General features: G+C 40.6%; 52 protein-coding genes, 4 tRNA genes, 1 other RNA gene and 2 pseudogenes (1 of these 59 running past the window's edge). 26 read left to right on the forward strand and 33 right to left on the reverse strand.

Annotation, left to right across the window (positions count from 1 at the left end; genetic code table 11):
- Positions 1 to 477 (reverse strand): M28 family peptidase (locus tag HLH18_RS00005; RefSeq protein WP_171545354.1); only part of this gene is annotated, 477 nt, incomplete at its 3' end.
- A 154-nt stretch (positions 478 to 631) separates the two neighbouring features.
- Here HLH18_RS00005 and rlmH point away from each other — a divergent pair.
- From rlmH to HLH18_RS00020, 3 genes are all read left to right on the forward strand, one after another.
- A complete protein-coding gene (gene rlmH, locus HLH18_RS00010) occupies positions 632 to 1,114 on the forward strand; it encodes a 23S rRNA (pseudouridine(1915)-N(3))-methyltransferase RlmH (RefSeq protein WP_067724067.1) in 483 nt (160 codons plus the stop codon).
- A gap of 215 nt (positions 1,115 to 1,329) precedes the next feature.
- Positions 1,330 to 2,106 carry a DODA-type extradiol aromatic ring-opening family dioxygenase gene (locus tag HLH18_RS00015; RefSeq protein WP_171528586.1) on the forward strand — a complete coding sequence of 259 codons (777 nt, stop codon included), beginning with the start codon at positions 1,330 to 1,332 and terminating at the stop codon, positions 2,104 to 2,106.
- A gap of 139 nt (positions 2,107 to 2,245) precedes the next feature.
- Positions 2,246 to 3,013 (forward strand): DUF4377 domain-containing protein, encoded by a 768-nt coding sequence (locus HLH18_RS00020; protein WP_171545355.1) that lies wholly within the window; start codon positions 2,246 to 2,248, stop codon positions 3,011 to 3,013.
- Positions 3,014 to 3,084: 71 nt separating this feature from the next.
- Here HLH18_RS00020 and gdhA read toward each other — a convergent pair whose 3' ends face one another.
- Complete coding sequence (gene gdhA, locus HLH18_RS00025; RefSeq protein WP_252151755.1) at positions 3,085 to 4,431, reverse strand: NADP-specific glutamate dehydrogenase; 1,347 nt, start codon at positions 4,429 to 4,431, stop codon at positions 3,085 to 3,087.
- A gap of 345 nt (positions 4,432 to 4,776) precedes the next feature.
- Here gdhA and HLH18_RS00030 point away from each other — a divergent pair, with 345 nt between their 5' ends.
- Positions 4,777 to 5,571: an RnfABCDGE type electron transport complex subunit B gene (locus HLH18_RS00030; protein ID WP_171545356.1), complete on the forward strand. Its 795-nt coding sequence runs from the start codon at positions 4,777 to 4,779 to the stop codon at positions 5,569 to 5,571.
- Between the two features lie 3 nt (positions 5,572 to 5,574).
- A complete protein-coding gene (nth, locus tag HLH18_RS00035; RefSeq protein WP_214647216.1) occupies positions 5,575 to 6,270 on the forward strand; it encodes an endonuclease III in 696 nt (231 codons plus the stop codon).
- Positions 6,271 to 6,272: 2 nt separating this feature from the next.
- Here the strand turns inward: nth and HLH18_RS00040 are convergent, their stop codons facing one another.
- The 4 genes from HLH18_RS00040 to HLH18_RS00055 form a co-directional block, all read right to left on the reverse strand.
- Positions 6,273 to 6,455 carry a hypothetical protein gene (locus tag HLH18_RS00040; RefSeq protein ID WP_171545357.1) on the reverse strand — a complete coding sequence of 61 codons (183 nt, stop codon included), beginning with the start codon at positions 6,453 to 6,455 and terminating at the stop codon, positions 6,273 to 6,275.
- 96 nt (positions 6,456 to 6,551) lie between these two features.
- On the reverse strand, positions 6,552 to 7,211 hold the full coding sequence (gene adk / locus HLH18_RS00045) for an adenylate kinase (RefSeq protein ID WP_171528582.1): 660 nt from the start codon (positions 7,209 to 7,211) through the stop codon (positions 6,552 to 6,554).
- An 82-nt stretch (positions 7,212 to 7,293) separates the two neighbouring features.
- Positions 7,294 to 8,610 carry a DUF445 domain-containing protein gene (locus HLH18_RS00050; protein WP_171545358.1) on the reverse strand — a complete coding sequence of 439 codons (1,317 nt, stop codon included), beginning with the start codon at positions 8,608 to 8,610 and terminating at the stop codon, positions 7,294 to 7,296.
- A 63-nt stretch (positions 8,611 to 8,673) separates the two neighbouring features.
- Positions 8,674 to 9,192, reverse strand: coding sequence for a hypothetical protein (locus HLH18_RS00055; RefSeq protein WP_171545595.1), 519 nt, complete (start codon positions 9,190 to 9,192; stop codon positions 8,674 to 8,676).
- 234 nt (positions 9,193 to 9,426) lie between these two features.
- Between HLH18_RS00055 and mrdA the strand changes: the two genes are divergently transcribed.
- Positions 9,427 to 11,457 carry a penicillin-binding protein 2 gene (mrdA, locus tag HLH18_RS00060; RefSeq protein ID WP_171545359.1) on the forward strand — a complete coding sequence of 677 codons (2,031 nt, stop codon included), beginning with the start codon at positions 9,427 to 9,429 and terminating at the stop codon, positions 11,455 to 11,457.
- A 3-nt stretch (positions 11,458 to 11,460) separates the two neighbouring features.
- Positions 11,461 to 12,018 carry a 16S rRNA (guanine(966)-N(2))-methyltransferase RsmD gene (gene rsmD / locus HLH18_RS00065; protein ID WP_171545360.1) on the forward strand — a complete coding sequence of 186 codons (558 nt, stop codon included), beginning with the start codon at positions 11,461 to 11,463 and terminating at the stop codon, positions 12,016 to 12,018.
- Positions 12,019 to 12,103: 85 nt separating this feature from the next.
- Here rsmD and HLH18_RS00070 read toward each other — a convergent pair whose 3' ends face one another.
- A complete protein-coding gene (locus tag HLH18_RS00070; RefSeq protein ID WP_171545361.1) occupies positions 12,104 to 12,298 on the reverse strand; it encodes a hypothetical protein in 195 nt (64 codons plus the stop codon).
- A 244-nt stretch (positions 12,299 to 12,542) separates the two neighbouring features.
- Between HLH18_RS00070 and HLH18_RS00075 the strand changes: the two genes are divergently transcribed.
- Both HLH18_RS00075 and HLH18_RS00080 read left to right on the forward strand, forming a co-directional pair.
- On the forward strand, positions 12,543 to 13,277 hold the full coding sequence (locus HLH18_RS00075; RefSeq protein WP_171545362.1) for a sulfite exporter TauE/SafE family protein: 735 nt from the start codon (positions 12,543 to 12,545) through the stop codon (positions 13,275 to 13,277).
- Between the two features lie 199 nt (positions 13,278 to 13,476).
- Positions 13,477 to 13,806, forward strand: coding sequence for a hypothetical protein (locus tag HLH18_RS00080; RefSeq protein WP_131286666.1), 330 nt, complete (start codon positions 13,477 to 13,479; stop codon positions 13,804 to 13,806).
- Positions 13,807 to 13,974: 168 nt separating this feature from the next.
- Here the strand turns inward: HLH18_RS00080 and HLH18_RS00085 are convergent, their stop codons facing one another.
- Positions 13,975 to 14,562 (reverse strand): 1-acyl-sn-glycerol-3-phosphate acyltransferase, encoded by a 588-nt coding sequence (locus HLH18_RS00085; RefSeq protein ID WP_131286668.1) that lies wholly within the window; start codon positions 14,560 to 14,562, stop codon positions 13,975 to 13,977.
- Between the two features lie 336 nt (positions 14,563 to 14,898).
- Here HLH18_RS00085 and HLH18_RS00090 point away from each other — a divergent pair, with 336 nt between their 5' ends.
- Together HLH18_RS00090 and HLH18_RS00095 are read left to right on the forward strand one after the other, a co-directional pair.
- Positions 14,899 to 15,387: a copper resistance protein NlpE gene (locus HLH18_RS00090; protein ID WP_171545363.1), complete on the forward strand. Its 489-nt coding sequence runs from the start codon at positions 14,899 to 14,901 to the stop codon at positions 15,385 to 15,387.
- Positions 15,388 to 15,564: 177 nt separating this feature from the next.
- Positions 15,565 to 16,320 carry a copper resistance protein NlpE N-terminal domain-containing protein gene (locus tag HLH18_RS00095; RefSeq protein WP_171545364.1) on the forward strand — a complete coding sequence of 252 codons (756 nt, stop codon included), beginning with the start codon at positions 15,565 to 15,567 and terminating at the stop codon, positions 16,318 to 16,320.
- 66 nt (positions 16,321 to 16,386) lie between these two features.
- Here HLH18_RS00095 and groL read toward each other — a convergent pair whose 3' ends face one another.
- From groL to HLH18_RS00115, 4 genes are all read right to left on the reverse strand, one after another.
- A complete protein-coding gene (groL, locus tag HLH18_RS00100) occupies positions 16,387 to 18,021 on the reverse strand; it encodes a chaperonin GroEL (protein WP_131288740.1) in 1,635 nt (544 codons plus the stop codon).
- A gap of 56 nt (positions 18,022 to 18,077) precedes the next feature.
- Positions 18,078 to 18,368: a co-chaperone GroES gene (locus HLH18_RS00105; protein WP_016167026.1), complete on the reverse strand. Its 291-nt coding sequence runs from the start codon at positions 18,366 to 18,368 to the stop codon at positions 18,078 to 18,080.
- A gap of 183 nt (positions 18,369 to 18,551) precedes the next feature.
- A complete protein-coding gene (locus HLH18_RS00110; RefSeq protein ID WP_171545365.1) occupies positions 18,552 to 19,325 on the reverse strand; it encodes a metallophosphoesterase family protein in 774 nt (257 codons plus the stop codon).
- Entirely contained in the window at positions 19,306 to 20,244 is a 939-nt protein-coding gene (locus HLH18_RS00115) for a diacylglycerol/lipid kinase family protein (protein WP_171545366.1), read from the reverse strand. The genes HLH18_RS00110 and HLH18_RS00115 overlap by 20 nt, the downstream gene beginning before the upstream one ends.
- Before the next feature lie 416 nt (positions 20,245 to 20,660).
- On the opposite strand from HLH18_RS00115, the gene HLH18_RS00120 reads away from it, so the two are divergent.
- On the forward strand, positions 20,661 to 22,493 hold the full coding sequence (locus HLH18_RS00120; RefSeq protein ID WP_171545367.1) for a phosphoenolpyruvate carboxykinase (GTP): 1,833 nt from the start codon (positions 20,661 to 20,663) through the stop codon (positions 22,491 to 22,493).
- A gap of 111 nt (positions 22,494 to 22,604) precedes the next feature.
- Positions 22,605 to 22,748, forward strand: a pseudogene (locus HLH18_RS15895) (hypothetical protein); the annotation flags it as partial.
- 120 nt (positions 22,749 to 22,868) lie between these two features.
- Here HLH18_RS15895 and glpD read toward each other — a convergent pair.
- Complete coding sequence (gene glpD / locus HLH18_RS00125) at positions 22,869 to 24,389, reverse strand: glycerol-3-phosphate dehydrogenase (RefSeq protein ID WP_171545368.1); 1,521 nt, start codon at positions 24,387 to 24,389, stop codon at positions 22,869 to 22,871.
- Positions 24,390 to 24,702: 313 nt separating this feature from the next.
- Between glpD and HLH18_RS00130 the strand changes: the two genes are divergently transcribed.
- The 3 genes and pseudogenes from HLH18_RS00130 (at position 24,703) to HLH18_RS00140 (ending at position 27,071) form a co-directional block, all read left to right on the forward strand.
- Entirely contained in the window at positions 24,703 to 26,010 is a 1,308-nt protein-coding gene (locus tag HLH18_RS00130; protein ID WP_171545369.1) for an MFS transporter, read from the forward strand.
- Positions 26,011 to 26,108: 98 nt separating this feature from the next.
- Positions 26,109 to 26,487, forward strand: a pseudogene (locus HLH18_RS00135) (alpha-ketoglutarate permease); the annotation flags it as partial.
- A gap of 152 nt (positions 26,488 to 26,639) precedes the next feature.
- The gene (locus HLH18_RS00140; protein WP_171545370.1) at positions 26,640 to 27,071 is read left to right on the forward strand and encodes a hypothetical protein; all 432 of its coding nucleotides are present in this window, start codon (positions 26,640 to 26,642) and stop codon (positions 27,069 to 27,071) included.
- Positions 27,072 to 27,108: 37 nt separating this feature from the next.
- Here HLH18_RS00140 and HLH18_RS00145 read toward each other — a convergent pair whose 3' ends face one another.
- Positions 27,109 to 27,777: a class I SAM-dependent methyltransferase gene (locus HLH18_RS00145; RefSeq protein ID WP_171545371.1), complete on the reverse strand. Its 669-nt coding sequence runs from the start codon at positions 27,775 to 27,777 to the stop codon at positions 27,109 to 27,111.
- A gap of 142 nt (positions 27,778 to 27,919) precedes the next feature.
- Positions 27,920 to 28,768: a bifunctional methylenetetrahydrofolate dehydrogenase/methenyltetrahydrofolate cyclohydrolase FolD gene (gene folD, locus HLH18_RS00150; RefSeq protein ID WP_171545372.1), complete on the reverse strand. Its 849-nt coding sequence runs from the start codon at positions 28,766 to 28,768 to the stop codon at positions 27,920 to 27,922.
- A 153-nt stretch (positions 28,769 to 28,921) separates the two neighbouring features.
- Here folD and HLH18_RS00155 point away from each other — a divergent pair.
- Positions 28,922 to 28,995 (forward strand) — tRNA-Cys (locus HLH18_RS00155).
- 14 nt (positions 28,996 to 29,009) lie between these two features.
- Positions 29,010 to 29,095 (forward strand) — tRNA-Leu (locus HLH18_RS00160).
- A 108-nt stretch (positions 29,096 to 29,203) separates the two neighbouring features.
- Here HLH18_RS00160 and HLH18_RS00165 read toward each other — a convergent pair.
- From HLH18_RS00165 to HLH18_RS00175, 3 genes are all read right to left on the reverse strand, one after another.
- Positions 29,204 to 30,109: a helix-turn-helix transcriptional regulator gene (locus HLH18_RS00165; RefSeq protein ID WP_171545373.1), complete on the reverse strand. Its 906-nt coding sequence runs from the start codon at positions 30,107 to 30,109 to the stop codon at positions 29,204 to 29,206.
- Between the two features lie 137 nt (positions 30,110 to 30,246).
- On the reverse strand, positions 30,247 to 30,447 hold the full coding sequence (locus HLH18_RS00170; RefSeq protein ID WP_171545374.1) for a hypothetical protein: 201 nt from the start codon (positions 30,445 to 30,447) through the stop codon (positions 30,247 to 30,249).
- A 235-nt stretch (positions 30,448 to 30,682) separates the two neighbouring features.
- The gene (locus tag HLH18_RS00175) at positions 30,683 to 31,675 is read right to left on the reverse strand and encodes an NAD(P)H-quinone oxidoreductase (protein WP_171545375.1); all 993 of its coding nucleotides are present in this window, start codon (positions 31,673 to 31,675) and stop codon (positions 30,683 to 30,685) included.
- 128 nt (positions 31,676 to 31,803) lie between these two features.
- Here HLH18_RS00175 and HLH18_RS00180 point away from each other — a divergent pair, with 128 nt between their 5' ends.
- A complete protein-coding gene (locus HLH18_RS00180) occupies positions 31,804 to 32,133 on the forward strand; it encodes a thioredoxin family protein (protein ID WP_171545596.1) in 330 nt (109 codons plus the stop codon).
- Positions 32,134 to 32,435: 302 nt separating this feature from the next.
- Here the strand turns inward: HLH18_RS00180 and cysN are convergent, their stop codons facing one another.
- Together cysN and cysD are read right to left on the reverse strand one after the other, a co-directional pair.
- On the reverse strand, positions 32,436 to 34,052 hold the full coding sequence (gene cysN, locus HLH18_RS00185; protein WP_171545376.1) for a sulfate adenylyltransferase subunit CysN: 1,617 nt from the start codon (positions 34,050 to 34,052) through the stop codon (positions 32,436 to 32,438).
- A gap of 45 nt (positions 34,053 to 34,097) precedes the next feature.
- Positions 34,098 to 35,006 (reverse strand): sulfate adenylyltransferase subunit CysD, encoded by a 909-nt coding sequence (gene cysD / locus HLH18_RS00190; protein ID WP_171458788.1) that lies wholly within the window; start codon positions 35,004 to 35,006, stop codon positions 34,098 to 34,100.
- A 343-nt stretch (positions 35,007 to 35,349) separates the two neighbouring features.
- Here cysD and HLH18_RS00195 point away from each other — a divergent pair, with 343 nt between their 5' ends.
- The 3 genes from HLH18_RS00195 (at position 35,350) to HLH18_RS00205 (ending at position 38,621) form a co-directional block, all read left to right on the forward strand.
- Entirely contained in the window at positions 35,350 to 35,886 is a 537-nt protein-coding gene (locus HLH18_RS00195) for a hypothetical protein (protein ID WP_171545377.1), read from the forward strand.
- A 338-nt stretch (positions 35,887 to 36,224) separates the two neighbouring features.
- Positions 36,225 to 36,869, forward strand: coding sequence for a YqiJ family protein (locus HLH18_RS00200; RefSeq protein WP_171545378.1), 645 nt, complete (start codon positions 36,225 to 36,227; stop codon positions 36,867 to 36,869).
- A gap of 33 nt (positions 36,870 to 36,902) precedes the next feature.
- Positions 36,903 to 38,621: a flotillin family protein gene (locus tag HLH18_RS00205; RefSeq protein WP_171545379.1), complete on the forward strand. Its 1,719-nt coding sequence runs from the start codon at positions 36,903 to 36,905 to the stop codon at positions 38,619 to 38,621.
- A gap of 155 nt (positions 38,622 to 38,776) precedes the next feature.
- Here the strand turns inward: HLH18_RS00205 and sucD are convergent, their stop codons facing one another.
- The 9 genes from sucD to sdhC form a co-directional block, all read right to left on the reverse strand.
- A complete protein-coding gene (gene sucD, locus HLH18_RS00210; RefSeq protein ID WP_171545380.1) occupies positions 38,777 to 39,667 on the reverse strand; it encodes a succinate--CoA ligase subunit alpha in 891 nt (296 codons plus the stop codon).
- A gap of 11 nt (positions 39,668 to 39,678) precedes the next feature.
- Entirely contained in the window at positions 39,679 to 40,845 is a 1,167-nt protein-coding gene (gene sucC, locus HLH18_RS00215) for an ADP-forming succinate--CoA ligase subunit beta (protein ID WP_171545381.1), read from the reverse strand.
- Positions 40,846 to 41,016: 171 nt separating this feature from the next.
- Positions 41,017 to 42,450: a dihydrolipoyl dehydrogenase gene (gene lpdA / locus HLH18_RS00220; protein ID WP_086176251.1), complete on the reverse strand. Its 1,434-nt coding sequence runs from the start codon at positions 42,448 to 42,450 to the stop codon at positions 41,017 to 41,019.
- Between the two features lie 60 nt (positions 42,451 to 42,510).
- Positions 42,511 to 43,728 (reverse strand): 2-oxoglutarate dehydrogenase complex dihydrolipoyllysine-residue succinyltransferase, encoded by a 1,218-nt coding sequence (gene odhB / locus HLH18_RS00225; protein ID WP_171545382.1) that lies wholly within the window; start codon positions 43,726 to 43,728, stop codon positions 42,511 to 42,513.
- The gene (locus HLH18_RS00230; protein WP_214647218.1) at positions 43,728 to 46,568 is read right to left on the reverse strand and encodes a 2-oxoglutarate dehydrogenase E1 component; all 2,841 of its coding nucleotides are present in this window, start codon (positions 46,566 to 46,568) and stop codon (positions 43,728 to 43,730) included. Before HLH18_RS00230 ends, odhB begins: the two co-directional genes overlap by 1 nt.
- Before the next feature lie 831 nt (positions 46,569 to 47,399).
- The gene (locus HLH18_RS00235; RefSeq protein ID WP_131288792.1) at positions 47,400 to 48,110 is read right to left on the reverse strand and encodes a succinate dehydrogenase iron-sulfur subunit; all 711 of its coding nucleotides are present in this window, start codon (positions 48,108 to 48,110) and stop codon (positions 47,400 to 47,402) included.
- A 14-nt stretch (positions 48,111 to 48,124) separates the two neighbouring features.
- Entirely contained in the window at positions 48,125 to 50,023 is a 1,899-nt protein-coding gene (locus HLH18_RS00240; RefSeq protein WP_131288794.1) for an FAD-binding protein, read from the reverse strand.
- A 12-nt stretch (positions 50,024 to 50,035) separates the two neighbouring features.
- Positions 50,036 to 50,401, reverse strand: coding sequence for a succinate dehydrogenase, hydrophobic membrane anchor protein (sdhD, locus tag HLH18_RS00245; protein WP_131288887.1), 366 nt, complete (start codon positions 50,399 to 50,401; stop codon positions 50,036 to 50,038).
- The gene (gene sdhC / locus HLH18_RS00250; RefSeq protein ID WP_165492581.1) at positions 50,401 to 50,799 is read right to left on the reverse strand and encodes a succinate dehydrogenase, cytochrome b556 subunit; all 399 of its coding nucleotides are present in this window, start codon (positions 50,797 to 50,799) and stop codon (positions 50,401 to 50,403) included. Before sdhC ends, sdhD begins: the two co-directional genes overlap by 1 nt.
- 1,019 nt (positions 50,800 to 51,818) lie before the next feature.
- On the opposite strand from sdhC, the gene gltA reads away from it, so the two are divergent.
- Positions 51,819 to 53,096: a citrate synthase gene (gltA, locus tag HLH18_RS00255; RefSeq protein WP_171529456.1), complete on the forward strand. Its 1,278-nt coding sequence runs from the start codon at positions 51,819 to 51,821 to the stop codon at positions 53,094 to 53,096.
- A 122-nt stretch (positions 53,097 to 53,218) separates the two neighbouring features.
- On the opposite strand, the gene HLH18_RS00260 is transcribed toward gltA, so the two are convergent.
- Entirely contained in the window at positions 53,219 to 53,704 is a 486-nt protein-coding gene (locus HLH18_RS00260) for a type IV secretion protein Rhs (RefSeq protein ID WP_171545384.1), read from the reverse strand.
- A gap of 247 nt (positions 53,705 to 53,951) precedes the next feature.
- Here HLH18_RS00260 and HLH18_RS00265 point away from each other — a divergent pair, with 247 nt between their 5' ends.
- Both HLH18_RS00265 and HLH18_RS00270 read left to right on the forward strand, forming a co-directional pair.
- Complete coding sequence (locus HLH18_RS00265) at positions 53,952 to 55,577, forward strand: NAD+ synthase (protein ID WP_131288802.1); 1,626 nt, start codon at positions 53,952 to 53,954, stop codon at positions 55,575 to 55,577.
- Complete coding sequence (locus HLH18_RS00270) at positions 55,570 to 56,595, forward strand: hypothetical protein (RefSeq protein WP_252151775.1); 1,026 nt, start codon at positions 55,570 to 55,572, stop codon at positions 56,593 to 56,595. The genes HLH18_RS00265 and HLH18_RS00270 overlap by 8 nt, the downstream gene beginning before the upstream one ends.
- Positions 56,596 to 56,685: 90 nt before the next feature.
- Here HLH18_RS00270 and HLH18_RS00275 read toward each other — a convergent pair.
- Positions 56,686 to 56,762 (reverse strand) — tRNA-Met (locus tag HLH18_RS00275).
- 178 nt (positions 56,763 to 56,940) lie between these two features.
- Here HLH18_RS00275 and HLH18_RS00280 point away from each other — a divergent pair.
- Complete coding sequence (locus HLH18_RS00280) at positions 56,941 to 57,348, forward strand: hypothetical protein (RefSeq protein WP_171458787.1); 408 nt, start codon at positions 56,941 to 56,943, stop codon at positions 57,346 to 57,348.
- 66 nt (positions 57,349 to 57,414) lie between these two features.
- Here HLH18_RS00280 and HLH18_RS00285 read toward each other — a convergent pair.
- Positions 57,415 to 57,491, reverse strand: a tRNA-Met gene (locus HLH18_RS00285).
- Between the two features lie 72 nt (positions 57,492 to 57,563).
- Positions 57,564 to 57,671: RNase P RNA component class A (rnpB, locus tag HLH18_RS00290), an RNA gene on the reverse strand (it continues 275 nt past the right edge of the window).

The raw sequence follows: 57,671 nt of genomic DNA on the forward strand, positions 1-57,671 counted from the left end.
TTCTTGCAAGGTATAAAATACAAATTCCACATTATTTACGAGCTGCGATTTTTGCTGCGCTAAAATGCGTGCCGTTTCAATTACTCCCGCCACACCCGAAGCATTGTCATCTGCGCCCTGAGTTTCACCAAACACATCATAATGCGCGCCGACAATCACTTTATCAGCATGACCGGCCGTTAAGGTGCACACGACATTTCGATAACCCAAACCATTCACCGAATAATTTTGATACTGGCATGGAACACCAAACAAACGCATTTGCTCTTTAATCCATGCAGAAACGCGTTGTAATTCTGCTGTATTTTTATAATGACGATGTCCCTGCTCGCCTATTATTTGCTCCAGATAGACCTTTAAATTATCGGTACTGGCGGGTGTGATGCTCGGTAATGCCCATGTCGAAGTCGTTAAAAAAAGAGTGCCAAGAAAAGTGCTCAACCATAAGCCTAAATTTCGATTATTTTTGAATCGCATTTATTATCATTCCTCTCTTATTATTCATCTTTAATCCATTGCTGAAGATTAAAGCAGCATCTCGCTCGACTTTTCAATTGCAATTTGTTGCTCAAAATAAGTAAAACCAGTTTTAGTGTTTATAATAAAGATGACTTTCAAATCATCGAATCTTATGAAAATCCGTATTATTACCATCGGTCAAAAAATGCCAGCCTGGGTACTCACTGGTTTTGAAGATTACTTCAAACGTATTCAGCCTTTTGTGCAGACTCAGATTATTGAATTACCCATGGCAAAACGCGGGAAAAATGATTCGGAAGCGGATATTTTAAAATATCGCCAGATTGAAGGTGACAGTATTCTGAATGCACTGAAGCACAATGAAACCCTGATTGCACTTGAAGTGGGTGGCAAAGAGTTCAGTACCGAAAAGCTGGCTGAAACCATGAAAGGATGGATGCTGGAAGGCAACGATGTGGTTTTAGCGATTGGTGGTCCAGATGGTCACTCTGAAGCGGTGCGTAAAGCCGCTGCATGGCACTGGTCGCTGTCCAAGCTGACCTTGCCCCACCCGATGGTCCGAGTGATGCTGATTGAGCAGCTATACCGCGCAATGAGTATCAACAATAATCATCCTTACCATCGGGCAGGTTAAATCAGCAGATTGAATGATTCATGTTAGTTTTTTAGAAAGCTGAAATAGCGTCATTGTTAACTTTTTGTCTTGATGTGAAAATTATATAGTTCATTTTTACATCGTTTCATTTATGCAACAACATGTTGAAATGAACTCTATTTATTCCATATCTTCTTTTTGGCATCATAACCATTACAACCCCAATCGATATTATTTGAATTAGGCGCATCGTCATGAATTTACAAACTTTACCCGGTTTATTTATTTCACATGGATCACCCATGCTTGCGCTTAATCCAGAGCAAGTGGGTCCAGCGCTACAGCGTTTAAGTTTAAATTTGCCTAAACCTGAAGCCATTATTGTGATGTCGGCACACTGGGAAAGTAATGCCCTAGAAGTCAGTAGCAGTGTCCGTCCTGAAACCTGGCATGACTTTCGTGGCTTTCCCGCTGAACTCTATGAAATGCGCTACCCTGCGCCCGGACAGCCCGAACTGGCTGAAGAAATCCTGCATCTTTTAGCCAATGCAGGCTTGGCTGCGCATGCCAATAGCACCCGCCCACGTGATCATGGGGTATGGATGCCGTTGCTGCATATGTATCCTGAGGCAGACATTCCTGTGGTTGAGATCTCATTGCCAATGAACATGTCTGCTGAAGATATTTATAAAATTGGTCAAACACTAGCTCCACTGCGTGAAAAACAGGTATTGATGATTGGTTCGGGTAGCATTACCCACAACTTGGCTGAGCTTGCTTGGCGGGGTGAACCTGCTGATGTACCCGAATGGGCCTCTACTTTCCGTAATTATGTGGTCAACAAACTGAACCATGACGATTATGAGGCAGTACTGGATTGGCAGAAAATTCCCTATGTGCAACGTAATCATCCGACCTTAGAACACTTTGCACCGCTCTTCTTTGCAATGGGAACAGGTCATCGATTTAGTATCGTGCATAGTAGTTTCAGTATGGGTTCGCTCGGTATGGATATCTACCGTTTTGATTGATTCATAACTTTTTATCAAAAAACAATAAAATTTTAGTTATGGATACATTTTGATACTTAATTCATCAGAATGTATCCATATTTTTTGAATAACAATACGATATCCTCATAAAAATTCTTCAAAACCAAGTACTTTTTAAATGAAACTTAAATTTTTAGCGATTGCCCTTTTCCCACTCACGCTTGCAGCTTGTCAATCTGGTGAGATTCAAAAAGTTGGAGATATTGCCGTGTCAGTACTGCAACAACAAAATGCAGATAAAACCCTTGCTTCGTATCAATGGAGCACCACCACAGGGAGTGCACCTAAGCCTCTCGTACTAAATTTTGATGATAAAGGTCGTCTTGGTATTGCAACCAGCTGTAATGGCATGGGAAGCAACTGGAAAATAGAAAATAATCAGATTGTGACTGATCATTTAATGGCAACTCAAATGGCCTGTGAACCAAAAGCCATGCAACAAGAAAGTGTCGTTAAAGATTTATTTGACAATCGTAAAGCCCCTTTCGTTTTGGATTTAAAAGATCCGCAAAATCCAACTTTAACGGTCATTTCTGCAAGCGGTCAAAAATATGTTTTCATGGGGAAAATGACACCTGAAACAAAATATAATGCTCAAGCTGAAATCATTTTCCTGGAAATTTCACCGGAAACTAAACCCTGTACGAGTGTCGGCCCGCAAACCTGTTTACAAGTCCGTGAACTCAAATATAACGACAATGGGGTAAAAACCCAAGTCGATAAAGACTGGACTTTATTCTACGATCAAATTGAAGGTTTTGAGCATAATCCTGCTGAACGCCAAGTGATTCGGGTGAAGCGTTATGAAATTAAACATCCGGCAGCCGATCAGTCTAAATATGCATATGTATATGACATGACTGTAGAACGGGCCACTGTAAAATAATTTTGTTTATTTCAGCTATAAAAAAACCGAGGCAAATGCCTCGGTTTTTTAAAGCTTAAACCAAGTCAGACTTAGAATACGCCTTGAGCCAACATCGCATCGGCAACTTTTACGAAGCCAGCAATGTTTGCACCATCAACATAGTTTACAGAACCATCTTCTTTAGTACCGTATTTAACGCAGTTGCGGTGAATTTCTTTCATGATGGCATGTAGACGTTCGTCAACTTCTTCAAAAGTCCAGCCTAAACGAATTGCGTTTTGAGACATTTCAAGACCAGAAGTTGCAACACCACCGGCATTCGATGCTTTACCTGGCGCATAAAGAATTTTCGCTTCAACAAATTTCTCTACAGCCGCCAAAGTAGAAGGCATGTTTGCACCTTCAGCAACACAGATTACACCGTTTGCAAGAAGAGCAGCAGCATCGTCAGCATCCAACTCATTTTGAGTTGCACATGGAAGCGCGATATCACATTTGATACCCCATGGACGTTGACCTTCTAAGTATTCAAAGCCATGTTTAGACGCGAATTCTGAAATACGACCACGTTTAACGTTTTTAAGTTCCATTACTTCAGCAAGAAGTGCATCAGTGAAACCATCTTTAACGTGAACTGTACCCGCGGAGTCAGAAAGTGAAACTACTTTCGCACCCAAGTACATTGCTTTTTCAGCAGCATATTGTGCAACGTTACCAGAACCTGAAATCGTTACCACTTTATCTTTGAAGCAGTCGCCACGAGTTTTCAGCATTTCCTCAGCAAAATAAACTGTACCGAAGCCGGTTGCTTCTGGACGAGCCAATGAACCACCGAAAGTCAGACCTTTACCTGTGAATACACATGCAGTGTCATTGCTCAATTTCTTCATCATGCCGGCCATGTAGCCAACTTCACGGCCGCCCACACCAATATCACCCGCTGGGATATCTGTGTTTGAACCTAAGTGACGATAAAGCTCGATCATCAATGCTTGGCAGAAACGCATGATTTCGCCTTCAGACTTACCTTTAGGGTCAAAGTCTGAACCACCTTTACCACCACCCATAGGGAGTGTAGTTAAGGCATTTTTAAACGTCTGTTCAAAACCTAAGAATTTAAGAATTGAAAGGTTCACAGATGGATGGAAACGCATTCCACCTTTGAATGGACCGATTGCTGAATTGTACTGTACACGGAATGCACGGTTGACATGTGTTTGACCTTTGTCATCAACCCAAGAAACACGGAATTGAATTGCACGTTCTGGCTCAACTAAGCGTTCAAGTAGACCATGATCAGCATACTCTGGGTTCTTTTCAATGAACGGCCAAAGGCTAGTCATTACTTCTTCTACAGCTTGTAGAAATTCAGGTTGATGTGCATCACGTGATTTAACGTAATCTAGGAAGTCGTTAAGGCTGTTATATTTCAACACTTAATCCTCAGCAGAAAGATGGATCAAAATTGGTCAAATTTTCAAAAAATGATAATTTTTGGCGCAAAATATTAAATAGCTTTTGTAACCATAGTACAATACTTTTTTTAAAAAAAACGTAAATAATATTTAATAACATATATTTATTTTAATTATAACTATTTTTTATCTTGTCGCCAAAGCGACGCTGTCTTACTGTTTTTGTTATCTTTTCGCCCAATAATAATGCACCTATAGCGCCATTTTCGAGCATAAGATTAAAGGCTTAAATCATGCTAAAATCATCCACTTCGTTTTAATCTTCTTTCGGTATGCTGCTATTTCTTCAGCAGTCGTGGTTTATACATGAATTCGCAAATTGTTCTCATCCAAAATATTGATGCTCTCCTCCCTCAAACCCAATGTGGCTTATGTGGTCATCGGGATGGATGTTTACCGTATGCAAAAGCCATAAGCGAGGGTGAAGAAGCCAATAAATGTGTGCCAGGGGGTCAACCTGTTGCCGATGCCCTAGCCCATTTACTCGGTCGTGCACAATTGAAAGCAGAAGAAAGTGTTTGGCCGATTCAAAGTGATGGTCGTCCACAACGCATGAAAGCCATAATTCGCGAAGATGAATGTATTGGTTGTACCAAATGTATCAGTGCCTGCCCAGTGGATGCCATTATCGGCTCGGGTAAACTCATGCACAGCATTTTGACTGACCTGTGTACCGGCTGCGAACTGTGTATTCCCCCTTGCCCGGTCGACTGTATTGATTTGATTGCAGATCATCATGCAGTGCCCGATGAAAGCATGCGGATTGCGGAACAAAATGATTTGCGCAACCGCTATTACTCACATATTCAACGTGAGGAAAAACGACGCGTAAACCGTAAAGGTCCTGTGGTGCGTGCCCATATTGATACTGCCTTATTTGCTCAGTTTTCAGCACAAAATGACAATGTTCCAGACATTGTTATTCCCCAAAACAAAGCCAAACCAACAGTCCATTTAGATGCCAAATCAACCATCGAACTTGCAAAAATTCGCACACAAATCAAAAAATTAGAAAAACAACTCAGTGTGCGTGAGGATGCAAAAAAACGTCTGCAATTAGATGAACTCAACCAACAGCTTAATGCTTTGCAAGGAGCGTAAAGAATGCCTGTAAAGAATATGACTAAAAAACAAATTCAGGTATTTTTTGAGCGATTACGTGAGCAAAGACCCCAGCCAAAAACCGAACTGAATTACTCCAGTCCTTTTGAGCTTTTAGTTGCTGTGACGCTTTCTGCACAAGCCACCGATGTCAGCGTGAATAAAGCCACGGACAAACTGTTTCCTGTTGCCAATACACCTGAAGCCATTTATGCACTCGGTGTTGATGGCTTGAAGGAATATATTAAAACCATTGGCCTATATAACGCCAAAGCCGAAAATGTTATCAAGGCCTGTAAAATACTGATAGACAAGCATAACAGCATCGTACCGAATAACCGTGCAGATCTGGAAGCATTGCCCGGTGTGGGACGTAAAACCGCGAATGTGGTGCTGAATACCGCCTTTGGTCATCACACCATGGCCGTAGATACCCATATTTTTCGCGTAGGTAATCGTACCGGTCTAGCAATTGGAAAAAATGTGCTAGAAGTTGAACATCGACTGGTTAAAGTCATTCCCAAAGAATTTATGCTCGATGCCCACCATTGGCTGATTTTACATGGTCGTTATTGTTGTATTGCCCGTAAGCCGAAATGTCATGAATGTGTGGTGTCTGATGTCTGCCAGTGGCCAGATCGTTTTGAATTTGGCGCGGCGAAAAGTATTCCAGTGAAAATGATTGAAGATAAAAACTAAATTCAGTCTTTATCTTTATTTTTCTGTTGCAATTTAGGATGTAGCTGACGTTCGGGTTGGCTATTTTTCTTTTCTTCAGCTTCTTGCTTTTGTACGCGACGCAAGAATTTGAAACTTTGAACCATTAAAGCCAACACCCCAATACCCAAAAAAATCATCAATACAATTAAGCCAATTTTTAGCAAGGGTTCATCCTCAAAATAGCGTACAAATTAAAAGAGCCCTAATATGACTTAGGACTCTTTTAATGTCAAAACATTCACCGCACTAAGGCAGGTCAATTATTTTGATTGATCTAAAATCGCGAACAAATCGGCTTGAACTTCTTCAATCGGACGAAGACCATTCAATTTGTCATAAGTCGGTGCATTTTCGCCAGAAGCAGCACGACCTTGATAGAAACCAACCAATTGCTCAGTTTCAGTGTGGTATGAACCCAAACGTTTACGAATCGTTTCTTCCTGGTCATCTGGACGCTGAACTAAATCTTCGCCAGTTTCATCATCTTTACCTTCCACTTTAGGTGGATTGTAAACAACATGATAAACACGACCAGAAGCCGCGTGCTGACGACGGCCTGAAAGGCGTTGTACGATTTCTTCATCAGGAACATCAATTTCGATTACGTGATCGATATTAATGCCTTCATTTTCCAAAGCTTCTGCTTGAGGAATCGTGCGCGGGAAACCATCAAAAATGCAACCGTTTACACAATCAGGTTGAGCAATACGTTCTTTCACAAGACCAATGATGAGCTCGTCTGATACCAGACCACCGCTTTCCATCACGCTTTTAGCTTTAAGACCTAATTCAGTTCCTTCACGAATTGCAGCACGGAGCATATCACCGGTTGAAATTTGTGGGACATTGTAGCGCTTACAGATCAACTGAGCCTGTGTACCTTTACCTGCCCCAGGTGGTCCGAGTAATATAATGCGCATAAAAAAACATCCTCATTTAACAATGTATATGACGCCTTGCTCATGCCGAATTTGTTGATTCGTCATGTATTCCAGCATCTAATTATAAGAAAGCCACAAACAAATGTATTGTACCCGCTATAAATCCAGTTACGCCACCTAGAACAATCAAAATCCATTCATCTTCCTGAAAAGCAGGACGTAACAAATTTTGAAACTCTCTCGGGGTCAACTCTAGAATACGGTCTCTAAACATCTGATAGATTTTCTGTGCACGGCTTGCATTGAACGCAGGGTCGCATACAGGCACCATCGTAATTTCAATCGAGCGATCGATCAAGTCCGTCTTGAGTTTTGCGTACTCTTTTGGCCCTAATGAGATCTGTAATGAGGTTCTCACCAGAGGTGTTTCCATAATTTCATTAATATGACGTTTAACGATACGGCGAGTTTTGTTTTTCTTCCCACCATACATCATCTCCGTCATGATCGATTTTAAGGTAATCAGGTCTTCTGTGACTACTCGGGCAAAAACGTCCGACACTTCTTCCTGGCGTTTCATAAATGCCCCTTGAATATTATAGGTACCCATACGTGGAATCACCGGCTTTACCCAAGGGAATTTACGATTTTTAGTTAATTCAAAGAACTGCGGATAACTTACATAGTGGGGTTCCAGAGGATTAAACACCATCCAGATCGCAATCCAGTTGGTCAGAAAACCCCAAACCGCTGCCCAGAAAGGAACCGTCCAATGCCAGGGTACAACGAACCAAACAATCATCTGGAAGATACCAAAGAACATCCCGATTAACGCGCTAATATGCCAAATAAAGTTGATTTCTTTTTGACCCACTTTAAGAAACATATTGACCATTAAACGGCGATCACCTTCCATTTGGCGAACCACCATTTCACGCATATCCACAAGTGACTCGACGTTCATAGTCAGTTCGGTCACAAGTTCTCTTAAGATACCTGGCAGCTGTTTATGTGCTTGAGCATAAATACGGCGCTTAATCGAATAAGGTAAATTTTCCCACAGCACTGCATTCCGTTCCATCATCATCTCATCGATCAGATGTTCCAGTTCAAAACCGACCTGCTCACCAATGATCCGGGCCATATCTTCCGGATCCATCGCATCCAGGAATTCACGCAATGAACCCAGTTTTGACAGGGTATTATCGGTAATAATTCCTGAAATACGGCCGGCTTTACGTGGCACAATGCCCTGCCAGCCAACCGGTAATGGACCTAAATGGAATCCCCAGAAAGTAATCGGATAAAAGACCATTTTAAGCGCCATCCACACATGCGCCCAAGTGACAAAAGCAGTAACAGGAATAATGCTAAGTACTGCCCAGAAATCTGGGCGTTTCAAGAAGGTTTGCCACAATTCGTTGACGTACTCAAGCATGCATAATATCCATTTTAATTTTTAATCACCAAATACTAAATCGTATAAAACTAAATATTTTCACTATAAACCGATACTTAGAGTATAGGAAAATTGTATTCTCGGCTCTGTTTCAGCGACCACATTGCCATTTCTATCTTCTAACTTTTCACCCGCACCAATCCCGATACTAAAACTACTAATCCGTTCCTTGCTTAACAAGACATAGGCTAAATCTACGCCAGCACCAAGCTGTGCTTTGAGTTCATTGTCTACACTTTTACTATCAATATGTCCGGCATAAACCCCGACATAATAACCATTTTTATCTTTACCGGTCAGATGATAAGGATAGCGAAATCCGACCTGACCGCCAGCTGTATAATCATCATCTATGAATACCCCTGCTTTTGCATAGGCGATGCCATACGGATTAACCCATTCGGCATTCATATGAATCAGTTCTTGGGTAAATCCAGCCCCAACATTCCATGCTTTTGCACTTTCGGGTGTTAATTTCGCTTCTGGTAAATACGGATTGTCTTGTGCCTGAGCCACATTTGCTAGCGCAAAAAATGCCAACAAAGAATACACCTTTGTGATTATTTTCATGGTTGTCCTTAATTTTATTTTTAATACAGTCCTTTTTTTCAATTTTGACTTTAGCAGAATTATCAGAACTCTTATATACTGCACTCTACAATTTTAATGTCTGTAAAGTCAAAGTTTAAGCTAAACAAGTCCATCTGTTCACCTGAACAAATATCAAAAAATGATGACATGCGTTAGAATAGCCCACCGGTTTTTCCCACTCTCCTGTATGTAAGTCGATCGCGTATGAAGCAGCACTTTCCTTTAAAAAATGTCCAACAAGAAAAGCGCATTTATCGCAATCGGGTGTTTATCGCGGTCGGGATTGTTGTATTCTTTCTTTTATTACTCGTTTCCCGTTATGCGTATTTGCAAATTGCACATTACGACGAGTTTTCAACCGCCTCAGATCAGAACCGAATTCGACTGCAACCCTTAGCGCCTGCACGTGGTTATATCTATGACCGTAATGGCGTTTTACTTGCAGACAATTATCCGGTGTTTTCAGCGACAATTTCACGTGCTGATGTTAAAGATATTGATGATACGGTTAAACGTTTAATCCCTATTTTAGCGTTGACTCAAGAAGATATAGAGCGTTTTAGTAGCCGAATTAAAACCTCAAAAAAAACCGAGCGTGTGGCACTCAAATTAAATTTAACTGAAACCGATATCGCCAAATTTAGTGAAGTGAAGTTTCAATTCCCCGGGGTCAATATAGAAACCCAAATGACTCGCTATTACCCGCATGGTGAATTATTTGCGCATGTGATTGGTTATGTGGGTCGGATTAATGACAAAGAATTAAAATCGATTGATAAAGATTTATATGCAGGAACCAACCTGATTGGGAAAATTGGGGTCGAAAAATCCTATGAAGACCTTTTGCACGGTGTGCCGGGTAATGAATCTGTTGAAGCCGATGCACATGGTAATGTGCTGCGTAATTTAGGTCGTAAAGATCCCGTTCGAGGCAATGACCTATACCTGTCGATTGATTATGGCTTACAGGTTGTTGCGACAGAACAGCTCGCTGGTCGTCGGGGTGCAATTGTGGCACTAAATCCCAAAACAGGTGAAATTTTAGCGCTGGTTTCAAGTCCAAGTTTCAACCCGAATCTATTTGTGACCGGGATTAGTAACACTGACTATAGTGCACTCAGGGACAATCTTGACCAACCGCTTTACAACCGTGCTGTGCAAGGGGCTTATCCTCCGGGTTCAACCATTAAACCAATGTTTGGTTTAGGAGGCATTCATTATGGTTATGTCGACTGGGCGACGGCCATCTCTGACCCTGGCTATTTCACCTTGCCAGGTGACAGTCACCGTTTCCGTGACCATAAAAAAAGTGGTCACGGTGCTGTAAATATGCATAAAGCCCAAGTGGTGTCTTGTGATACTTACTTTTATGTCCTGTCTTACCGTATGGGCATTGAGAAAATGAATGCCTGGATGCGCCAATTTGGTTTTAGTGAAAAAACTGGCGTGGATTTACCGAGTGAAAGTACCGGTTTATATCCAAATCCGGACTGGAAAATGCGCACCCGTAAAAGTAAATGGATGAAAGGTGAAACCATTTCGGTGAGTATTGGCCAAGGTGCATTTACTGCTACCCCATTACAACTGGCGATGGCCACCGCGATTACGGCAAATCAAGGCTCGCATATTACTCCCCACGTATTGCGTGAAAGTCACGGTGCCAAACCTTATAAAGTGCATAATGCACCCGATGGAAAAATTCAGTTTAACGGTCAGCCTGAAGACTGGATCAAAATGCGCGATGCCATGGTGGATGTGATCGAAAGTGGTACTGGTCGCGGTATTCGCACCCCAATGTATCAAATTGCAGGAAAAACCGGGACAGCACAGGTTAAAAGTATTGCCCAAGGTAAAAAGTATAACGAAGCATTATTAACCGAGCGTCAACTTGACCATGGTCTATTTGTCGGTTTTGCACCTGCTGAAAATCCGGATATTGCCATTGCCGTAGTATGGGAAAATGGTAAACACGGTGGTTCAGCAGCACAATTGGCTCGCCCTATGTTTGATTATTGGTTATTGACACGTAAAAAGAATCCAATCCGCCCAGCTACTCATCAAATCAGTGGCGGCTTAATGACTGCAGGCATTAAACCGGGTGAATTGCCAAGTGATATTAATCCAGTGACAGCTGATGCTAACGCGACCCATCAACCTCAATCAGCACAGCCTGCAACTCAAACTGTGCCAAGTACCGCACCATCAACAAGTTCACAACCCGTAGAGAGTGAATGATCTATGAAAAATCAACTCCGCATTATTGGTGGTGAATGGAAACGCCGCCAACTTGCTTTTGCCAGTATTGATGGTTTACGTCCTACACCGGATCGTGTGCGTGAAACCTTGTTCAACTGGTTGATGTGGGACATTCAAAATTCGAATGTTCTAGATTTGTGTGCGGGTTCAGGTGCCTTAAGTTTTGAGGCTTTGTCACGTGGCGCGTCACAAGTGGTGATGATTGAACCAAATCGAACCCAAGCTGCATTTTTAACCGATAATTTGCAATTGCTTAAAGTGACCAGTCAACATGCAAAATTAAAAGTTGCCACAGCTCAACAAGTCTTGCCTACGCTTAAAGAACAATTTGATCTGGTGTTTTTAGATCCACCTTATAGTTTGGATTTATGGGAAGAACTGGCGCAACTTGCCGATCCTTTCATTAAGGATAAGGCTTTTATCTATGTTGAAGCTGATCGGGATTTAAACCAGCTCAAACTTCCATCTTCATGGCAACAAATTAAACAGACCAAAGCCGGAACCGTTCGCGCTGGGTTATATCAAAAAAATATGGCTTAATTAGAAGCAATAAAAAAGGATTCCATTCAGGAATCCTTTTTTGTCGAATGTAGTTTGCCAATTTAAGGTCTGTTTTATAGACCTGTTAACGATTGTAGTGTCGATCGTGATCGTTTCTGTCATGATGATGGTCTTTGTTATCCCAATCGCGGTCACCATGTTGTCGATCATATTGTCCGTTGCGATCTCGATGACCACCATAATCGTCATCCCAAGGATCAACAACACAGCCAGTTAATGACACTGCCAATACAGAAAGTAATATCACTTTTTTCATCATATCCATCACCTCCTTACTGTACAGGTTCAGTATCAAATAATTTGATGAAGAATGAAGGAATTCCGTGTTGGATTCTTGTAGTGATTTATTCTTTTATTTATTCATAGTCCAATGATTACCATACACACTAATGTCTTTGTTTATGCAGATTTATACTTAGATTTGCAGAAATACAGCTAAATATAAGCTTGGTTTTTTTCGCTATCTTTTGAATACTACTGACTTTTCATCCGTACTGATTCCTATGATCTGGTTGTTATTTATTGTTGGCGCAATGGTCGCAGGTTTTGTACAAGGGCTTACCGGCTTTGCCTTTGCCCTCATTGCCATGTCTTTCTGGGTGTGGGTATTACCTCCGCAAATTGCTGCGCCTTTGGTCGTATTTGCTTCGGTATGGAGTCACATCATTTCATTATCGAATGAACAAAAGCATCCTCATCTCAATAAATCACTGGTTTTACCCTATTTAATTGCAGGACTTATCGGCGTTCCTTTAGGCACGTATTTACTGCATATTATTCAACCCGATACTTTTAAATTGGTTCTAGGCTTATTTTTAGTGTTGTGGTGCCCTATCATGTTCTTCAATCCACAATTTCCACGACTGCAGCAATCAGGGAAATTTGCAGATGGTCTGGTGGGGTTTATCGGGGGAATACTGGGTGGTTTAGGCGGATTTTGTGGTTCACTGCCTTCGGCATGGGTCATGCTGAAAAACCTATCCAAACAAGAGCAACGCTATATTTTACGGCATTTTAATTTTGCTATTCAGTTATTCACTTTACTGGCCTATTTGCTACAAGGTACACTCGAAATACAACTGCTACCTTATATGGCCCTCTTACTGGTCAGTGTCAGTTTCCCTGCCATTTTAGGGGCAAAATTATTTTATAAAATTTCAGAGCGGCAATTTAAACATACCGTGTTAAGTCTGTTATTTGCATCGGGTGGTTTTTTAATTTTCAGCACGCTGCTCTAAATTTATTGATTATGAAAATATTTAAAAATTATTTAAAAAATCAGATGCCGAGAGTTGGAATAATCTCCCCTAAAAAGATGATCCAAAAAGTAAGATAAATCTCATTTAATCAAAAAACATGCAATTGATATTCTACATTCCATGAATGTTAAAGAAAACTTTATACAATAACTGATCCTCTCCACTAGTTTTTCTAAAAATGAAAACCTTGATTTTGTTAGCAGGGATGATTCTGCTAACAGGCTGTAGCTTAGGCACATCTCGCGATGTCAAACATGCCGAAAAAATGCTTGCGTACTTTCAATGCAATAAAATTGAAAGTGCACAAATGACGCATAGTTCCATTACATCATTTCACGAACAATCACTCGCTTCTAGCCGCCAAAAAGCCGAATCGTATGTGCAAAGCTATAAAGAGGGTGAAGAATTATTTGATGTTCCATTAAGCGATGTGATTAAGGAACAATATGCCATTTATCAGGAGGCTTGCCAGCATTTAGGTGGCATTAGTCCAACACCAAATAAATAAACTTATTTTATCTTGTTAAGTTAATGTCTTACGGATTTGATCTTCACTAAAAAGTGCTTAATCACATGCTGACTGGCGAATACTGAAACGTCTAGGCATGGTTTTATCATTGGTAAATCTGACTGATATTTTAAAAGGACAAGGATACGTTCCCTGTCCTTTTAAAAACTATGCTTCAGTGTAATAACGCTTATCAACGCTAAAGTTTTCTGGAAATTTCGCATTAATTTGTGAATAGAAATCCATGATTTCGGCCATATCCTTTTCATAATCCCCTGTAGGATATACAATTTTCCCTACACCGGTTTTTTTCTTGGCATAATCCATATAGGCCAAAGCAATAGGAACACCTGCACCCGTTGCCACATGATAAAATCCGGTTTTCCATTGTTCTTGCTTTGCACGTGTTGCTTCAGGTGTCACCAGCATCACTAACTTTGGATGGTCTTTGAATAAATCGGTCATCACCTGAACCATACTTGGGCGCGGCTCCCCTTCTGCTTTTGGTGTACGGTCAATGCCGATGCCACCCAAAGCACGTACAAATGGCCCAAATGGAAGCTTCATATAACTGTCTTTAATGGTTAAACGGACATTCACCCCTAAAGCTTTTAGGGCTAAACGGGCATATAAAGCATCCCAATTACTGGTGTGTGGTGCAGCAATCATCACGCACTGATCCAGATCAAGTGGCCAATGATTATCAATTTCCCAGCCCATCATTTTTAAACTTTGTTCAGCTAACTTTTCGAACACAAAAACACCGCAACCTAATAAATTGCGCAGATTTTAACAAGGTCACTGAAATAAGATAGCTCAATATGAACAATTAATATCCAATTAATATATAAATGTATAACTTAGAATTTAAATGAAATATACATTTATTTTTACCTTTATATACCGCAAAAAAAATTTATTACTTTCTTAGGCAGGAATTGAATTTACACAGTAAAAGTTAAATAAAAACAGCAATATCTATCCTCAAAACCAATGCAAGCAATAACAAAGCACAAACAATATCGCTCTTTAATTAACCTCCTTTTCTACGTAATTTTAAAAGTTGCATTGCCCTATAAAAGGAACTAAATCGTGCAAAAAACAATATTAATCCTCTCCCTGAGCACCATCGCTTTAGCTGCATGTAGCAAGCCGAATACCGATACGCATGAAACTAATCAAGCACCTAAAAATACTGCCACTCAAACTATGCAGCCCATCAATACTCAACCTGCAACCCCAATGGGTGATACTGCAGAAACTTCACTGGATTGGGCAGGTAAATATAAAGGTGTTTTTCCCTGTGCCGATTGTGAAGGCATTGAAACAGAACTTGAGTTAAAAGCAGATAAAACTTATGAATTAACACAAGAATATTTGGGTAAAGGAAAAGGCAATGAATTTAAGGTGAAAGGCATTTTTAGCTTCGATCCGGATAATCCATCGGTTATTCGCTTAGATAAAGCCGGTGAAAATCGTAATTTTTTTATCGGTGAAAATTTTGTAGAAGCGCGCGATATGAATACAGGAAAACCCATGGATTCAAAACTTAATTATAAATTACAAAAAGATCTTAATTAATTGAGCTCCTCTACTCCCCTGCATAAAAAGCCTGAAATATGGATTTTTTAACCCCTCCATTTTGCATAGTCGTCACGATTTGCTACAAATAAATGATTTATTTGGCGACTTCATACTAGCGAGATCATCCGGTTATGCTTATGGTTAGAAAAATATCTTTCTCATTAAAAGATCATTATGAAACAAACGATGATTACACTTAGTTTTTTTGCCCTGTTACTTTCAAGTGGCTGCGATAATACAAGTACATCATCCTTGAATGAAAAAGTTAATCCACCTGAGCAGCCTTCAAAACCGATACAGGTTCAAACTCTCGCTTGGGTTGGTCATTACAAAGCATTTATTCCCTGTGATGCTTGTGAAAAGAAACTTGTTTCTCTCCAACTTCATCAAAACAAGACTTATACCCTAAAGGAAATGAATTTCTTTAAGCAAAAGATTAAACAAAAAGAGTCTTCGGGCATATTCACTTTCGATGAGCAAAATTCAAATTTATTGCAATTCATTGACGATAAAACCAAACAAAATCGTTATTTTTCTTTGCATGATCATTCAATAGAACCCCTGGATCAAAATAAAACCCAATTCAAAGATTTTGAAAAATATCAAATTCCACAAGTGCAAAATATTGAAGTGAATAATGCACTCAAATATGTAGATATTCAGGCTGATTTATTTAAATCAGAAAAAATAGAATCTAATGGCATTGAAAGTACAAAATTGACCTATTTTTTTGAAATTAATAACCATTCAGATCGACCGCTTAAATTACGCGACAGCGATATTGTTTTAGTGGATGCTAAGAATAATGAACATATTTCTATCATTGAAAATGATCCACTCTCTCCTGTTAAACCCAATAAAACCCAACATGAACTGGTCTCATTTATTTATCCTGAAACCTATCAGGCTGCTTATATTAAAATTAAATAATTTGAATATTGATAAAAAAATCCCCGCAAATGCGGGGATTTTTTCAGATCGGATGATCAGTATGAATTACATCATACCGCCCATACCACCCATGCCGCCCATATCAGGCATTGCAGGTTTGTCTTCTGGAATATCAGTGATCATGCATTCAGTTGTAAGCATCAATGCAGCAACAGAAGCAGCGTGCTCAAGTGCAGAACGCGTTACTTTTGCTGGGTCAAGGATACCCATTTCAAGCATGTCGCCATATTCGCCAGTCGCAGCGTTATAACCGAAGTTACCTTCGCCATTTTTAACAGCGTTGATCACGACAGATGGTTCATCACCTGCGTTTGCAACGATTTGACGAAGCGGCGCTTCGATTGCACGACGTAAAATGTTAATACCTACATTTTGATCATCGTTTGTACCAACCACACCATCAAGTGCTTTAGCTGCACGTACTAGCGCAACACCACCACCTGCAACAACACCTTCTTCAACTGCAGCGCGAGTCGCATGAAGCGCATCGTCAACACGGTCTTTTTTCTCTTTCATTTCAATTTCAGTTGCAGCACCGATTTTAATCACTGCAACACCGCCTGCTAATTTAGCAACACGTTCTTGAAGTTTTTCTTTGTCGTATTCAGACGTAGATTCTTCAATTTGAGCACGAATTTGTTGAACGCGATCTGCGATTTGAGCCGCATCACCTGCACCATCAACAAGAACAGTATTTTCTTTAGAAACAGTTACTTTATGCGCTGTACCTAAATGTTCCAAAGTTGTTTGCTCAAGTGACATGCCAATTTCTTCAGAAATTACAGTACCGCCAGTCAAGATTGCGATGTCTTGTAGCATTGCTTTACGACGGTCACCAAAACCAGGGGCTTTAACAGCACACACTTTGATAATACCGCGCATGTTGTTTACTACAAGAGTTGCCAACGCTTCGCCTTCAACATCTTCAGCGATGATAAGCAGTGGCTTACCTGTTTTAGCAACCGCTTCTAATACACTGATCAATTCACGGATGTTGCCAATTTTCTTGTCAACGAGAAGAATGAACGGATTTTCAAGTTCAGCAGTTAAAGTATCTTGTTTGTTTGCAAAGTACGGGCTGATATAACCGCGATCAAATTGCATACCTTCAACAACGTCAAGCGAATCTTCAAAGCCTGAACCTTCTTCAACAGTGATTACGCCTTCTTTACCCACGCGTTCCATTGCTTGTGCAATAAGTTTACCGACAGTGGTGTCAGAGTTCGCAGAGATCGAACCGACTTGTTCAATCGCTTTAGTATCAGAAGCAGGTTTAGCAGTGGCTTTAATATTTTCAACTACAGCGCGAACTGCAAGGTCGATACCACGTTTCAAATCCATTGGGTTCATACCCGCAGTGACTGATTTGATCCCTTCGTTCAAAATTGCTTGAGCAAGTACAGTTGCAGTTGTTGTACCGTCACCTGCGATGTCATTGGTTTTTGAAGATACTTCGCGAACCAGTTGCGCACCCATGTTTTCGAATTTATCTTTTAGATAAATTTCTTTGGCAACCGTTACACCATCTTTAGTGATGTGTGGTGAACCGAAAGAACGGTCGATAACCACGTTACGACCTTTAGGACCTAAAGTTACTTTTACCGCATCTGCAAGTACGTTTACGCCTGCAATCATTTTGCTGCGCGCTGAATCACCAAATTTTACTTCTTTAGCTGACATGCTTTACTCCAAATATTTTAATTTTCAAAAATTTGATTGAATGGAACAGGTCTGAATTAGCCTTCTAAGACGGCTAAAATGTCAGACTCTTTCATAATAAGAAGTTCTTCGCCTTGTACTTTTACAGTTGTACCTGCGTAAGTACCGAACAATACTTTGTCGCCGACTTTAACGTCTAAAGCACGTACGCCATTGTCAGTAATCTGACCATTACCTACTGCAATGATTTCACCTTGAGCCGGTTTTTCAGCAGCAGAACCTGGAAGTAAAATACCACCAGCAGTTTTAGTTTCTTCTTCAACACGACGAATAACTACGCGATCATGTAATGGACGAATGTTGCTCATTGGAAACTCCATCAGACTAAGTCTTTTATAGTGAAGTAATGATGACTTTGTTATTCCATCGGTCATCATCAAAATAATTTCGATGTCACTTTTGTGGGGATGGAAAAAAACGCTTCAAGGGGGCAAATAAAAAAAAATGCTGTTTTTTGTATTTTTTTTATTCAACTCTCAATATTTCTTCATTTATTCAGCATTTTGTTCATCTAATACAAATTCTTTTTGTTGCTCATCAAAATAATAATGCTGCACATCTGCATTTGCCTGAATGACATTGAAACTATTTGGCAAGCCACGATGTAACCGGTAAGAAGTCGCTGTACCGGCATGTATATCCAGTACAGGATGTACTGCACCTAAACGATAAATCTGGTTTAAGTCATACACCGCCGATTGATGCAGATGTCCATGTAATAAACCATTTAAACCGCTTTGGCTCCAAGACTCTAAAGCCATACGTCCCAACATTGGACAGTCTTTTACCCCATGCGGATCATTCGGTGGAGTATAAAAAGGCTGATGCGCAACAATCAGTTTTATTTTATGTGCTGGAGCGATCATTAACGACTGGTCAATTTGCTGGATTTGTTCCAAAGAGATATGTCCGCGGGTGTGATAACGTCTTCGAATACTGTTCACTCCAATAATATAAAAATGTGCAGTTTCTAAGATATTTTCCATGTGGCCAAAGAACAATTTATAGCGGGTAAATGGACTAAAGATGCGGTTCCACACATGATACAACGGAATATCGTGATTACCTGGTACTACCAGATATGGAAGATTTAGACTTTCCAAAAACTGTTTGCAGTCATAAAACTGCGTATAACGCGCTCGCTGGGTTAAATCGCCACTCACCACCACAGCTTCAAGAGGTTGCGCTTGGCAAAAGAGACGAATTGCCGCCATACAGGCGGTTTTTTCTGTACCAAAATGTAAATCAGACAGGTGCAAAATCATCAGGAACCATTATTTTTAATGCATTTTTACGCACTGAAATTTTAAGCGGCGGCTGCATTTCAACAATTTCACCATCTAAAGCCACAGTTAGTTTTTTTCGTTTTGAATAAATTTTGACTTCATCCGCAGAAAAGCTATACACATCGGGTGCTTGATCCAAGTTCCCTCTCATCAATTGCCATAACATTTTAAACAAGGTACGTTTATCGCTTTTGGCGACCACCACACCCGCCACCTTGCCTTTTGCAGCAGATTCCGCAATACGCAAATTCATCTCTGCCAGTTGCAACTGATTATTACCAAAGAAAATTAAGGGTGTTTTCAGCGGATATTTTCTCCCATCCACCTCCACTTCAAGTTTCAGCTCTTTACGATCGCGAATCAGCACATCCAAACCCGAGGTATAGGCATTGAAAGGAAAACGACCAAAACGCTGGTTGTATAATTCACGTCTTTGAATAAATAAAGGATATAAGCCCAAACTGGCATTATTTAAATAAATATGATCATTGATTTGTGCAACATGCACTTCGCGGATCTTGCCTTTAGCAATGGTTTCAGCAGCTTTTAATAGATCCAGGGGAATATTGAGTAGTCGCGCTACATAATTAAAGGTTCCCAGTGGAAAAATTCCCATGGGGATATCCGTTCCCATGAGTTGTGCCGCAACAGCATTCAAGGTTCCATCACCACCCGCCGCAACGACCACACCCACTTCACTCGCCTGTTGATGACGTGAAATTATTTTCTTCATCAAATGATCAAAATTTGCTTCTGCACCAATTTCAAAAGCTTGAATTTCATAGCCATAAGCCGTTAAACATGCCATAAGTTGTTCATAGACTTCATCTTTATTTGCAGCATGGAATCCTGACTTTTCATTATAAATAAGAGACAATGGCTTTAAGGGTTCTGACATTTTCTATACTTTTTTGAAGTAATTGCTCTAATTTTGTCCAATTTATCGGCAATTAAAAGCCTGTTTATGTAAAATTCGAATTACCACCATTTATTTAATCAATAATAACCCTCATGAAAAAAATAATACTAAACTACTGTTTTTAAAAAACATAATTAAAATAAATAATACTCATAACAATTAAAAATATCAAAAACAAGGCAATAAAAAACTCGTAAGCTATTGTTTTAATAAACATTAAATAAGAACAAACATAATCTGCCAACCTATTCCCCATACTTCTTTAGTCTTATTTTTTTGATGATTTTATGCTTTAATACAGCCACTTTTTTTTATACTTAAATTGGAATGTTGTATCCCTTCATTCTGATTATTATTTGTACACATAATTGTACACATTTGAGATAGGCCTCACCATGACCAAAGTGAACGCACCAGAATTCGTTCGTCACCCTAAGCTTATTGCATGGGTTGAAGAGATTGCTAAATTAACCAAACCGGCAAAAATTGAATGGTGTGACGGTAGCGCAGAAGAATATCAACGTCTTGTTGATCTGATGATCGCTAACGGCACTATGCAAGCACTTAACCCAGAAAAACACCCTGGTTCGTACCTTGCGAACTCAGATCCTTCTGACGTTGCTCGTGTTGAAGGTCGCACATTTATCTGTTCAGAAAAACAAGAAGACGCAGGTGCAACAAACAACTGGGAAGCTCCAGCTGAAATGCGCGCTCGCCTAAACGGTTTGTTTGATGGTTGCATGAAAGGACGTACTATGTACGTTGTTCCTTTCTCTATGGGTCCTTTAGGTTCTCATATTGCTCAGATCGGTATTGAGTTAACCGACTCTCCTTACGTGGCTGTAAGCATGGCTAAAATGGCGCGTATGGGTAAAGCTGTTTACGATGTGCTTGGTACTGATGGCGAATTCGTACCATGTGTGCACACTGTAGGCGCTCCGCTTGAAGAAGGTCAAAAAGACGTTGTCTGGCCTTGCAACCCAGAAAAATACATCGTGCATTATCCAGAAACTCGTGAAATCTGGTCATTCGGTTCTGGTTATGGCGGTAACGCATTGCTTGGTAAAAAATGCTTGGCTTTACGTATTGCCTCTTCTATGGGTCGTCAACAAGGCTGGTTAGCTGAACACATGCTAATCCTTGGCGTAACTAACCCTCAAGGCGAAAAACACTACATCGCAGCTGCATTCCCTTCTGCTTGTGGTAAAACCAACTTCGCGATGTTGATTCCTCCAGCGGGTTATGAAGGCTGGAAAATTGAAACTGTAGGTGACGATATTGCCTGGATCAAACCAGGTGAAGACGGTCGCTTATATGCAATCAACCCAGAAGCTGGTTTCTTCGGTGTAGCACCTGGTACCAATACCAAAACTAACCCGAACTGTATGGCGACTTTAAGCCACGACGTGATTTACACCAACGTTGCCGTAACTGACAACGGTGAAGTATGGTGGGAAGGTCTGACTAAAGAAGCGCCTGCTAACCTGACTAACTGGAAAGGTCAGCCACACGTCGCTGGTGAAAAAGCTGCACATCCAAATGCGCGTTTCACAGTTGCTGCGGGTCAATGCCCTTCTATTGATGCTGACTGGGAAAATCCAGCGGGCGTGCCAATCTCTGCGTTCATCTTCGGTGGTCGTCGTGCAGATACAGTGCCTCTAGTTTCTGAAGCATTGAACTGGGTTGATGGTGTTTATAAAGCAGCAACTATGGGTTCTGAAACCACTGCTGCCGCTGTTGGTCAACAAGGCGTGGTTCGTCGCGATCCGTTTGCGATGCTTCCATTCACGGGCTACAACATGGCTGACTACTTCTCTCACTGGTTAGAAATGGGTGAACAAGTAGCGGTTAAAGCTGAAGCTGCTGGCAACAAACTTCCTAAGATCTTTAACGTAAACTGGTTCCGCCGTGATGCTGAAGGCAACTTCGTATGGCCTGGTTTCGGTCAAAACATGCGTGTTCTTGAATGGATGATTGATCGTTGTGAAGGCCGCGCTGAAGCGACTGAAACTCCAATCGGTCTAGTTCCTACTTATGAACAATTGAACTGGAATGGTTCAGACTTCACTAAAGAACAGTTTGACCTTGTAACTTCTCAAGACAAAGATCAATGGATCAAAGAACTTGAAAGCCACTCTGAGTTATTCAACAAACTTGGTGATCGCTTACCAGCAGCACTTAAAGCACGTCAAAACGAACTTTTAGAAGCTGTTAAAAAATCTGCTTAATTTATTGAATTAATTAAAAAAAGGTCACTTCGGTGGCCTTTTTTTATATAATAAAAACAGGAAATTTTATGTTAAAAACATTCACGCTTTGCAGAGCCTGCACATCAAGTCGGTGGCAATGTGGTAATCAATTATAATGCTAGCCAAAGATTCAGTTTCTGGCCTTGGCGCATGGTACGTCCAGTGGTTTCGGGCAGCGCAGTTAAATGGAATAGGCCTGTAGATTGTACAAGGTTGGGCGGCGTTGAAAGTTAAAACAATTCAAAACAGAAAGTTAAACGAAGTCTGAACTAAAAATTTAATTGAAGATCAACACTGCAATTTGACTCAAATAAAAGACCGTTAAGACGGTCTTTTATTTCATGTTTAAAAAATTTAAGCTGCACTATCCTGTGATCTCTTAACAAGTAACTTCGCAAGATATTGGTCTAATAACTGAATTTCATCATCCGCAAATTGATAGCCTAGCTTGGTTCTGCGCCATAAAATATCTTGGCTTGTTCTGGCCCACTCTTGATCTACAAGATAATCGACCTCTTTTGCAAATAAGCCATGTCCAAAGTCTTCGCCAAGTTCATCCATCGCTATAATACCGTTTATAAATTTCCATACCCGTGAACCATAAGCATGCGCCCAGCGCGAAGCCAATTGCAATGACACATCTTGAACAGTTTGCATAATTTCCTGAATTAATCGCTCAATCGAAACCAGGTTTTCTGCGCCAGGTAATAATGCTTTTTCAGTCCAGGGCTTTTTCATTGTCACAAAGAAAGGTTGCAAATGCACCATTGCAGATTCCGCTAACTTTCGATAAGTCGTCAGCTTTCCGCCAAATACCGAAAGCAACGGCGCATCATTTTTCTGCTCATGAGAGATGGCCAAAGTATAGTCGCGTGTAATTGCAGAGGGATTATTTGACTCATCATCACATAAAGACCGGACACCCGAATAGGTATATAAAATATCTTCAGGAGTTAACTGATGCTTAAAATGATCATTATAAACATCCAGCAAATAATCAATTTCAGGCTGGGTAATTTTGACCCGATCTAAATCACCTTGGTATTCATGATCTGTGGTACCAATTAAGCTGTATTGATCCAGATAAGGGATCGCAAAAACAATCCGCTGATCATCATTTTGAAGAATAAAGGCTTTATCGCCTTCATATATTCTGGGCACAATAATATGACTGCCTTGAACGAGTCGAAGCCCATGAGGTGATTTTTGTTTTAAATTCTGTTGAATAAATTGCGCGACCCACGGTCCTGCAGCATTCACCAATGTTTTGGCTTGAACTTGATAAGTACCTTGTGCATTTTCCAGATGAATATTCCACAATCCATTTTCACGGTATGCAGATGTACATCGCGTTTGAGTAACAATATGCGCACCCAGTTCATGTGCTTGCATCGCATTTAAAACCACCAAACGCGCATCATCCACAGCACAGTCTGAATATTCAAAACCCTGCGTTATCTCTTCTTTTAAAGGGCTGGTTGCTGGATCAAAATTAATGTGCTTTGAGCCTGCTAATTTTTCTCGTTTACCCAAATGATCATAAACAAATAAACCGGTCCGAATCAGCCATGCAGGCCGTAAATTCGGCTGATGAGGCATGATAAAACGCAAGGGACGAATAATATGCGGTGCTTTGGCTAATAAAACTTCGCGCTCAACCAGCGCTTCATGAACCAAACGAAACTCTTTATGTTCAAGATAACGCAAACCACCATGTATAAGCTTGCTGCTTGCAGAAGAAGTATGCCTGGCTAAATCATCCTTTTCACATAAAAAGACAGACAACCCTCGCCCTACAGCATCGACCGCAATACCGACACCATTGATGCCTCCACCAACCACCACTACATCATAGACCGGATGACTCACTTGCATGTTCACCTCCTCTAATTTTATTAAAACAGCTGACTTAAATTTCTTATTGTTCTAGGAAACTTAACACCATTTAAAGTGAAATGACACTTGGAAATCATGAGTCAACGGGATGAATATAAAATAATAATGGGGCTATCACAGCAAAAATAAACAACACATATAAATCATCAATCTCACTATGTCTTTCAACTACTTCACTTTCAAACACTTAGAGTTAGAACATTTTTTATACAAAACTAGAAACTGCTACGCTTATACCGTTAAAACAATAGGTTTAACATCTTAAAAACAATACCAAAATGGACTTGGTCAAATGATTGAACAAAACGTTCCTCCAGTAAATCTGGATACCAAAACACGGGTTAAATCCATTCTGGGTGGCTCAGCGGGTAATCTTGTGGAGTGGTATGACTGGTATGTGTATGCCGCATTTACATTATATTTTGCCCATTCATTCTTCCCCAAAGGCAGTCAAACTGCACAATTGCTCCAAGCTGCTGCCATTTTCGCAGTCGGTTTTTTAATGCGTCCGATTGGTGCCTGGATCATGGGTATTTACTCGGACAAAAAAGGACGCAAATCAGGTCTCACTCTTTCTGTGACTTTAATGTGTATTGGTTCTCTGATGATTGCAGTATCCCCAACGCATGACCAAATCGGAATCTTTGCGCCCATTATTTTAGTGGTCGCCCGACTCATTCAGGGCTTAAGTGTCGGTGGAGAATATGGTGCCAGTGCCACCTATTTAAGTGAAATGGCAGAAAAAAACCGACGCGGGTTCTTTTCCAGTTTTCAGTACGTTACTTTAATTGCAGGTCAGCTTACCGCACTCTGCGTCCTACTCATTTTGCAGTTCGTACTGACTGAAGAACAACTGCATGATTGGGGTTGGCGCATTCCATTCTTTATCGGTGCTTGCTTGGCCATAGTCGTGTTCTATATTCGACGTGGTCTGCTCGAAACCCAATCTTTTAAAAATGCACAACAAGATAAAAGCCAGCCTGAATCGAGTATGTTTGCGCTGTTCAAACATTATCCCAAACAGGCATTTACAGTGTTGTTTTTAACCGCTGGGGGCACGGTGGCCTTCTATACCTACACCACTTACCTGCAAAAATATTTAGTTAATACCTCTGGATTTAGCAAACCTGAAGCCACGCAAATTACCACTCTGGCGCTATTTATTTTCATGTGTTTACAGCCATTTGCAGGTGCTTTGTCGGATAAAATCGGACGCAAACCGTTAATGATTTCCTTCGGGGTTTTGGGCGTATTATTTACCTATTTCATGTTTGATAAATTAGGACAAACCCAAGACTACTGGTCCGCATTCTGGATCTGTTTAGCCGGATTGGTGATTGTCACAGGCTATACTTCAATTAATGCTGTGGTTAAAGCCGAGCTTTTCCCTGCACATATCCGTGCACTCGGTGTCGCACTTCCTTATGCACTTGCCAATACGCTATTTGGTGGCACAGCAGAGTTTTTCGCGCTGAGTTTTAAGCAAGCTGGACATGAGTCTTGGTTCTTTATTTACGTCACTATCTTAATTTTTATCTCATTGATTGTTTATATCTTTATGAAAGATACCAAGCACCACTCAGAAATTAAAGAACACTAATCCAAAGTCATTTTTAAAAGCCTTTCTACATCAGAGGCTTTTTTATTTGCCTGTTCTATTGAATAAAAATAATGAGGTAAATGTACTAAACTTTTAAAATCAAAACGATGCCTAAGCTAAAGTCACATGAAGAAGCAAAAAATGGTGGGTCTCAATCAGGTGCACTGGCTTTATTTACTCAATATCCCAAACAAGCCTTTACTGTGATCATGTTGACTGCCGGCGGTACGCTTGCTTTTAGTACATTTACGACCTATTTGCAAAAATATCTGGTCAATACTTCCAGTTTTGAAAAAACCACTGCAACTGCCAATACTTTATTTGGTGGTACAGCAGAACTGGTTGCCCTGAGCTTTAAAAATGCAGGTCATGAAAACTACTGCTTCTATTACATTACTTTCATGACTGGCTTGTCTCTAATTACTTATATTTTTATGAAAGACACCAAAAAAACACAGCATGATTAGCGATGACTGAACCCAGCGTATTTAGTTGATTATTCATCTAAAAAGCTTTTCAAGTTGTCACAATTGGAAAGCTTTTTTATTGGATATACGTCTTGATCACATCGTTAAAAAAGCAGGCTTATGGCATACTCAATAGAATAATAACGCTTGGAACTTTTGAAGATGAACAATACATATAAATTGCTTGGCTTAGGTTTTATGGCGCTTGGACTTGCTGCGTGTCAAAGCACACCACGTCCATATAATGGTAATGTCGGATATCAGATTGAAAGTCAGTCTAATGGCCGTGCAACCCTGGCTTATACTTTGTCAGGTCGCAAAAACCAACAAGTGGATGAGAGAAAATTACAACGTGCTTGTCAAAAAGTATTGGGTTCAAATAAACAATACAAAATAGATATTTTAAGCATTAGTGAAATTGCCAATCCCGCAATACAAACTCCACAATATGGTCGTCAATTGGGTCAAAGTCGCACCAGTGTGAGCTTAAGCAACACCCCTGACCTACACAATAGTGAAGACATGGCAACTCGTAACACTTTAGATGCTACTCATCCAAGCACATTGAGCGTGGTTCGTTACACTTGCTCTTAATCGCTTTAAATGGCTTGTTAAATAAAAAAGACGCTGTTTACAGCGTCTTATAAAAACTGACATTACGAAATTCTTTAGATTCATCCAGATCTGGCCAAGTCGTGGCACTCCATTCATCTAGTTTTTGATATTCAGGATGACTAAAGTTTTTCACCCGACTATCTGCAACCCATACTTCTGGGGCGAATTTTAAAAATTCATCCAGAAAAAAACGGTTGCATTGATCATATAAAACATCCGCTGCTAACAGCACATCGACTTGCTCTGCTTTATACAAATCATCCAGATATTCCAGTTCCACATCATTCAATTCAGCATTGGCACGGCATGAATCCAAACTGATTGGATCTATGTCACAACAAATAACACGTTTAGCCCCTGCCATTTTAGCAGCAATCGCCACTACGCCCGATCCAGCACCAAAGTCGAGCACCACCTTGTCTTTGACGTGATACGGCTCTGCAAGCAACCACTGCGCCATCGCAAGCCCAGATGCCCAACAAAAGATCCAGTACGGTGTATCGTTCCAGATACGACGAATCACTTCATCATCCAAGCGATCGGTAGGAAATACCGGTGGAATCAGCCAAAGTGAAATCGGTGTTTCAGGCAATTGCTGCGCCATCAACTCACAACCGGGGATCACCTTATTCAAGGCTTGGATAAGATGTTCTGGGGCTTTGGGGAATTGGAACGTACAGCTCATTGGAATTCTTTTAATTGGTATTTATATCTTAAAGGAATCTCCCCTAACCCCTCTTTAAAAAAGAGGGGAAACCTACTACTAAACAATAGGATTTTAGATGTAAATTCCCTCCTTTGAAAAAGGAGGGTTAGGGAGGATTAAATTAACCCAAAGCTTTTTCAGCAGCTTCTACCGTTTGACGAATTAACGTGGTAATGGTCATTGGACCTACACCACCCGGAACTGGTGTATACGCAGAAGCAACTTCTTCAATACCTACAAGTTGGATGTCACCTACACCACCGCCATCACGTGGATGGAAGCCAGCATCCACAACCACGGCACCTTGTTTAATCCAGTCTTTTTGGATCAATTCAGCCTTACCTACCGCACCCACGATAATGTCCGCTTGTTTAACAAAGCTCGCCAAATCTTGAGTACGTGAGTGACAGATCGTCACAGTGGCATTCGCTTCAAGCAGCATTGCAGCCATTGGTTTACCCAAAATTGCAGAACGACCAACAACAACTGCGTGTTTGCCTGCAATTTCGATGTTATTTTCTTTCAGAATGGTCATGATACCTGCAGGTGTAGCAGAACCATACGCAACTTCACCCATTGCCATACGACCATAACCAAGGCAAGTTACGCCATCAACATCTTTCGCAAGCGAGATTGCATCAAAACATGCACGCTCATCAATTTGAGCTGGTACTGGGTGTTGCAACAGAATACCGTGCACATCAGGATTTGCGTTTAATTTTTCAATTTCAGCAAGTAATTCTTCAGTTGTAGTTTCCTTTGGAAGCTCAACTTTTAACGAATCCATACCGACACGACGGCAAGCATTGCCTTTCATACGCACGTAAGTTGCAGATGCACCATCATCACCTACCAAAATCGTCGCAAGAATTGGAGTACGACCTGATTTTGCTTTCAGCGCTTCTACGCGAGTAAACAAGTCAGCTTCAATTTGCTTCGCCAATGCACGACCATCTAGAACTAATGCCACGGCACTTCTCCCAAGTGTTGATATGAATCAATTTCGCACATTCTACATGAATATTTTAAATATTTTCCGTTATGTGCTGCTTTTCTGCACATCTGCATAAATCTACTATTGTTTTTTTTTCAGGGCTTGATAATATACGCAGCAACAAGAGATGGCGGGGTGGCAGAGTGGTCATGCAGCGGACTGCAACTCCGTGTACGCCGGTTCGATTCCGACCTCCGCCTCCAATCTTGTTAAAAATGCCCGAGTGGTGAAATCGGTAGACACAGGGGATTTAAAATCCCCCGCCCACAAAGCGTGCCAGTTCGAGTCTGGCCTCGGGCACCATTTTAATACTTCTTAAAATGGTGCAATAAAAAACCCAGCTTAATGCTGGTTTTTTTATGTCTGGAATTTCTTCCAGACTTCTCGCTATTTCATTTTGGCCATTACTTATTACTGAACTTCTTTCAAATAGTCTTGCAAGCTATCATCCAACTCCTGCTGTAAATGTGCCGGCTTGAGAATTTTCAAATAAGGAATCCAGTAACGTACCAATGGATTCAACTGTTTCTGATGCCGAATCTGACATGAAATTACCAATTCTCCTGTTTCCGATTCATTTAAAATTGCTTGTTCGGGGAAAATTCTGCGTTGCTTAAAATAAATTGCGACATCAGGATGTACAGATAAAATCACTTCCTGTTTTTCGTGCTGAAACCAAATACCGTCTTCATCTTTTAATTGCTGCAGAACAGCCTGATCATGTTCAAACTGTAAAAGTCGACGACTGCAGATAATTTTTTCAATACGACCAAGACGATAAACCCGCAACTCCTGCTTGCGTACAGCCGCCAAATACCAGTTGCCCATGTGATGAATCAACCGATAAGGCTTTACAACCCGAATTTGACCTCTGTAAAACAACGCGATTTGCTGTCTTTTTTGAATACTGCCAGTCAGTGTCTTAAAGTGTTCAGCATACTGCGTCGCATCTTCAAAATTGTAGCCTTTGGCAGAAAAGACTAGGCTGGCGCGGTTATCAAATAACTCCCTTAAAAATGAAATATCCAAAGAAGGATACAAATCATTAATTCCCGACAATTGCGCGAAATTTTTAATATCCTGTAATTTGAAACGCCCGAGATAAGAAGATTCCAGATAGAATTTTTTGGTTTTTGCATCCTGTATTAAAGGAAGATAAGAATTTAGTCGATCAAAATCACGTTCAATGGTTCGGGTACTGACCTGAAACTCACGCGCCAGCTCCTGTACACTCAACTGATGCCCTATATTTAGTTTGGTTAAAATACTTGCCAAACGTTCTGCAAGGCGCTCATGCGTTGACGCATTGCCCTTCATAGATACCCTCTTTGCGCTTTTACAGCACAGTGCATAAAATGCTTAAAATTTTTAAATTATGAAAAAAATTATACAGCCAAATAAAAACTAAATTTCAAATATTCACTTCAACTTAAGACTAATAGTCAATGCTCAAATTACGCTTTAATGCGACTTGTAGCACGGTTTTTAGAACGTTTACGATTGAGCCGTTCGACATAACGCTCTAAATGAAGCATGGCTTGATAAAGCTTATGCAGATTGCAAGGTAATACCTGATTACGAATAATTGCTTTATGCAGGCGCTTTAAGGCACGGAAGCTGTGGGCATGAGTATATGGAGCTGACACTATTTTCATAATACATTCCCTCTATTGCATGAATTTTCAATCAAAACCAAACAATTTGGTCAGATTAATCTAAGTGCTAATTTACTCCTTGGTTTTGACAGGTTGTGTCAAATGTTTGACACTTTTTACCATTCTTTAAAATATCATCACTGTTTTTTCAATAAATTAATTTGAATTACTTATCTTCTTTTATGCAAAATAAAAGCCAACATTCGTTGGCTTATCTTATTTAATGGGAGAAAAATTAGATGATTTGCACCACAACTTTACCAATATGCTCGCCTGTATCCATAATGGTGTGTGCTTCCTGAATCTGGTCAAACTTAAATGTCTTATAAATCATCGGCAGGCATTCACCTTTTGCCCATAATGGTGCGACGGTTTCTTGCAAGCCTTGCGCAATCTCCGCTTTTTCCGCCGTGGTACGCGCACGCATGGTTGAACCGGTAATGGTCAAACGCTTCATCATGATTTGACCCAGTTTCACATCTTTAGCTTTAGCTCCACCCAAGAAAGCAATATAGACCAGACGACCATCACGGCGTAACAAATTCAGGTTACGTTCCAAATATGGTGCACCGACCATATCTAAAATCACATCGACACCACCATTGTCGGTTTGTTCATTAATCACTTGCTCAAAGTCTTGAGTCTTATAGTTAATCGCCGTGGTTAAATCTGCAATTGCAGCAACTTTTTCGTCCGAACCCACAGTTGCAAAAGTTTTAATGCCAAGTGATTTGCACAGCATTAAAACAGTCGTACCAATACCACTAGCACCACCATGAACCAATACTGTTTCCCCTACTTTGGCTTTACCCATCTGGAATACATTTGCCCACACGGTAAAGAATGTTTCAGGAATCGCGGCTGCCTGAGTAAAGCTTACGCCTTCAGGAATAGTCAATGTTTGGCTTTCTGGCACCACGCAATATTCTGCATAACCGCCACCATTGGTTAAGCCACACACCTTGTCACCGACTTTAAATTTGGTGACATCGCTACCTACAGATTCAACAATACCTGCAACTTCCAAACCTGGAACTGGTGTTACACCTTTAGGCATTGGGTACAAGCCTTGGCGTTGCAAGATGTCTGGGCGGTTAATACCAAAAGCATGGACTTTAACTAAAACCTCATCTGCTTTTGCTGTTGGTACTGCAACAGTTTCATAGGCAAGTTTTTCAACACCACCCGGTTCTGTGATGATGACTTGCTGCATGTTGGCTTGCGACATGATTTCTTCCTGATCTATTCAATACTTTTCAAGTTTCATGTATTTGAACATAAACCTGCACAGGAATGAATAACAATGAACTTATGTATAATCAAAGTACTATTCAGCAAATTGATATTAGATTTGATATGAGCAAGATTATTGAGTACACAGAAAATAATTACAGTGATTTTGAGTGGTATGAAGGTCTGGCAGTCATTCGTTTTTATGCTAACTGGTGTGCGCCTTGTATACAAAATTTTCCTGTATTTGAAAAACTTGCAGAGCATTTTTCAGAAATTAATCCTGCAATTAAGTTTGGCAAAATTAATGTGGATCAATCTCCGATTCTAACCTTGCGCTATAACGTTTACGGTTTGCCTTCTACATTGATTTTTAGAAATGGAGAAATCATTAAAAGGATTGCGGGTGTGAAAAATTTGAATGAATTAAAAAGCATTGTTGATTTAATTCATTAATACAAAACTTATGATGTTGTGCATTCAATGGTCTTGGTTCTTAAAGGCTATTATTGTTTTTGAAATTGTGATTGCGATTTTAGCTTTTGTGATTGAACTTGATACCAAAAAAAACACCGGGAAATAGCCGCTGGATAATGATTTTTACAGCTGTGTTTCAGTTCTGTTTTTTACTGTTCCTGCTCATTGCGTGCATTGGGATCTGGATGGATGACAAGTCCTAATATCGCTAACCATCTTATGTAAATCTTTGCAATAAGAAACCCGCCATTTAGACGGGTTTCTTTTAAATCAGCTTAGTCTTATAGACGAACCAATTCCACAATTTTCTCAGCCAATTCTTCAACAGACTCTTGCGCGAAACTTACATCTGTCGCTTCTGCAACAGTGGTAATCACCGCAATACCTGTTTCACGAAGTAATGCAACTTGCGCAGCATCAAGATCAGCTTTCGCAATCGCCACGATGCCTTGTTGAAGCAACAGGTTTTCAAGCGCTTGCGCATTTTCCAATGCTTTAGCAGATACTGTAATTGACGCAGGTTTTTGACCTAAACGTGCCGCACGGTCTTCCGCTGTGACAGGGTTGCTATGTGCAGACCATTCAACAGACTCTTCCACCATACCCGCACCAATCGTCACATTATTCAAACGATCAATGAAGATGAATGAACCTGTGTAACGGCTGTCCTGATAACGGTCAAATACCACTGGCGCATCAAACTCAATAGTCACATTGGCAATCGCGTTTAGATCAAGATGATCCACTTGCATTTGCTCAAGTGTGTTCACATTGGTACGAAAGTTAATGCCAGTCACTTTGGCAGGAACCGTTTGTGTACCAATTTTGATGTTATACAACTTGCCAATTAGAAGCGGGTGATCCGCCATCCAGACCACAGTCGCTTTAACCGAACGTGAAATGGCAGGAATACCCTGATCCGCACGGATCAACATATTACCGCGTGATACGTCAATTTCATCGTTGAGCGTTAATGTCACCGCTTGACCTGCAAATGCATGTTCAAGGTTGCCATCATAAGTCACGATTTCTTTAACAGTTGAAGATTTTCCTGATGGTAAAGCAACAATTTTATCGCCCACGTTGATTTCACCCAGTGCAATCGTACCCGCAAAACCACGGAAATCGAGGTTCGGACGGTTCACGTATTGCACAGGGAAACGGAAATCACGTTTCGCGGTATCACGGTTAATCTCGACAGACTCAAGCGTGCCCATCAAGGTTTCGCCCTTGTACCATGGCGTATTTTCAGACTTGTTCACCACGTTATCGCCATTCAATGCAGAAATTGGCGTAAAGATGATGTTGCTTGGCTTACGGTCGCCCAATTGGCTCACGAAGTTGGCATAGTCGGCTTGAATTTCATTGAAGCGCGCTTCAGAGAATTCAACCAAGTCCATTTTGTTGATCGCAACAATAATGTTCTTAATACCGAGCAAACTTGCAATGTAAGTATGACGACGGGTCTGGGTTTGCACACCATAACGTGCATCAATCAAGATGATTGCAAGGTCACAAGTAGACGCACCTGTAGCCATATTACGTGTGTATTGCTCATGCCCCGGAGTGTCGGCAATGATGAACTTACGTTTTTCAGTCGAGAAATAACGATACGCCACATCAATGGTAATACCCTGTTCACGTTCCGCTTGTAAACCATCTACAAGTAACGCCAAGTCAGGTGCATCGCCCGTGGTACCGACTTTTTTAGAATCGCGGGTTACAGCTTGCAATTGATCTTCATAAATCAATTTTGAATCATAAAGCAAACGACCGATTAAAGTCGATTTACCATCATCCACGTTACCGCAGGTCAAAAAACGCAGTAAGTCTTTATTTTCGTGTTGTTTCAAATACGCCAAAATATCTTGGCTAATCAGTTCAGATTGATGAGACATCGCTCAAACTCCACATACTTTAGAAATCGGTTTCAGATCGAAAAATTAGAAGTAACCTTCTTGTTTTTTCTTCTCCATCGAGCCTGCTTCATCATGGTCAATCATACGACCTTGACGTTCTGAGCTGGTCGCCAAGAGCATCTCTTGGATAATTTCCGGCAAGGTATTGGCAGTTGATTCAACCGCACCCGTAAGCGGGTAACAACCTAAAGTACGGAAACGTACCGATTTCATTTGTGGAACTTCGCCCTCTTGTAGAGGCATACGTTCATCATCAATCATAATCAGTGTGCCACTGCGTTCAACCACAGGACGTTCTGCAGCTAAATAAAGCGGTACTAATGGAATGCTTTCCAGATAGATGTATTGCCAGATATCAAGCTCAGTCCAGTTTGATAATGGGAACACACGAATACTTTCGCCTTTGTTCACTTTACCGTTGTAAAGATTCCAAAGTTCAGGACGCTGGTTTTTCGGATCCCAACGGTGTTTGCTGTCACGGAAAGAATATACACGTTCTTTAGCACGTGATTTTTCTTCGTCACGGCGCGCGCCACCAAAAGCGGCATCGAAACCATATTTATCAAGTGCCTGTTTTAAGCCCTGAGTTTTCATGATGTCGGTATATTTGGAACTACCATGATCAAACGGGTTGATCCCAGCTTCAACACCTTCTTTGTTCTGATGCACGATCAAATCGAAACCATGGGTTTTGGCCATGTTGTCGCGGAATGTGATCATATCTTTGAACTTCCAGCCCGTATCGACATGCAGTAGCGGGAATGGGAGTTTTGCAGGATAGAATGCCTTTAGGGCGAGATGCAGCATGACTGCAGAATCTTTACCAATGGAATACAACATCACCGGATTTTCAAATTCGGCAGCCACTTCACGGATAATGTGAATACTCTCAGCTTCAAGCTGTTTAAGATGAGTAAGTCTTTCCTCATTTATGGACATTGACAACACCAGCTCAGATCAACGTGTACTTATTACACTTTTAAAAAAATATATATTCATTATAAAGATTTAGTTATCCCAACTATTGCTTGTTTTATTATATTGATATGCAAAATTGTCATATAAAGCTTATCTAATAATGAGTATAAGTTTTTATTAATGATTCGCTTAAATAATGTTTTGTTATTTTACTTAAGCCTAGTGACGACCACAACCCAGCATTAAAATGTACAAAATCTAAGCTGATCGATATTTTATCTAAAATCTATATTTTATTCGGCCGGTAAATTCCATACAGTATTGAAACTCTCTTCTCTCTCCTATGTTCTTTTGAATTATGCCTACGCGTACTATCGACATCGTTAAATCCAGCCTGGAACAAGCACAACTTGCCGGCTATATCTATCAACACAACACTCATTTACTGGTGCTTCAAGAACCCTTAAATGATGATGGTTCTACCCTGAATAACTTTGTTCAACATGAGCTTACTGCTGACCAAATCGGGCTTCAATTTGGTCTACGACTTTCGGATAATCATTTTGATTTTTTGATTGGAGTGACCCATAGCAATCAGGATCGAAGCTACGAAATTGGTGCGGGAAATTTGAAGGCCGATCAAAAGGCATTCAACTTGCTTTATGCCTTTTATAACTATCCCAAAGCATTCTATTTGGTCAGTCTTCCCCTTGCAGCGAATAGCGCACAACTTGAAGAAGCAATTGAAAATCAATTGTTCAATCAACCCAAATTAGATTTTCTCGACACTGCAATTAAAACCAATCCAATGGGACAACAAGTTAAGTGGATGAAAAGCTTTATTGTGCAACAAGCCTTAGACATGAAAGTCCGGATTCAAACCTGTTTGAATTAAGCACTGCTTAAATTTCAAGACCTGATTGTTTTGAGATACCGTTCATTCAACTAACCTTATATAAATATGGATGATCGGTATTTCTTAGGCTTTGACTTTTTTTACCCTTTTACAGGAGGAGTAATTTAAATCCTCCTCTATAACTTTACCAAGAATGTTCCTTCATAAAATAATAAACCTGCTCAACAACTGACTTCACATTTACCTCAACATGAATTCATTTATTTGTTTTTTTAGACAAATTTATTCTTCAATGCTATCTTTAAATAAGTTTATTTTTAAACAAAAACCAATAACTTGAATAATTTATGCGAACGAATATCTAGAGATAAAAAATAATGTGGGAACTCATTACTCATCCTTCCAACCTCATATTCAGCATTTGTCTTTGCCTGATGTTGCTATTGGGCAGTTTAGAACTGATTTTGCTTTTACTGGGTGGCGGCTCTCAAGGATTCCTGGAGCAATTTTTGCCGGATGATTTAAGCACTGCACAACATGCTGAAATTGGCCTCGATGCCGATCAGAGTATTTTTACCCAAGTTTTAGACTGGTTGTATTTGGGTCGTGTGCCACTTTTTGTCTGGCTGATTATTTTCTTAACCGTTTATGGTTTAAGTGGTTTTATCATCCAAAGTATTTTCCATCATTTTACCGCACACTTTTTTAGCGCCTGGATTATTGCACCTGCCTGCCTGTTCTTAAGCATGCCATTGATACGTTATAGCGCCATGATCATTGCCAGAATTTTACCGCAAGATGAAACCACTGCTATTTATAGTGAAGAATTGATTGGACGCACAGCGGTGATTATTTTAGGGGAAGCCAAAATCAATTCTCCTGCACAGGCCAAAGTTCAAGATCAGTTTGGACAAACCCATTATGTATTAGTTGAACCCGAACAAAATGAAATTTTCACTCAAGGTCAATCCGTGGTGTTGACCCAAAGAACTAAAATTGGCTTTCAAGCCATTACCCTTTAATTTTTTACTTTTAATAAAACAATTGAGATAACAATGCCAATGTCGAATTTATACAATATCTTAATCATCGCGGGTGTGATTTTTGCCGCACTGATCATTATCGGGATCATTATTGCCAGACTGTACAAACGTTCAAGCAAAGAAATTTCTTTTGTACGTACAGGTTTTGGTGGGGAAAAAGTCATTTTAGGTGGCGGTGCCATTGTACTGCCTGTGCTACATGAAACTATCCCGGTCAACATGAACACACTGCGTCTGGAAGTTCGTCGTGCAGATGACCAAGCCCTGATCACCCGTGACCGTATGCGTGTGGACGTGATGGCAGAATTCTACGTTCGGGTTAAACCTACAGCAGAATCAATTGCAACTGCAGCCCAAACTTTGGGTCAAAAAACCATGTCACCGAATGAATTAAAGAATCTGGTCGAAGGTAAATTTGTTGACTCATTACGAGCAGTTGCGGCTGAAATGGCAATGGAAGAACTGCATGAAAAACGTGTCGATTTCGTGCAAAAAGTTCAGCAAGTGGTGTCTGAAGATTTATTTAAAAATGGGTTAGAACTTGAAACAGTATCACTGACTGGTTTGGACCAAACTGGTTTTAAATACTTTAACCCGCAAAATGCATTCGATGCCGAAGGTTTAACCAAACTCACAGAAACCATCGAAGACCGTCGTCGTAAGCGTAACCACATTGAACAAGATACTGACCTTGCCATTAAAACCAAGAACCTGGAAGCTGAACAGGCACGCTTGCAAATTTTGCGTGAAGAAGAATATGCAAAAATGCAGCAAGAACGTGAAATTTCAATTCGTAAAGCAGAACAACAGGCAGAAATTGCAATGCAAGAAGCTGCAAAAAAACGTGAAGCGGAAGAAGCACAAATTGCTGCCGAGCGTGAAGTCGATTTAAAACGGATTACTGCGGCACGTGATGTTGAAAATCAAAACATTCAAAAATCACAAATTATTCAACAAGCCCAAGTGGAACAAAAGAAAACCATTGAACTGGCTGAACAGATTCGTGCCATCGCCATTGCCGAAAAATCTCGCGAAGAATCCGAAGCTAAAGCTTCAGCTGACCGTGCCCGTGCAGAAGCGGTCAAAGCCGAAGAAGAAGTCATTACAGTACGTGAAACGCAACGTGCAGAACGTCAAAAAGCAGTTGAACTGGTTGCAGCAAAACAAGCCGCAGAAAAAGACGCAATTGCCATTACCGTTGCGGCAGAAGCAGGTAAAAAAGCAGCCATTGATGATGCGGAGGCCGTTCGTATTGCTGCTGAAGCCAATGCTGAAAAAGAACGCCTGAAAGCCAAAGGTGAAGCAGATGCTAAAATTCTGTTGGCACAAGCGATGGAGAAACAATACCAAGTCGATGCTGAAGGGACCCGCGCTGTCAATGAAGCCAATAACATCTTGTCTACAGAACAGGTGGAAATGCAGATTCGCTTGGCCTTATTAAAATATTTACCCGAAATTATCCGTGAAAGCGTTAAGCCTATGGAAAATATTGATGATATTAAGATTCTGCAAGTCAATGGCTTAGGTGGCATTGGTGGTAGCAGCGCCCAAGGTGAAGGCTATTCAGATCAAGGGCAAATTGCCTTGTCTGATCAAGTGGTAAACAGTGCCTTACGTTACCGCACGCAAGCCCCGCTCATTGATAGTCTGATGAATGAACTGGGTATTCAAGGTGGTGATATTAATGGTTTAACGCAAAGTTTAAAGCCTCAAGTGACTACACCTAAGTAAGTCTTCAAAATTCAAAAAAATGCAGTCTAAGTAGGCTGCATTTTTTATTTTAAATTGAATAAATTTTATACAATCATCATAAAGTATCAATAAAGCCCAATACCACTGAATAAAAAAAGCCCTCAAATGAGAGCTTTTTTTTCTTTCGCTAAAAATTAAGCTAAGCCTTTATCTTTCAGCACTTGGAGCATAGTGGAACCCAATTCTGCTGGACTACGGGTATATGCCATGCCTGCTTTTTCAAAGGCAGCAAATTTTTCTTCCGCTGTGCCCTTGCCACCTGAAATAATCGCACCTGCGTGTCCCATGCGTTTACCTTTCGGTGCAGTTACACCCGCAATATAACCCAATACAGGTTTGGTCACATGCGACTGAATATATTCAGCTGCCTCTTCTTCAGCCGTTCCACCAATTTCACCAATCATAATAATGGCTTCGGTTTGCGGATCGTCTTGGAACAGTTTTAAGCAGTCAATTTGGTTCATGCCTGGAATTGGATCACCCCCGATTCCGATACAAGTAGACTGACCTAAACCAAGTTTCGTGGTTTGCGCTACAGCTTCATAAGTCAAAGTTCCTGAACGCGAGATGATGCCAATTTTTCCTGGCTGATGAATATGACCTGGCATGATGCCAATCTTACATTCACCCGGTGTAATAATCCCCGGACAGTTTGGACCAATTAAACGTGCGTTATTACCATAAGTTTCAAGATAACGTTTAGCTTTAAGCATATCTAAAGTTGGTACACCCTCTGTGATCACCACAATCAGTTCTAAACCCGCATCAATCGATTCAATAATTGAATCCAGCACAAAAGGTGCAGGTACATAAATCGAGGTCGCAGTTGCCCCAGTTTCACGCACCGCTTCTTTCATGGTATTAAAAACAGGAAGGCCTAAATGTGTTTGACCGCCTTTACCCGGTGTTACCCCACCCACAACTTTGGTGCCATAAGCAATTGATTGTTCTGAATGAAAAGTTCCGTTTTTACCGGTAAAACCTTGTACCAATACGGTTGTATCTTTATTTACTAATACGCTCATGATTGATCTCCTTACGCTTTCACTGCAGCAACAATTTTTTCTGCAGCATCAGCCAAACCATTCGCAGAAATTAATCTCAAACTTGATTCATCGAGTAATTTTGCCCCCAACTCTGAATTGTTCCCTTCTAGACGAACAACCACAGGTACAGTGACATGTACTTCCTGAACCGCTGCAATAATTGCCTCTGCAATCATGTCACAACGCACAATACCACCGAAGATATTGATCAACACACCTTGTACAGAAGAATCGGAAAGGATGATTTTAAATGCTTCAATAACTCGATCTTTAGTTGCACCACCGCCAACATCAAGGAAGTTCGCAGGCTGACCACCATATAATTTGATGATGTCCATGGTTGCCATTGCAAGACCTGCACCATTGACCATACAACCAATATTACCCTCAAGTGCAACATAGTTCAGATCAAATTCAGATGCTTTCAATTCACGCTCATTTTCCTGAGATTTATCACGCATTGCTGTGATTTCAGGTAAGCGATAAAGTGCATTTGAATCGATCCCCACTTTGGCATCAACACACAGAATATCGCCATTTTTTCGAACTGAAAGTGGATTTATTTCAAACAGGGCAAAATCATTTTCAATAAATGCTTGATAAGCAGCTGTCATAATTTTGACAAATTGGTTGATTTGTCCATCTTTTAAATTAAGTGCAAAGGCCACTTCACGCGCTTGAAAAGGCATTAATCCCACCAAAGGATCCACTTCTACCTTAATAATTTTTTCCGGGGTTTCTTCTGCCACTTTTTCAATTTCGACACCACCTTCAGTCGATGCCATAAAAGTTACGCGGCGGCTAGAACGATCAACCACTGCACCTAGGTACAATTCACGTTCAACGGGATAGACATCTTCACACACAAGAACACTATTTACCGGCTGACCAATGGCATCGGTTTGGTAAGTCACAAGGCGTGTACCAATAATGCCATTTATATATTCAGCGGCTTCATCGCTTGATTTTACGACTTTAACCCCACCTGCTTTACCACGTCCCCCAGCATGAACTTGAGCCTTCATTACAGCAAACTTACCGCCGAGTTGCTCAAATGCTGCTACAGCTTCTGCTGCATTGGTTGCCAGTACACCCTCTTGAACAGGCATACCATATTTTTTTAATAACGCTTTTGCTTGATACTCATGTAAATTCATCGAATAACCTTTTATTACTTCTTTGCTTTGTTATGACCCACCAATACCCAGACGTCCGTCAAAGCAGTATTGGCATTTTTTAAAATCGTTATCTTTATTTTTAGATGATTGTTCCAATAAAAACAACCATGAAATGTAAAAAGAGCGACCTAAGTCGCTCTTTTTTTCGAATTACTTACGCTTGCGTTGAATCGCGTGTATTGCGCGTCCATCGACTGCCAGTGCAGCTTCATGTACCACTTCAGAGAAAGTTGGGTGACCGAAAGTCATCAACTGTAGATCCTCAACTGAAGATACAAACTCAAGCGCGATCATACCTTGGTGAACGATATCAGACGCAGCAGGTCCAATCACGTGCATACCGAGTAGACGATCTGTTTTCGCATCAGCAACAAACTTAACGAAACCAGCACCTTCACCCGCAGCTAAAGCACGACCGTTCACAGCAAAACCGAATTGGCCGGTTTTAACTTCGTGACCTTTTTCAGTAGCTTGCTGTTCTGTTAAACCTACCCACGCCGCTTCTGGGTGTGTGTAAATTACAGAAATGATCGTATCATAGTTCACTTGTGCAGCATGACCGTGAATACGTTCAACTGCCATTACGCCTTCTTCCATTGCTTTATGCGCAAGCATTGGACCACGTACCAAGTCACCAATTGCGTATACGCCTTCAACAGAAGTTGCACACCAATCGTTTACTTCAACCAAACCACGTTCAGTCAATTTAATGCCTGAATCATCAGCCAATAAACCTTCAGCATAGGCACGACGACCTACACAAACGATCAATTTATCGAAAGTTTCAGTTTTGTCTTCACCAGCTTGGTTATATTTAACCGTTACTTCACGACCGTTGATTTCAGTACCTGCAACTTTTGCACCGATACGGATATCCATACCTTGCTTAGTCAACAGTTTTTGAAAGTCTTTTGCCAAAGCTTTATCAGCCATTGGCAAGAATGCATCCATTGCTTCAAATACAACAACTTCCGCACCCAGACGACGCCATACTGAACCAAGCTCAAGGCCGATTACACCAGCACCAATCACACCTAAACGCTTAGGTACTTCTGGGAATTCAAGCGCGCCAGTAGAATCAACGATTAAATCTTGATCTACAGGAGCCACTGGAATATTTACAGGAACAGAACCAGTCGCAAGAATCACGTATTTAGGCTCTAAAACTTGAGTTTCACCTTCGTGAGAAACAAATTCTACTTTTTTACCTGCAAGCAGTTTACCCGTACCTTTTAACCACTCGATGCCATTACCTTTAAGTAATTGATCGATACCGCCAGTCAATTGATCTACAACTTTATCTTTACGAGCCAGCATTTTAGAAAGATCAAATTTAACTTCGCCGGTAGTAATACCGTGGTCATCTAAATGCTGAACGGTATCTTCATAACGATGTGAAGAATCAAGTAAAGCTTTAGACGGGATACAACCCACGTTTAAGCAAGTACCACCTAAAGATGGCTTGCCTTTATGAATACGCTTTTCGATACACGCAACTTTGAAACCAAGTTGAGCCGCACGAATCGCCGCTTCATAACCACCTGGTCCACCACCAATTACAACTAAATCAAATTGTTGAGACATTTTTATCTCCAAAAATGGGCTTAGAGGATCGCCCTAAGCCCATGAATTTATTCTTTAAAATTAAAGATCAAGGATAAGACGCGCTGGCTCTTCTAACAATTCTTTAATTGCCACAAGGAAACCTACAGCTTCTTTACCATCGATTAAACGGTGATCATAAGAAAGTGCCAAGTACATCATTGGTAAAATTTCAACTTGACCATTGACTGCCATTGGGCGTTCCTGGATTTTATGCATACCCAAGATTGCAGTTTGTGGCGTGTTCAAGATAGGAGTAGATAACAATGAACCGAAAGTGCCACCATTAGTAATAGTGAATGTACCGCCAGTCATGTCTTCAATACCCAATTTACCGTCACGTGCTTTTGCAGCAAAACCACGAATGCCATTTTCAACTTCAGCATAGTTCATGCGGTCTGTATCACGAAGTACAGGAACCACTAAACCACGCTCAGAAGATACAGCAACACCGATGTCATAGTAACCGTGATACACGATATCGTCGCCATCAATTGAAGCATTTACCGCTGGGTAGCGTTTAAGTGCTTCAGTTGCCGCTTTAACAAAGAATGACATGAAGCCAAGACGTGCACCATGACGTTTCTCGAATGCATCTTTGTATTGAGCACGCATTTCCATGATTGGTTTCATGTTCACTTCGTTAAACGTCGTCAACATTGCAGTACTTTGTGTAGCAGCAAGAAGACGTTCAGCAACACGTTTACGAAGACGTGTCATAGGAACACGTTTTTCGATACGCTCGCCAACAGCAACGCTTAATGGAGCAGCAGCAGGAACTGCTGGTTTAGCCTGATGGCTTGCAACATCTTCTTTCGTGATACGGCCACCGCGACCAGTACCGGTAACATCACCAGCAGCAATACCAGTTTCAGTTAATGCTTTACGTACTGCAGGCGCTTGATCAGCAACAGGTTGAGCACGCTCAACAACAGGTGCAGCACCCGCTTCAGTTTGAGACGCAGCTTGTTCAACTTGTCCTTCAGACTGAACTGCTTGAGTTTGAGCAGCGCCTGAAACCGCACCTTCTTCAAACTGAGCAATCACTTCGCTAGAAAGAACAGTTTCGCCTTCACCTTTAATGATAGTAGCGATTGTACCGTCAGCAGGAGCAACAACTTCTAAAACAACTTTATCAGTTTCAATATCGCAGATCACTTCATCACGTGATACAGCTTGACCTGGTTGTTTATGCCAAGTTGCGATCGTACCGTCTGCAACTGACTCTGGGAATACCGGTGCTTTAATTTCGGTTGCCATTATTTAGAATCTCCTGATTGTTCAGCTACGATCGCCAATGCGTCATTTACTAGCTGAGCTTGTTGTTTTGCATGCAAATAAGGTGAACCACAAGCTGGCGCAGCAGATGCTGGACGGCCTGCGTAACTAATACGAACTTGTTTAGCAGATTTCATCACATCGTCATATAGACGCGGTGCGATGAACAACCAAGCACCTTGGTTTTTCGGCTCTTCTTGAGTCCAAACCACTTCTTTTAGGTTTGGATAAGAAGCGAGTACTTCAGCAATACGTTGTTCTGGGTATGGATACAATTGTTCAATACGAACGATTGCAGTGTTGTTTAGATTTTCTGCACGACGTTTTTCAAGCAAGTCGTAGTAAACCTTACCGCCACAAAGGACTAAACGAGTCACGTCAGCGTGGTTGATTTGATCTACTTCATCAATCACGGTCTGGAATGTACCGGTTGCAAGCTCTTCTAAAGTAGAAGTTGCAAGTTTGTGACGAAGCAATGACTTCGGTGAAGTCACGATCAATGGTTTACGGATTGGACGAACCGCTTGACGACGTAAAGCATGGAAAATCTGTGCAGGTGTAGTCGGTGTAATCACTTGCATGTTGTCTTCAGCACATAACTGCAAGAAACGCTCTAAACGTGCAGATGAATGCTCTGGACCCTGACCTTCATAACCGTGTGGAAGCAACATGGTTAAACCACATACACGTTCCCATTTTGTTTCACCTGAAGCGATAAATTGGTCAATTACAACCTGTGCACAGTTCGCGAAGTCACCAAATTGTGCTTCCCAGATAATTAAACCATGTGGAATTGTGGTTGCATAACCATATTCAAATGCAAGTACGGCCATTTCAGACAAAAGCGAGTCATAAATTGCAGTACGTGGCTGATTCTCTTTGATATGACAAAGAGGGATATAGGTTGAACCGTCCACCTGGTTATGCAGTTTCGCATGACGATGAGAGAAAGTACCACGACCTACGTCTTCACCGGTAATACGAACCATGTAGCTTTCATCAAGCAGGGTTGCATAGGCTAAAGTTTCAGCTGCACCCCAGTTTAATGGCATTTCACCAGTCTGCATTTTTAAACGTTCATCAATCACTTTCGCGACTTGACGTTGCATCACGAAGCCTTCAGGAAGCTCGCGCATTTTAGTGCCAAGTTCTTTTAAGCGTTCGATTGGGAAAGTAGTATCCCAAATATCTGTGTATTCGTGACCTAAATAAGGGGTCCAATCCACAAACATTTTTGTATTTGGTTCTAATACCAGTGCGTTGGCAACGTGCTTGCCTGCTTCAAGATCTGCACGGTAATTTTCAACCATTTGATCAGCAGCTGCACGGTCAAGAACACCTTCTTTAACCAGTTGATCTGCATAAAGTGTACGTGTAGTCACTTTTTTGTTGATCACTTGGTACATCATTGGCTGTGTTGCTGCTGGCTCGTCCGCTTCGTTATGACCACGACGACGGTAGCAGAACATGTCAATTACAACGTCTTTACGGAAAGTATGACGGAAATCATGTGCCAATTGAGTCACGAAAATCACAGCTTCTGGATCATCGCCATTCACATGGAATACAGGTGCCTGAATCATTTTCGCGATATCAGTACAGTATTCTGTAGAACGTGCATCACGTGGATCAGATGTTGTAAAGCCCACTTGGTTATTTACCACGATGTGAACGGTACCACCCACTGTATAACCACGAGTTTGTGACATCTGGAAGGTTTCTTGGTTTACACCTTGACCTGCAAATGCTGCATCACCATGTACGATGATTGGCAATACATCATCACCACCAATGTCTTTACGACGCACTTGACGAGCACGTACAGAACCTTCAACTACAGGTCCAACGATTTCCAAATGTGATGGATTAAACGCCAATGCCAAGTGAACTTCGCCACCCGGAGTCATTACGTTAGATGAGAAACCTTGGTGGTATTTAACGTCACCAGAACCTTTTTTATGAATTGATTTACCTTCAAATTCACCAAAAAGATCTGCCGGGTTTTTACCCATGATGTTAACAAGAAGGTTGAGACGACCACGGTGTGGCATACCAATCACAACTTCTTTACAACCTACCGCACCTGCACGTTGAATAATTTCATTTACCATCGGTATAAATGATTCACCGCCTTCAACACCGAAGCGTTTAGCACCAACGTATTTGTTACCCAGGAATTTTTCTAGACCTTCAGCTGCAGTTAAACGCTCAAGGACGTGTTTTTTCTGTTCTGCAGTAAAGTTAAATTGACCTTTCGCACCTTCAAGACGTTGTTGAATCCAACGTTTCTCTTTAGTGTCAACAATGTGCATGTATTCGGTACCAATAGAACCACAATAAACGGCTTCCATTGCTTCAACCATTTCACCAAGTGTCGCTTCTGCTTTACCTAGTGCAAGGTTACCTGTGTTAAATACTGTATCGAGATCAGATTTAGTTAAACCGTGCGTAGCAAGATCAAGGTCAGGCACGTCTTCACGTTTTGCCAAACCTAGCGGATCCAGTTTTGCTTTTTGATGACCACGATTACGATAAGCAGCAATAAGTTGTAAAACGCCAATTTGACGACGTTCATGCTCAGAACTTACAGAACTTTGAACAACAGGTTGTACGCGGCTTGAATTGCGACCTAATAAAAGGAATTGCTCACGTACATTGCTATGTGGTTGATCACCTTTAGGGAATTTATCGAAATATTCACGCCAGTCAGCTCCAACTGATTCTGGTGACGTCAAATAATGTTCATAAAGTTCTTCAATATACGCTGCACTGTCAGCGCTTAGTTCAGTGTCAAGACGCAAAGCGTCAGCAACTTCTTGCATTTGTGGACCCATTTCCTATTGCAAAAACATTTTCAGGATGCTTTTTAAGCGAACCCATGATTAATAATGTCAAATTGGTAACATGACACTAGTCCCCATAAGGCATAAGCCATGAGGCGTTATCACTACATCAAGTATAACCCGATGTGAATAATGAATCATAACGCCCTCATTGGCATCATCACTCATTTAAATACTCGACCGAAACCGAGCAATTTTTTGCAAATCGACTTAGAAAAAATAACTACGCGACCTATTTTTTCTAAAACGGTTAATCTCTATTTATAAACCTTATATACACATCTAAAATGTTGAAAAAATGTACATAAATAAGGCACTTTTTTTAAATATAGCGATGTGTCAAATCGTAACATGTTATCTAGTTATAATTGATTTTTTTGACACATACCTTCCATAAATTAGCGAAATACATACTTAGGATTTTCAACTAACCTATGGTGCTTTATTTAATAATTGGATTCAATGTAGACCATAGTCCTAAGCCAGTAAACCCAATACAATAAAAGAGAGCACAATATTTAAACTGGCCCTCTTTATTTAAGTTATATCTTAACATTTTAATCTCAACTTTGTAGATTCAAACTTGAGATTGGCGCTTTAATTATCAATTCGAACAACTTAACTACAATTTAATTAAGCTTTCATGTCATTTCGATTTATTTTTAAACAATTCCAGTCATTTGATTCGATGCACATAATAATCACCCCTATCCATTGCATACATTTTTTGCATAAACCCATAAATCATTACGATATTTAAAACATAAAAAAAGCACACCCTAAGGTGTGCTTTTTTTTGACTGCGACAGATTAGCCTGCTTGGTCTAACAACATGTTGCGAATGTGACCAATCGCTTTAGTTGGGTTAAGACCTTTAGGACAAACTGATACACAGTTCATGATGCCTTTACAACGGAACAAGCTGAATGGGTCGTCAAGACGAGCCAAACGATCTTGAGTTGCTGTATCACGCGAGTCAATAATGAAACGGTATGCATTCAACAATGCTGAAGGACCCAAGAATTTATCCGGGTTCCACCAGAATGATGGACATGCAGTTGAACAACATGCACAAAGAATACATTCATAAAGACCATTTAAATGCTCACGCTCTTCAGGAGACTGTAAACGCTCCTTCGCTGGCGCAGGCTGATTATTGATCAAGAATGGATGAATTTTGTTGTACTGGTCGTAGAACTGATTCATGTCAACAACCAAGTCTTTTACTACAGGTAGACCCGGCAAAGGACGAATGGTAATCACTTCCGGTAAATCGTTTAGGTTCCAAAGACACGCCAAACCATTTTTACCGTTGATGTTTACACCATCAGAACCACAAATACCTTCACGGCATGAACGACGGAACGTTAAAGATTCGTCTTGTACTTTCAATGCAAGAAGAGCATCAAGCAACATACGGTGCTTGTCAGTCAACTCAAGTTTAAAAGTTTGCATGTACGGTGCTTTATCCTTGTCAGGATCGTAGCGGTAGATATTAAATGTACGAGTACCTCTACTCATCTTACTTCTCCTGATTAGAATGTACGTGGTGCTGGTGGAATCGCATCAACCGATACTGGCTTGTAACGGACTGGTTTGTACTCAAGACGATTGTCTGAAGAGAACCATAAAGTATGCTTCATCCATTCATCATCACGGCGACCGTAAGAGTAAGTTGGGTGGTCTGCTGGTAATTCATAATCAACAACAGTATGTGCACCACGACATTCTTTACGAGCAGCAGCCGAAATCAAGGTTGCTTTAGCAACTTCATACAAGTTTTCAACTTCTAGAGCTTCAACACGTGCGGTATTAAATACTTTAGATTTGTCTTTTAAATGAATGTTGCGAACACGTGGTTCAAGCGCAAGAATTTGCTTCACACCCTCATCAAGCAATGCTTGAGTACGGAATACGCCTGCATGGTCTTGAACGATGTCACGAATTGCATCAGCAACTTCTTGAGCATTTTCACCCGAAGTTGATTCATCCAAATGACGAATACGCTTTCTTGTATTTTCAAACACAGTAGTCGGAAGCGGTTGATACTCATCACCGTGATGTTTAGTCACGTAATCGATAATGTGTTCACCGGCAGCTTTACCAAATACAACCAAGTCAAGCAGTGAGTTAGTACCTAAACGGTTTGCACCATGTACAGACACGCAAGAACATTCACCAATTGCATAGAAGCCTTTAACAGGTTTTGTATAGTTACGCTCACCGCCATTGCTTGAGTAAACGTCACCACTCTTGTCATAGCCTGCTGCAAAGTTAGTATCCGAAACACCTTCAGGAACAACAACCTGTCCATGAATATTGGTTGGAATACCACCCATTTGATAATGGATTGTCGGTACAACAGGAATTGGTTCTTTGGTGATGTCTACGTTTGCAAACTTCTTACCAATCTCAAATACAGATGGAAGACGTTTCATGATGGTATCAGCACCCAAATGTGTCATATCAAGCAAGATATAATCACCTTTAGGACCACAACCACGACCTTCTTTAATTTCCTGGTCCATAGAACGTGATACGAAGTCACGTGGTGCCAAGTCTTTCAAAGTCGGAGCATAACGTTCCATGAACGGTTCGCCGTCTTTATTACGAAGGATTGCACCTTCACCACGACAACCTTCAGTCAACAATACGCCTGCGCCCGCAACACCCGTTGGGTGGAACTGCCAGAACTCCATATCTTGTAATGGAATACCAGAACGCGCCGCCATACCAAGACCGTCACCAGTATTGATATACGCATTGGTAGATGCACGGTAAACACGACCCGCACCACCCGTTGCAAACAATGTCGCTTTTGCTTGGAATACCGCAATATTACCGGTTTCCTGGTCAATTGCAGTTACACCCAGCACATCGCCTTCTTCGTTACGGATCAGATCAAGCGCGATCCATTCTACGAAAAATTGCGTACCCATTTTCACGTTGCTTTGATAAAGCGTATGAAGAAGCGCGTGACCTGTACGGTCAGCTGCAGCACATGCACGTGGAACTGGTTTTTCACCGTAGTTTGCAGAGTGACCGCCGAATGGACGTTGGTAAATCGTACCGTCCGCATTACGGTCAAATGGCATACCCATGTGTTCAAGTTCATAAACAACTTTAGGCGCTTCACGACACATAAATTCGATTGCGTCTTGGTCACCTAACCAGTCCGAACCCTTTACCGTGTCATAGAAGTGGTAGTGCCAGTTATCTTCTTGCATATTACCAAGAGATGCACCAATACCACCTTGCGCCGCAACAGTGTGCGAACGTGTTGGGAATACTTTAGTCAGGACTGCAACATTCAAACCCGCTTGAGCAAGTTGATATGAAGCACGCATACCTGAACCACCACCACCAACGATGACTGCATCAAAAGTGAGGTGTTGAATGTTTGTATAATCTTCTTTAGGGGTTATCGCGCCCATGATATTTTCCTATCAATTCGCCCAAAAAATCTGGATCGCCCAGATTGCATATGCAAATACAGCAATAATTACTGCTGATGTCAGCACTAGGCGTAAACCTGAAGCTGAAGGACCCATTTGACGAGTAGTCACATAGTCAGTGAATACCTGCCACATGCCGATCCAAGCGTGTGCGACAAGAGATAAGACTGCCAACAAAGATAAAATCTTCATTGGTAATGTCATCATAAAGCCAAACCATTGTTCGTAGTTAAATCCGCCATTAAGAAGGATCCAACCAAATACCACAACAGTATAAACAGCTAATACAACAGCACTGACACGTTGGATAAACCAATCGCGAGAACCTGAACCCGTAAAACCTGTAGCACTTTTCATTAGAGAACAATCCATACAAATGCTGCAACAATACCGATTGCAGACAAGATCAATGAAATAGTAGCTGCTATACGACCACTTTGCAGTTCTTCGGCAATGCCGATATCTGCAAGTAAATGCTTAACACCCGCAATAAAGTGGAATATTAAACCGGCTACAAATACCCATACGATGAAACGCACAATGAAGCTACCGAAGATTGCTTGAACTTGAGCAAAACCTTCAGCCGAAGACAATGATTTGTCTAAAAGCCACAAAAGTACCGGTACGAGTAAAAATACGATGACACCAGAAAGACGGTGTAGAATTGATGCAATAGCCACAGGGGATTTTAAGTTTACTTCTAAAACTTGACCCATGGACAAATTGACAGGTCTGTTGCTTTTCACAGCGGGCATCCTGTAAGTAAAAACTCCATCCGGAGTTTGTTGGAATTAATTCGAAGGAAAGCTAGCATTGTTAGGTATTTGCAGTATCCAGCAATACCTAAACTTAAAACGACAGGGAATTATAAAACGTGAACTATTAAAATACAAACAATCACATTTACCTTTTCCACAAAAAACCACTAAATAAGAATCATTAACATAAATTAACCTATTAAAGTAGACAAAATACATCTAAGAAAACATAGCTATATGCTTGGTTTTTATTAATTAAAATACTATTTGATTGATCGTTTTTTGCTTTTATAATTAAATCAATATATTTAGACTAAAGATGAACAAATCATCCTAATAGCTTGTTATCCTTTTATATAATGATAAATAAGGAAGATTGCCTGTATATTTTTTAAATAAATATAGGGTATTTATGTAAAAGCACATATAAGCAACATTATGAAACGAAATAATCACTTAGTCTGTGCATAACTCCATATTTCATTCTTATTATGTTTAACTTTTAAACAAAAAGTGACTTATTCTTACATAATTGATGAATTAATAGGCATTTACACCCCATTAAACAAGTTATTTTTTATACAAACGCACGCTTTTTTTCGAATGATTAATCGCTTTTTATTATGAATAAGAAAGCAACACTTCCCTTAAAGCAATATCGGTAAGTTATGGTAATTAGAATAGTTTAGTTATATAAGAAATTTTAAAAACCCAAAATACCTAGAGTTTTTAACAATTAAAAATTGCTTACAATTCCAACAGCATGCATATTTTTTTCTGCAACTTATCTTTATATGACTTATTATACTGCGTCGATACTGATATTTTCCGTGTGCTTACCGGATTGTTTTTTGATCAACTCCCTGTGAGAGCGTCTCTTTTTATCCATAAGTATAATTGACAAAATTTCAGTACTCACTAATCTTATAGCAAATTTTTGATCCATCTGATTCGCGCATTAAAAGATTAGTACTACGAGTCAGATAAAACATTCACCAGGACAGGAGATCTATTGAATGTCTGAAGCAACTGGCAAAAAAGCCGTTTTACAGCTTGATGGCAAAGAAATTGAATTACCAATTTACAGCGGCACATTGGGCCCAGATGTAATCGACGTTAAAGATGTGTTGGCCGCAGGTCACTTCACTTTTGATCCTGGTTTTATGGCTACTGCTGCATGCGAGTCTAAAATCACTTTCATCGATGGTGGTAAAGGTGTTCTTTTACACCGTGGTTACCCGATCGACCAGTTAGCAACTAAAGCAGACTACCTAGAAACTTGCTACCTATTGTTAAACGGCGAACTCCCAACAGCTGAACAAAAAGTAGAATTTGACGCTAAAGTTCGTAACCACACTATGGTTCACGATCAAGTTAGCCGTTTCTTCAATGGTTTCCGTCGTGATGCTCACCCGATGGCGATCATGGTTGGTGTAGTGGGTGCGCTTTCTGCGTTCTATCACAACAACCTAGACATCGAAAATGTTGATCACCGTGAAATTACAGCAATCCGTTTAATTGCTAAAGTTCCTACTTTGGCAGCTTGGAGCTACAAGTACACTATCGGTCAACCGTTCGTTTACCCACGTAACGACTTGAACTACGCTGAAAACTTCCTTCACATGATGTTCGCAACTCCTGCGGATCGTGATTACAAAGTTGACCCAATTCTTGCTAAAGCAATGGATCGTATCTTTACGCTTCATGCTGACCATGAACAAAATGCGTCTACTTCTACAGTACGTTTAGCTGGTTCTACTGGTGCTAACCCTTACGCATGTATCGCTGCGGGTATTTCTGCACTTTGGGGTCCTGCTCACGGTGGCGCGAACGAAGCTGTTCTTAAGATGCTTGATGAAATCGGCTCTGTAGAAAACGTTGCCGGCTTCATGGAAAAAGTAAAAACTAAAGAAGTTAAACTTATGGGCTTCGGTCACCGAGTTTATAAAAACTTCGATCCACGTGCGAAAGTAATGAAAGAAACTTGTGATGAAGTTCTTGCTGCTCTTGGCATCAACGATCCACAACTTGCGCTTGCTATGGAACTTGAACGTATTGCGTTATCTGATGAATACTTCATCAAACGTAACTTATACCCTAACGTAGATTTCTACTCAGGTATCATCCTTAAAGCGATTGGTATCCCGACTGAAATGTTTACTGTAATCTTCGCTCTTGCACGTACAGTTGGCTGGATCAGCCACTGGTTAGAAATGCACAGCGGTGCTTACAAAATTGGTCGTCCACGTCAACTTTACACTGGTGAAGTTCAACGTGACATCCAAGGTCGTTAATTCGGAAGAATTCTACGATTTAAAAAACCGCCCTTCCGGGCGGTTTTTTTATGACTCAAAAAATACATTAATTTTTCTTAATACCCAATAAACCACTTTGTTATTTTAAGCTCAGCACAAGTTCACGCTTTTTGAGACAGAAACAGAATACAGTCTTTATAGGCCCGACACTCTTGACCGCGTGATTTTTTAATAAAATAATCCTGCACCATCTGCGCCTGCTGTTCAATGCCATACTGCAAAAACAACTTACCCTGCTCCAAGACATAACGATATTTACGGTCAAATATTGCCTTACGCACCACAGCCAAACCCTGCTGAATTTGCCAAACATGAGTCATTTCATGAATTAACCATGACTGTTTCGCTAACGACAGTTTCGAGAAGTCTTCGCACCAGTTTTTCGGATTGAAATAAATATGTCCATTCGGGCTAATCGCATAATTCTTCAAAACAGCCCGATGCGCCACAATTCTAATTGCATCCAGCTGCAAATGCGTACCAAAAACAGACTGCGCAAGCTGCTTTTCACCGAGGGTTAATTTGCGATTTTTAACCTCAAACAACTGATTCAAAGTATGCAATATAGGTTTCATAAATAATGTCATCTGATCGAGCAATAATCATGCATTTTAGCGTTCTTATTCTCCCATTAACCGCTGTAGTTTTTTTGTCTAAATTCGGATTTTTTTTTGTTTTTTTCTCAATAAATGCCGCAATTCGTATATAGTATCGAATTGCTAATTATTGATTAAACATCTATTTGTTTATCGTCGCGTACACAGCGTTGAACCAATAGCCATAATAAATCACAAGTCTGTGTATATATCCCTATAGGTATAGGATTAAGTTGGAATGAAAAGTTTTAAAATTGCCCTTGCACAATTCTCTCCGCATATTGGCAATATCGAAGCAAATGCTCAAAAAATGCTTGAACAGGTAAATGAAGCCAAAAAACAAAAAGCTGATTTAATTATCTTCCCAGAGCTTTCAACCCTTGGCTATCCTGCGGAAGATTTATTACTCCGCCCTAGCCTTGCTAAACGTACTCAAAAAGCATTTGAGCAACTGAGCCAAGTGAAAGATATAGTAATGGTCTTTGGTTTTGTCAATCAAACAGAAGATGGTCACCGCTATAATGCGGCAGCGGTCATGAAAGATGGTCAAGTACTGGGTATTTATAACAAGCAGAACCTACCAAACTATAGTGTATTTGATGAAAAACGCTATTTCAGCGAAGGACATCAACACCTTGTTTTTGAATACCTAGGTCATAAATTTGGCGTTTTGATTTGTGAAGATATCTGGTCACTGAGTACCGTACATCAATTATCACAACTGAATGTTGAAACTGCTTTAGTCTTAAATGCTTCACCTTATGAAGTGGGTAAACCACAACATCGTCTTACCACCATGAGCGAGCTTGCTAAACAGTTGAACATTAATTTGGTTTATACTAACCAAGTCGGTGGTCAAGACGACCTTATTTTTGATGGCACCAGCTTTGTGATCAATAAAGATGGCGGCATTGCTTTACAGGCACCAAGCTTTAAAGAAGATCTTTATTACGCTGAATATGCAGCTGAACAACAAGCTTATAAAGTTGGAGCCGTGACTCCTGTTTTAGATACCATGGCTGAAATTTATCAAGGTCTGGTTTTAGCGACTCGTGATTATATTCAACGCTCTGGCTTCCCAGGTGTGATTCTCGGTTTATCTGGCGGGATCGACTCTGCATTAACACTTGCAATTGCAGTTGATGCGATTGGCGCAGACAAAGTCCAAGCCGTTATGATGCCGTATACTTACACCGCTCAAATCAGTGTTGAAGATGCTGCTGCACAAGCGAAGAATATGGGTGTGACTTTCGGTATTGCCGAAATCAATCCAATTGTTCACAGCTTTATGCAAACCCTATATCCATTCTTCGGCAACAGCCCTGCGGATGCGACTGAAGAGAACTTACAGGCACGTTCACGTGGCACACTGTTGATGGCATTATCGAATAAATTCGGTAATCTGGTATTGGCTACCGGTAACAAATCAGAACTTTCTGTAGGTTACTGCACACTGTATGGCGATATGGCTGGTGGTTATGCTGTTCTCAAAGACGTTTATAAAACCATTGTGTTTGAACTGGCTAAATATCGTAACAGCATTTCAGAAACCCCAGTAATCCCTGAACGTGTGATTACTCGTCCACCTTCTGCCGAACTTCGTCCTGACCAAAAAGACCAAGATTCTTTACCTGCTTATGACGTACTTGATGCGATTCTTTATGCCTATATTGAAGAAGATATGAGCCAAGATGACATCATTGCTAAAGGCTTTAACAAAGAAGTGGTTGAAAAAGTCATTCGACTGGTCGACCGTAACGAATACAAACGTCGTCAAGCTGCGATTGGCCCGCGTATTAGCTCACGCTCATTTAGCCGTGAACGTCGCTATCCAATCATGAATGGATGGGCACCGGGTGCCTAAGCAGGACTTTGCTCAACAGTTTGCTCAAGCGCTTATGCTTGAGCAAACTCGCTTTATTAAAAGACAATTATTCGTAGAACAAAATAATTTATATATAGAAAAATTTATTCATCACATTTACACCCATTCAGATCAAATACTATTAAAACAATGTATTCAACTTGAAGCCCTACAAGATGTGGTTCAAAAATATGCTTTTGAATTGAATTTAGGCGCGGAAATTTTAGAGTTTATCGGCCTTATCGCACAAAGAATTCATCGTCTTGCCATTAATAACCACACTCAAATCAATGAGCTATTTTCTGATGAATCCTTTGAATTATGGTTGTACAAGCTCCTTGAATTAGACCAGTTGCGTCATTATATCCAAGCCAACCTGCAGCACAATCCACAAGTAAACCATGTGAGTTTGCAACTAGCCAATCAAATCCTTGAAAGCAACACTCCTTGGCTTGACCATCTACGCAAGTTAAATACGCATAAATATGCTCTAGGTTCTAAAATACTGAGTTTTATCCAAGACCAGCAACAAAATATTGAACTTAAACTTGAACAGCAACTTGCTCAAACCCTAGTAAAACAGCTAGGCAACATCATTTTATTGCCGAATGAAGAACTTGCCGATATTGCGCTGCATTTATGGGATGATATTAAACAAAGAACTTTAAAAGAAACTTTCTCTCAATTCCAGGCCATCGACTTTGAAGAGTTTTTCATATTGGTCTATGAAACATGGCGACAGTTGAGAAAAGGCGAATATTTACAACAGGTTATTTTGGATGTTGTGGCGGTTTTTTATGATTATTTTGCCGATTACAACCTGCAGGAATTATTGCAGTCTGTTGGACTAAATGAAGCTGATTTGCATCAGGAAGCCCTGCGTTTCTTGCCGCATACCATTCAGGCTCTAGAACAACAGGGATTATTAGACGGGATTCTGCAGCAACTGATCTCGCCTTTTTATTTAAGCGAGACCACACATCAATTTATTGAGCAGTATATCCACGATAAATTGTAATTCTTTTCTCGTCTTTTTTATTTTTATATAAGCCAATACTTTTTTGACCCACAAAAAAAGAGACCAGGCTGAGAGCGTGGTCTATAAAAATGGTGGCTATGACGGGACTTGAACCTGTGACCCCCGCATTATGAGTGCGGTGCTCTAACCAACTGAGCTACATAGCCATAAACTGTGTGCGCATTATCTAAATTTCAGCGAGTAGCGTCAAGCCCTTTATTTTACAAGTGTTCAGACTTTAAGCAATTTAAAATTTTTCAGTTAATATTTAAACAAAACGGCTATTTATTCATGCTATTTTCTAATTTAACCGCAAAATTAAAACACCGAAAAATTGAGATAAAGATGAACCCATGCAAATTAATCGCTATCGGTTTAATGACCTTCATCACTACCTCCTGCCAAGTAATTTCCCCAATATTCGTAGATTATAATGGGGTACGCATGGATGTGGCACGATGGATCAACAATCAACAACTTTTGACCATGCAACAAAAACGCAGCTTGGTACAGCTCAGTAAAGCACAACAAAAACTCTATCGACTTGAATACATTCCAGAAGATCAAAAATTAGCGATTGCCACGCAAAACCAGATTGCATTCCATTGCGCATATCAGCATTTAACAGAACATAAAATTAGTCAATTACAATTGATGGTGTTCGGTCCAGAGAAGAAAGACGCTATTCTAGAAAAATATGATCAGGAATTTCCACACATTAAATTAGCAGCAAGCGCCATCCAGTGTGAATAAATCATTTCAAATACAAATTTTAGGCATAAAAAAAGGTCACGCTTATAGAAGCGTGACCTATTAAAATGGTGGCTATGACGGGACTTGAACCTGTGACCCCCGCATTATGAGTGCGGTGCTCTAACCAACTGAGCTACATAGCCAAAACTGTGCGCGTATTATCTATTTCAACATACTGCATGTCAAGAAATATCACACAATAATTGTAAAAAATTTAGTGAAGTGAGCCGATAAGCCGGGTTCTGTCGTGAACGATCATTCCTCTAGGCGCACAATCACTCGTACGCTCAAGCGACCTACCCGAATCCAGCACGGGCCGTGCC

It is taken from the genome of Acinetobacter sp. ANC 5414, assembly GCF_013004295.1.
In the GTDB taxonomy this organism is placed as follows: Bacteria; Pseudomonadota; Gammaproteobacteria; order Pseudomonadales; family Moraxellaceae; genus Acinetobacter.

Bases quoted from the DNA above. Each gene is read 5' to 3' on its own strand.
- HLH18_RS00170 (WP_171545374.1), bottom strand. From the start codon at position 30,447: ATGAAAATAGTGTCAGCTCCATATACTCATGCCCACAGCTTCCGTGCC.
- HLH18_RS00165 (WP_171545373.1), bottom strand. From the start codon at position 30,109: ATGAAGGGCAATGCGTCAACGCATGAGCGCCTTGCAGAACGTTTGGCA.
- HLH18_RS00240 (WP_131288794.1), bottom strand. From the start codon at position 50,023: ATGGGCGCGATAACCCCTAAAGAAGATTATACAAACATTCAACACCTC.
- HLH18_RS00265 (WP_131288802.1), top strand. From the start codon at position 53,952: ATGAAAAGTTTTAAAATTGCCCTTGCACAATTCTCTCCGCATATTGGC.
- lpdA (WP_086176251.1), bottom strand. From the start codon at position 42,450: ATGTCTCAACAATTTGATTTAGTTGTAATTGGTGGTGGACCAGGTGGT.
- sucD (WP_171545380.1), bottom strand. From the start codon at position 39,667: ATGAGCGTATTAGTAAATAAAGATACAACCGTATTGGTACAAGGTTTT.
- HLH18_RS00015 (WP_171528586.1), top strand. From the start codon at position 1,330: ATGAATTTACAAACTTTACCCGGTTTATTTATTTCACATGGATCACCC.
- HLH18_RS00095 (WP_171545364.1), top strand. From the start codon at position 15,565: ATGAAACAAACGATGATTACACTTAGTTTTTTTGCCCTGTTACTTTCA.
- HLH18_RS00130 (WP_171545369.1), top strand. From the start codon at position 24,703: ATGATTGAACAAAACGTTCCTCCAGTAAATCTGGATACCAAAACACGG.
- HLH18_RS00205 (WP_171545379.1), top strand. From the start codon at position 36,903: ATGCCAATGTCGAATTTATACAATATCTTAATCATCGCGGGTGTGATT.
- HLH18_RS00110 (WP_171545365.1), bottom strand. From the start codon at position 19,325: ATGATTTTGCACCTGTCTGATTTACATTTTGGTACAGAAAAAACCGCC.
- rsmD (WP_171545360.1), top strand. From the start codon at position 11,461: ATGAAAAATCAACTCCGCATTATTGGTGGTGAATGGAAACGCCGCCAA.
- HLH18_RS00235 (WP_131288792.1), bottom strand. From the start codon at position 48,110: ATGAGTAGAGGTACTCGTACATTTAATATCTACCGCTACGATCCTGAC.
- sucC (WP_171545381.1), bottom strand. From the start codon at position 40,845: ATGAATTTACATGAGTATCAAGCAAAAGCGTTATTAAAAAAATATGGT.
- HLH18_RS00070 (WP_171545361.1), bottom strand. From the start codon at position 12,298: ATGATGAAAAAAGTGATATTACTTTCTGTATTGGCAGTGTCATTAACT.
- HLH18_RS00230 (WP_214647218.1), bottom strand. From the start codon at position 46,568: ATGCAAGAAGTTGCTGACGCTTTGCGTCTTGACACTGAACTAAGCGCT.
- HLH18_RS00180 (WP_171545596.1), top strand. From the start codon at position 31,804: ATGAGCAAGATTATTGAGTACACAGAAAATAATTACAGTGATTTTGAG.
- HLH18_RS00200 (WP_171545378.1), top strand. From the start codon at position 36,225: ATGTGGGAACTCATTACTCATCCTTCCAACCTCATATTCAGCATTTGT.
- adk (WP_171528582.1), bottom strand. From the start codon at position 7,211: ATGCGCATTATATTACTCGGACCACCTGGGGCAGGTAAAGGTACACAG.
- HLH18_RS00075 (WP_171545362.1), top strand. From the start codon at position 12,543: ATGATCTGGTTGTTATTTATTGTTGGCGCAATGGTCGCAGGTTTTGTA.
- HLH18_RS00260 (WP_171545384.1), bottom strand. From the start codon at position 53,704: ATGACATTATTTATGAAACCTATATTGCATACTTTGAATCAGTTGTTT.
- HLH18_RS00140 (WP_171545370.1), top strand. From the start codon at position 26,640: ATGAACAATACATATAAATTGCTTGGCTTAGGTTTTATGGCGCTTGGA.
- HLH18_RS00105 (WP_016167026.1), bottom strand. From the start codon at position 18,368: ATGAGCAACATTCGTCCATTACATGATCGCGTAGTTATTCGTCGTGTT.
- odhB (WP_171545382.1), bottom strand. From the start codon at position 43,728: ATGGCAACCGAAATTAAAGCACCGGTATTCCCAGAGTCAGTTGCAGAC.
- HLH18_RS00115 (WP_171545366.1), bottom strand. From the start codon at position 20,244: ATGTCAGAACCCTTAAAGCCATTGTCTCTTATTTATAATGAAAAGTCA.
- HLH18_RS00020 (WP_171545355.1), top strand. From the start codon at position 2,246: ATGAAACTTAAATTTTTAGCGATTGCCCTTTTCCCACTCACGCTTGCA.
- gltA (WP_171529456.1), top strand. From the start codon at position 51,819: ATGTCTGAAGCAACTGGCAAAAAAGCCGTTTTACAGCTTGATGGCAAA.
- sdhD (WP_131288887.1), bottom strand. From the start codon at position 50,401: ATGAAAAGTGCTACAGGTTTTACGGGTTCAGGTTCTCGCGATTGGTTT.
- HLH18_RS00195 (WP_171545377.1), top strand. From the start codon at position 35,350: ATGCCTACGCGTACTATCGACATCGTTAAATCCAGCCTGGAACAAGCA.
- HLH18_RS00145 (WP_171545371.1), bottom strand. From the start codon at position 27,777: ATGAGCTGTACGTTCCAATTCCCCAAAGCCCCAGAACATCTTATCCAA.
- HLH18_RS00120 (WP_171545367.1), top strand. From the start codon at position 20,661: ATGACCAAAGTGAACGCACCAGAATTCGTTCGTCACCCTAAGCTTATT.
- sdhC (WP_165492581.1), bottom strand. From the start codon at position 50,799: ATGCCCGCTGTGAAAAGCAACAGACCTGTCAATTTGTCCATGGGTCAA.
- HLH18_RS00175 (WP_171545375.1), bottom strand. From the start codon at position 31,675: ATGTCGCAAGCCAACATGCAGCAAGTCATCATCACAGAACCGGGTGGT.
- glpD (WP_171545368.1), bottom strand. From the start codon at position 24,389: ATGCAAGTGAGTCATCCGGTCTATGATGTAGTGGTGGTTGGTGGAGGC.
- HLH18_RS00280 (WP_171458787.1), top strand. From the start codon at position 56,941: ATGAACCCATGCAAATTAATCGCTATCGGTTTAATGACCTTCATCACT.
- groL (WP_131288740.1), bottom strand. From the start codon at position 18,021: ATGTCAGCTAAAGAAGTAAAATTTGGTGATTCAGCGCGCAGCAAAATG.
- cysN (WP_171545376.1), bottom strand. From the start codon at position 34,052: ATGTCTCATCAATCTGAACTGATTAGCCAAGATATTTTGGCGTATTTG.
- rlmH (WP_067724067.1), top strand. From the start codon at position 632: ATGAAAATCCGTATTATTACCATCGGTCAAAAAATGCCAGCCTGGGTA.
- HLH18_RS00030 (WP_171545356.1), top strand. From the start codon at position 4,777: ATGAATTCGCAAATTGTTCTCATCCAAAATATTGATGCTCTCCTCCCT.
- nth (WP_214647216.1), top strand. From the start codon at position 5,575: ATGCCTGTAAAGAATATGACTAAAAAACAAATTCAGGTATTTTTTGAG.
- HLH18_RS00050 (WP_171545358.1), bottom strand. From the start codon at position 8,610: ATGCTTGAGTACGTCAACGAATTGTGGCAAACCTTCTTGAAACGCCCA.
- HLH18_RS00080 (WP_131286666.1), top strand. From the start codon at position 13,477: ATGAAAACCTTGATTTTGTTAGCAGGGATGATTCTGCTAACAGGCTGT.
- mrdA (WP_171545359.1), top strand. From the start codon at position 9,427: ATGAAGCAGCACTTTCCTTTAAAAAATGTCCAACAAGAAAAGCGCATT.